The sequence below is a fragment of the Gilliamella sp. B2923 genome, from assembly GCF_026536565.1.
Classification (GTDB): domain Bacteria; phylum Pseudomonadota; class Gammaproteobacteria; order Enterobacterales; family Orbaceae; genus Gilliamella.
Map to the genome: position 1 here is coordinate 1 of NZ_JAFNNZ010000006.1, position 57,671 is coordinate 57,671.

Genomic DNA, 57,671 nt, shown 5'->3' on the forward strand with positions numbered 1-57,671 from the left:
TGCTCACTAACCACTTTTCCCGTCTGCTTTCGCTGACGCCGTGTCAGTGGATGCGCATTATAGGCACTTCATTTTTTTTAGCAAGCAAAAAATTGGCATTTTTTTTCGTTTGTCTTATATTTGTTCAGATCAATGCTTTTGGCAGATTTGATTTTCTACAAATATAAATAGGAACATTACGAAAAAACAGATTATTAGCAGAAAAATTGTTGATAAACTCATACGGCAAGCATTATCGCAAAATTATTTATCTAAATGACCAGAATAAAACTAAGGCGCCATATAAAACAGTGAGAATATCTATCAAGCTGCACACCATTTCAAGGCTAAGCGCCGTGTTATGCGATGATATTTTACCGTCTTGGATTGTCTATATAGGTTCAATTGTATAAAAATCAAGCCCTCTACTTACAATATCAATAACGTAAACTGTTTGAGATCAAATCATACGCAGTAACAATTTATTTTTATCATAAGATTTGATCTTTCAATCTATTTTGCTGCTGATCAATAACAAAGAGTGAGGAAACAAAAAACCAGTGCTTCGACTTGAATGCACTGGCTTTTTCGGTCAACTGATAATTATTCTTTAATCGTAGTTGATTTGAATGTAGATCAATGAATCCTATCGACTACCACCAATGAGAAATTTGGCTTTATCTTTGAAAATAAATTTTATTAGATTAGCAATTAGCACACTTATTAATAGTGTTGAGATTAAAAAGCTTATTGCTCCTAAGGCAGCTAGCTCACCATTACCAGTTTTAATGATGTCGCCAAATGGTGAGGCGATAACTTGTTGCTCTAACAATAATATGACAATTTCATGTATAAAGTAGACAGGAAAACTGATGTTAGCCATATAAGAGAAGAATTTATAAACTTTCCCTTCATTTGTTTTATGATTGATACTATCTAAAAAATAGAGTGCTAAGATAAATAAGACAATTTTTTGTAGCGTATCATAATAAAGGTTTTCTACCCCAAAATAACTAACATAACGATAAGCATAGGGTATAAACAGACACAGGCAGAAAAAGAACATAACCAAAATTAAGTTATCTTTAACCGCTTTCATGATCTTTTCATAATTCTGCTTAATCATCATACCGGTTAAATAAACTGGTCCATAATGTAAGAGATTCAATAATGGCTTAGTAAAGTCAGGTTTAGTAAACATCACAACCCAAAACATGCAAATTAAACCGGCAATAATCAAACTTTTTTTAGACCAAGAATAAAGTCGTGGCCCCATTAAATAGATAATAATTATCATCGGCATAAACCATAAAGGCAAAAGCGCAGTACCAGTTAACATCATTTTAACTATGGCACTAACCATGCTTGTTTCTGTTGATGAATAAAATGGTAAACCGGATAAATATTGATAATGGAAAAAGAAGAAGCAGAATATCGATACGGATATATAAGGACAAACAACGGTCTTAAATTTGGATAAATAGTAGGTTTTAGTATCAAATTTATAAGTGAGATGTTGAAATAAAAAACCGGCGATTAAAACAAAAAAAGTAGTAAAGTTAAATGCAAATAAATTCAAAAAAGAAAACAGATAACTATTAGCAATTAAACCACTATTTTTAAATACCCCTAAGCTGTGGCTAAATACAATCATAATAATTGCTAAACCACGTAATACATGGATAGAATGAATTTTCTGAGCTTTTACTGATGTCATTTTCAAATACGGATAGTTAACAGATTTAATTTGCAATACATTAACACATATTCTTACAGAGAAAACTAGCTTTTACAAAAATAAAAAAACAAAATAAATCTTGACAAAAATAGACTTTAAATCCTTACATTATAATAAATATTTTCGCTTCGCTATTTTGCTAACTTTTTAGCTGCAAATGAACAGATAGGAATAATTTCCCGTTGTTCTTGCTGTAATTTATCAACCACCCGATCTAATAATTTATCAGCAATGCCTTGCCCACGATAAGACGGCTCTATATAAGTATGATTAATCGTTGCTTTATTTTGCCCAATACGAGTAAAGGTCATTTCACCAACTTGATTATCATTTTCATCACAAACATAAAACCGATTTTTATCTTCTAAATAATGTAGTGACATAAGTTCTTTCCTTATTGACTGTTTTTAAGATTTATCGAGCGACTGCTAAGCTCACAGATGATTAAGAAAGGTAAAGACTACTTTAATATAAACGAATAATTTGCAGAAACGAAGTTTAAATCTAAAAGGTGAATTTTTGCCGATAATAACTTTAGCGCTATAAACTTCAAAATTTCACCTAATTGTTAGTTATATTACTTTGATTAACATTGCTTGAGCAATTTAAAATCAATCAATATTAAAATAAGCGTTTTGCTGTATTATATAAATCCATATCAAATGGTCGTTTCATGGTGTTGATCGCTTCGATAATATCGTGATGTACTAATTTGCCATTTTGTACACCGACACAGCGCCCAGCGTGTCCTTGCTGTAATAATTCTACCGCAAAAGCACCCATACGAGAACCTAAAATACGATCGTAAGGCACTGGCGAGCCACCACGTTGTACATGGCCTAATACTGTTGCCCTAGTTTCATGATGAACCGCCGCTTCAATATCAGCAGCTAGCTTATTCACATCGCACATATGTTCTGTAACAGTGACGATGGCATGTTTTTTCCCTTTTGCAAATCCTAATTTGATCTCTTCAATTAGGTCTTCTTTAGTATAAGAAACTTCAGGAATAATCATAAATTCACAGCCGCCAGCAACCGCTGCATTTAAGGTTAAATCACCACAATCACGTCCCATAATTTCGATAACCGAAATACGGTGATGCGAAGAACAAGTATCACGTAATCTATCAATTGCTTCAACGGCAGTGCTTAGTGCAGTGAAATAACCGATTGTGTAATCAGTCCCACGGATATCATTATCTATTGTGCCTGGTAGACCAATACATGGGAAACCTTCTTCCGTTAAACGCATTGCTCCCATATAAGAGCCATCACCACCAATAACGACTAATGCATCGATTTGATGTTGTTTTAAGTTAGCAATAGCTTTTTGCCTAACTTCTTTATCTTTGAACTCAGGAAATCTTGCAGAACCTAAAAAAGTACCGCCTCGAGTAATAATATCCGATACACTCGAACGGTCTAACTGTGTGATTCGATTTTCACAAAGACCTAAATAACCGTCATAAATACCAAAAACATCCAGACCTTCTGTTAGTGCAGTTCTTACTACACCACGAATAGCTGCATTCATCCCCGGTGCATCACCACCACTGGTTAAAATACCTATTTTTTTTATCATACAAAATAACTCCAAATTATTGACTTTTGGCTATTATAGAGTCTTAACAGATATCTAACAATAGAAGATAAAAGCTATTTTGAATGATTTTTCTACTGATTTTTTTCAGTAGGTACAACCGAGAGAGGATCTTGATGAATAATAACTTTTGCCGGAGAGAACTCTTTTGAGATGCTTTTTTCGATAGCATCAGCAATAGCATGCGCTTTAATTAACGGTAAATTATCATCCAGTTCAATATGCAACTGAATAAATTTAACCGGGCCGGCTTGTCTGGTTTTGAGATCATGGAAACCATGCACATCTGAATACATCGCAACAATTTCAGCGATTCTAGTGTTATCACTATCAGGTAATGCACGATCAAGTAGATCTTGAATGGCATTGTAAGCAATTTTACAAGCATTATAAAAAATATAGAGCGATATAAAAAATGCAAAGCCAGCATCGGCATAAGCAACCCCGTACCAACTTAAACATAAAGCAATAACAACAGCAATATTCATAAACAAATCAGAAGAGTAATGCAACATATCCGCTTGTATGGCTTTACTTTTTGTGACTTTAATGACATGTCTTTGATATAAAATTAATGTTGCAGTAAAAACAGTAGAAATAGTTGATACCACAATACCTAGTAACGGCGTTTGAATACTGGTTGGATAGATCATTGATTTGATACTTGATAGCAATAACACCGTTGCAGAGCCGATAATAAAGGTACCTTGCGCTAATGCAGCTAGCGATTCAGCTTTACCATGACCAAAGGTATGATCGTCATCAGCAGGTTTTAATGCATAACGAACTAAAAAGAAATTAAGACCAGACGCTAATAGGTCGATACCGGAATCTAACAATGACGCAAATAAGCTCATCGACCCGGTTAGCCAACAGGTAATTAATTTAATGATTATCAGAAAAGTAGAAATTAAAACAGCACTTAATGTCGCTCTTTTAACTAACTTTTCATACAATGCTGAAGATTGCATGTAATGGCTATTGATAGTTATCGATGCCAAGCGGTAAAACAAGTTGCTTTGCAACTTCCGCCGCTTTTTCAGCCCCTAATAAAGCATCAATGATTTTTAATGCAAAATCAATTGACGTTGCCGGGCCTTGACTGGTGATCACTTTGTGTTTTACATCAAAATAAGCTCTATCAGATTTCCAATGTTTAAATGCATCTTTAGTCGTCGGATAACCGGTCATGTATGCATCAGGAAGTAAATTATGATATTGGAACACCATTGCTGGTGATGCGCAAATCGCAGCGATAATGTTACCGGCTTGATGCGTCTGTTTTAATTTTTCAATCAGCGCCGGGCAATCTCTGAAATTTTCAGCGCCTTTTAAGCCGCCCGGTAAAATCACAATATCAAAATTAAGGTCTTTAACTTCGTTAAATGTTTTTTGCGCTAAAATTGTTACGCCTCGTGAACATTTAACTTCACGTGTTTGGGAGATACTGGCATCGGTCACTTCAATGCCAGCACGGGTTAAAAGGTCAATAACAGTCACTGCTTCTGTTTCTTCACAGCCTTCTGATAAAAAGATTAATGCTTTTTTAGTCATCATTACACTCCTTTTAACCCTAATGATTTAACACAAATTTGACAGCGCAAAATTATTCGCATCTTTCAATTTTGGCCCCTAACTTTCTTAATTTGTCTTCTATATTGTCATAACCACGATCGATATGATAGATACGATCAACAATAGTTAAGCCATCGGCAATACAACCGGCTAACACCAAACTAGCTGACGCACGTAAATCAGTTGCCATAACTTGAGCGCCACTAAGTTTTTCAACGCCATGAGTGATTAAGGTATTACCTTCGATTTCAGCTCTTGCACCCATACGAATAAGTTCAGGTACATGCATAAATCGATTTTCAAAAATGGTCTCTTTAATAATACCGGTACCTTGTGCAACCATATTAAGTAAAGAGAATTGTGCTTGCATATCAGTTGGAAAGCCCGGATGTGGTGCGGTATGGATATTAACCGCTTGAGGTTGTTTACCTTGCATATCTAAACAGATCCAATCATCACCGGTTTGGATATCTGCACCGGCTTCTTTTAGTTTTGATATTACGGCGTCAAGTAAACTAGGGTCGGTGTTACGACAAGTAATTTTACCTTTTGATATGGCTGCTGCAACTAAAAAAGTACCAGTTTCGATACGATCAGAAACAATTTCATGCACTCCGCCACCTAAACGTTTAACCCCTTCAATCTCAATACGAACAGTACCGGCACCTGTTATTTTCGCGCCTAAAGTATTTAAAAATTTAGCTGTATCCACAATTTCAGGTTCACAAGCAGCATTTTCAATAATGGTTTTACCTTCTGCTAATGTAGCTGCTGACATAATTGTCACAGTCGCACCAACACTGACTTTATCCATTACAATATGTGCACCTTTTAATCGACCATCGACTGATGCTTTAACATAGCCTTCATCAAGGGTTATGGTTGCCCCGAGTTGCTGTAAGCCGGTAATGTGTAAATCAACGGGTCTTGCACCTATCGCACAGCCACCGGGTAATGAAACCTGTCCTTGACCAAAACGAGCAACTAATGGTCCTAAAGCCCATATCGATGCACGCATTGTTTTAACTAAATCGTAAGGTGCGCAATAGTTATTAAGTTGGCTTGCATCAAGTTTAATGGAGCCATTACGTTCACACTTCACCCCTAATTGACTTAATAAAGCTAAAGTCGTATCAATATCTTTTAATTTAGGAACATTTTGTAACTCAACAGGATCTTGCGCCAAAATTGCAGCAAATAAGATAGGTAGTGCCGCATTTTTAGCACCAGAAATAACAACTTCGCCATTTAAAGATGTTGGGCCGATTACGTGAAACTTTTCCATTATTAACTCGTTATTGTAAAAAATTGTCGGTATTATAAAAGTTATTTTAAGATAGATAAATGCATTTTATTAAATATATTGTTATCTTTAGGCTTTAAATAAGTTACAACAAATATAAATGATATAAAATAACGTATTTAACCATGGTTACTGTTAATCAATGATTGACTCTAATTAATTGACATTTTATAGTGAAATGTCTTTAGTTGAATAATTTTGCTAGTTTATAAGAAACTAAAAAGTTATCATTCATAATATTATGCAATAAAACTTTACTGAGTAAGAGAAAACCTATGTTTGATTCAATTGCCAAAGCAGGAAAATACCTCGGTCAAGCAGCTAAACTCATGGTGGGCATTCCCGATTATGATACCTATGTGCAACATATGAAGTTGACGCATCCCGATCAGACCCCAATGACTTATGAAGAGTTTTTCAAAGAGCGACAAGATGCTCGTTACGGCGGTAAAGGTGGTTTTAAATGCTGTTAACCGTTGAGAGATAAGTAATGACAGACCAGCTCCCTTCTTCTTTACTGCCCGTCACTTTATTAACTGGTTTTCTCGGTTCCGGTAAAACAACGCTGATCAATTATCTGTTGAAACATCATCATGATGAGAAAATAATCATCATTGAAAACGAATTTGGTCCGGTCAACCTTGATAGTGAATTATTAACTACCAGCACAGATATTCAAATTGTCGAAATGACGAATGGTTGTATTTGTTGTACCGTGCAGGGTGAACTTACCGAAGCACTACATCAATTACATGCTCAACGAGCCAGCGGAGAGCTGCAATTTGATCGGCTTATTATTGAAACTACAGGTCTTGCCGATCCCGCACCGATTATTCAAACGTTTTTTATTGATGATTTAATCCGTCAAACCATTGAACTTGATGCAATTATTACTCTCGTTGATGCCCAACATATTACTCAACAGTTAGATGAGCACCGTGTTGCGCAATCACAAATTGGGTTTGCCGATCGCATAATTATCACAAAAACAGATTGCATTGATGATGAGCAAAAATCTCAAGTATTAAATAGAATCAATAAAATTAATAATAAAGCACAAATTTTTCAAGCCATTAAGGGGGAAATCCCCAAATCACAATGGCTAGACATTCATGCCTTTGATTTGAACGATGAGCTTAATATTAATCAAGGCTTTTTTGTCATCAACCCTTCAAAAAATCAAGAAGTTAATTTCAAATCTATCCCCTATGCCAAACCGTCTAACGCTTGGAATGATAATATCTGTTCTTATCTGTTTGAAGCCGGAGAACTCGATCTTAAAAAGATTGGCAGTTTTATGGAAAGTTTAGTCGAGCAGTACGGAAATGACATGTTACGTTACAAAGGGGTGTTGGCAATTAAAGATAATGAACAACGTTTGATTGTTCAAGGTGTACATAAAGTGGTTGGATTTGACTACGGCTCACCATGGCAAGATCCAGCGCAAAAAGTGTCTCGCTTAGTGGTGATTAGTCGTAAATTACCATTTGAAACCTTAAATGAAGCATTTTTAAAAACGGTTGCCAATTAACACTTTGATTGAAAAAGCACATTTAATATTTGGTTTTTATACTGAAACGTAGGGTATTTCTGAAAGTTCTTGACAAAAATAACGAATCTCATCAATCATTGTACGAATAAACACATTTTGCAATAAATTGTGTTAATATAAGCGCCATTCAAAAGCTCAAAACTAACGAAATAAAAGCATGGATTACGATATTGCAATTATTGGTCTTGGACCAGCCGGCAGTACACTAGCGCGTCTACTTAGCTCATCTTTCAAAGTTATTGCATTAGATAAAAAACATCAAACTGGTGATGAAGGGTTTCATAAGCCATGCGGTGGATTATTAGCCGATGATGCACAAAAAGCTTTTGTCAGACAAAATTTAAATTTACCAAAAAGTATTTTGACCGATCCTCAAATCTTCAGTGTCAAAACATTTGATTTACAATCAAAACTTGTGCGTAATTATCAACGCAGTTATGTCAGCTTTGATAGGCACAAATTTGATCTTTGGTTGAAATCTCTCATCCCGGAAAATGTCACGGTTCTACATAATACGTTATGTAAAGAAGTGAGAAGAGTTATTGATGGCTATCAAGTTACTTATCAAGACGAAAATAAAGTAGAACATAACATCACCGCACAATATGTTGTCGGGGCTGATGGTGCTAATTCAGTTGTCCGAAGAATGCGTTATCCAAATCATTCTATAAGGCAATATGTTGCCATTCAACAATGGTTTGCTGAAAAAAATCCGCATCCTTTTTATTCATGTATTTTTGATAATGCGACCACTAATTGCTATGCCTGGAGCATTTCTAAAGACGGATACTTTATTTTTGGTGGTGCCTTTGCCAAAAAAGAAGCCAATGAACATTTTGAGTTATTAAAAGAGAAATTAACTCAGCAAGGATTTGTTTTTGGTGAGCCATTAAAAACCGAAAAATGTTTAGTCGTTTACCCAAATCGATTCCGTGATTTTTATACCGGTAATGAAAACATATTTCTAATCGGCGAAGCCGCAGGATTTATCAGTGCCAGTTCGTTAGAAGGAATTAGCTACGCGCTTGATAGCGCTGAAATTTTAAGCAAAATATTCAATGATCGGCACCCCAAACCGAATAAACGTTATTATCAAAAAACCATGCCACTACGCATCAAACTGTATAGCAAAATCATTAAGGCCAAATTTTTAACCACACCATTATGGCGTAAATTAATCATGGCAAGCAAAATCCAACACATAAATACAATAAAGTAATTAGTAACACGTGTTAGCAGTTAACTCTGTCAAATAGTAATGAAATAAAAGGAAATAATGAGTATGTTTGATGTAAACGATCTGATTCGTTTTAATCACGAATGGTCAGAAAAAATAGAATTAGAAGATCCGGATTTTTTTAAACAGCTTGCAATTGCTCAAAATCCTAAGTTTTTATGGATTGGTTGTTCTGATAGCCGAGTCCCTGCTGAAAAGCTGATCAAATTAAAGCCCGGCGAATTATTCGTTCATCGTAATGTCGGTAATTTAGTCATTCACACCGACTTAAATTGTTTATCAGTCGTACAATATGCGGTTGATGTGCTTGAAATAGAAGACATTATTGTATGTGGTCATTTAGGCTGTGGTGGTATTCGTGCGGCGGTTGAAAATCCGGACTTAGGCTTGATCAATAATTGGTTATTGCATATTCGTGATTTATGGTTTCGTTACAGTTCGTTAATTGGTGAATTTCCGGCTAATATCCGTATGGATATTTTGTGTGAACTAAATGTTATTGAACAAGTCTATAACCTTGGCCATTCAACCATTATCCAATCGGCTTGGCAACGAGGAAAGAAAATCAACTTACATGGCTGGGTTTATGGTATTGATAATGGCAAGATCACCGATTTACACATCAGCTCATCCAGCAGTGAAAATTTAGAAATCAATTATCGTGAAGCGATTTCTTACCTGTTAAATCTACACAAATCACAACAATAATTTTAGGATGGATCTTTAAAACGGTAGATGACTTGATTGCTACTTCCTCGCCATAATAGCCTTGGATCGGCAAGTTCTTGCACAAACTTGCCATCGATAAGTACATCAATATAAGGAATAACCGCTTGTTGTTCAGCGGTTAATTCGTCAAGTTTATACCCTGTCCATAACCAGATATCTTTATTCTCACACTCAGATTTCACCCGTTTAACCAATTTTAATATTGCCGGGACATTTTGCGGATGCAACGGATCACCGCCGGAGAGGGATAACCCTTGACGTTTAATTTCGGTGTCTTGTAAATCTTTAATAATTTGATCTTCAAGTGATTGTGTAAATGGCGAACCAGAATTTAATCCCCAAGTACTTTTGTTATAGCAGCCGGGACACTGATGTACACAGCCTGCTACAAAAAGTACACAGCGAGTCCCTTCGCCATTAACCACATCGACTGGATAGTAACGATGATAATTCATAAGTTTTTCATGAATAATTAGCCAATTTGACCATTATTTAAGTGTTTTACTCGTCGCTTCACTTCTTCTTGCTTGCCAGCATTAAACGGACGAGCATCAGGACTACCTAAATAACCACAAACACGACGGGTCACAGAGACCTTTGATGAATCATGATTGCCACAACTAGGACAAACAAATCCTTTGCTGGTACATGAAAATTCACCCGTAAAGCCGCATTCATAACACTCATCAATCGGAGTATTAGTACCATAATATGGAACACGAGTATAACTATAATCCCATACATCTTCTAATGCTTTAACATTATTGATCATATTTGGGTATTCGCCGTAGCAAATAAAGCCACCGCTGGCAACGGGTGGATAAGGTTTTTCAAACTCGATCTTCTCGTATGGATTAACCTTTTTCTCAACATCAAGATGAAAACTATTTGTATAGTAACCTTTATCCGTCACGCCCGGTATGACACCAAATTCAGCCGTATCTAACCGACAGAAGCGATCGCATAGATTTTCACTCGGCGTACTATATAAACTAAAACCATATCCGGTTTCGGCTTTCCATTGTTCAACAGCTTTACGCAGATGTTCAACAATTGCCACACCTTTAGCTCGTAATGTGTCATTATCAAACGGATGTGTTTGGTTGCCATAAAGTGCATTTAAGGTTTCATGAAGCCCGATATATCCTAATGAAATTGATGCACGACCATTTTTGAAGATTTCAGAAACGCTGTCATCCTCTTTTAGCCTTACGCCACATGCCCCTTCCATATATAAAATAGGTGCAACACGGGCTTTAACACCATCAAGACGAGCGATACGCGTCATAAGTGCTTTTTTGCAAAGTGCAAGACGTTTATCTAATATTTCCCAAAAACGCGTTTCATCACCTTTAGCTTCAATAGCGATACGTGGTAAATTTAAGCTAATTACACCCAAATTATTTCGCCCATCATGAATTTGCTCGCCGTCTTGCTCATAGACGCCTAAAAAGCTTCGGCATCCCATTGGGGTTTTAAATGAACCGGTGACTTCGACAACTTTATCGTAATTCAAAATATCCGGATACATACGCTTACTTGCACACTCTAAAGCAAGTTGTTTGATGTCATAATTTACATCACCTTGTTTATGATTTATGCCATCTTTAATCGCAAAAACCAATTTTGGGAATACGGCGGTTTTATGATTCTTACCTAAACCTTGAATACGGACTTTTAAAATAGATTCTTGAATCAAGCGTGATTCCCAGCTTGTTCCCAAACCAAAACCAAACGTCACAAATGGCGTTTGACCATTAGCAGTATGTAACGTGTTGACTTCATACTCTAAAGATTGGAAAGCATCATAACACTCTTTTTCGGTACGACTTTCAGCATAAGCTTCCGGATTTGGGATATCCCATTGTTCAGCAATTTTTTTATGTTTTTGATAACTGATTGTGACAAATTTTGCCAAAATCTCGTCAATACGATTAATGGTTGTGCCACCATAAATATGGCTTGCAACTTGCGCAATAATTTGTGCGGTTACTGCTGTAGCTGTCGCAATCGATTTGGGTGGTTCGATTTCGGCATTTCCCATTTTAAAACCATTTGTTAACATGCCATCTAAATCGATTAACATACAGTTGAACATGGGGAAAAAAGGCGCATAATCTAAATCATGATAGTGAATTTCACCGCAATCATGAGCATGAGAAATATCTTTCGGTAATAAATATTGTTTAGCATAGTGCCTTGCAACAATTCCAGCGAGTAAATCACGCTGAGTTGGGATTACTTTGCTGTCTTTATTAGCATTTTCATTTAAAATAGCGACGTTACTTTGTTCAATCAACCCTCGAATATCTTGATTTAAACGACTGCGCTCTTCACGAGCACGATCACGATCATGACGATATTCAATATAAGTTCTGGCTAGTTTTTTATAAGGACCTGACATCAACTGATTTTCAACAGCATTTTGAATTTCATTAATATCGACACTGTCTCGTTCTGCCATTTGATTGGTAACAACTCGAGCGACAGCTGCACAATAATCAGGATCTTGAACGTTAGCTGCAACAGCAGCTCTGACAATAGCATCTTTAATTCGAGTCTCATTAAACGCAGTTTGACAGCCATCTCGTTTGATTACAACAGGCATATATACTCCCCTCAACATTCATTAATAATTAGCGCTTGGCATAGGCTTGGTATCAACATAAATATTCATTGTAATTATTGAGAACAATTCATTTTTTGTCAGAATATTTGGTTTTACTTGATAAAGACTAGGATTTTCACATCGCTTAAACAACACTATATATAGTGGATATAAATGAATTATACACCATATATTGTGCTTTTCTAGATTTTTTAATAAATAAATTTGCTTGACAACGCTAAAGCTAATCGCCGCCAGTATTTTTTTTCATAGCGAAAAAAGAAACGACATAAAACAGATTAATCAAGAAAAGATAACTGAATTAGAGTGCAATTTTCATTGCACTCAATTTGAAAAGTTCAATAACAAAACAACACTATTTATGACTCAATGTTTAACCAATCAGTATGGAAAACACCTTCTTTGTCGATTCGTTTATAAGTATGTGCACCAAAATAATCCCGCTGAGCTTGAATCAAATTAGCGGGTAGCACAGCTGAACGATAGCTATCGTAATAAGCTATAGCTGAAGATAATGTTGGTACCGGGATCCCTTGTTGAACAGCTAAAGACACAACATCCCGTAACGATTGTTGATAAGCTTCAACTGTTTGGCAAAAATAAGGGGCAAGCAGTAAATTATCGATGTGATTATCAGCCGTATATGCATCGGTAATTTTTTGTAAAAACTGAGCACGTATAATACATCCGGCTCTAAAAATTTTAGCTATCTCGCCATAATTAAGTTGCCAATTATAGTGCTGTGAAGCCGCTTTTAACTGTGAAAAGCCTTGCGCATAAGAGATGATTTTACCCATATATAGCGCTTTACGCACTTTCTCTATTAACGCTTGTTTATCACCCGTAAAAGCAACCTGTTTTGGACCTTTCAAAATATTCGATGCCGCAACACGTTGCTGTTTAATGGCTGAAATATAACGTGCAAAAACCGACTCAGTTATCAATGATAAAGGTTCACCAAGATCTAAAGCGCTTTGGCTTGTCCATTTACCGGTACCTTTATTCCCGGCGGCATCTAAGATTTTATCAATTAAATAATCACCATTTTCATCTTTAAATCTGAAGATATCAGCGGTAATTTCTGTCAGATAGCTATCTAATTCGCCTTTATTCCAATCCGCAAAGACATCAGCAAGTTCATCATTAGTCAAACCGACGACATGTTTTAATACCCAATAGCTTTCAGCAATCAGCTGCATATCACCATATTCAATTCCATTATGTGCCATTTTGACATAATGACCGGCACCATCGGGACCAATATAAGTTACACATGGCTCACCATTTACCGTTGCGGCAATTTTCTCTAAAATTGGGGCAACTAATTCGTATGCCTCTTTTTGACCGCCTGGCATGATAGATGGTCCTTTTAATGCACCTTCTTCACCACCAGAGACACCTGCACCAATAAAGTTAAACCCTTCATCAGAAAGCATCTTATTGCGGCGAATGGTATCTTCAAAATAGGCATTACCGCCATCGATAATAATATCACCTTTATCTAATAGTGGTCTTAATTCATTGATAACAGCATCAGTACCTTTACCAGCTTGTACCATAATTAAGATTCGGCGAGGCTTTTCTAAAGAGTTCACAAAATCTTCAATGGTAAAATAAGGAACCAAGTGCTTATCAGAATGTTCAGCCATGACTTGTTCTGTTTTATCTTTAGAACGATTATAAATCGAGACAGAAAATCCGCGACTTTCAATATTCAGCGCTAGATTTCGCCCCATAACGGCCATTCCAATAACACCGATTTGTTGTTTAGACATGATTTGGCTCCTTAATTTAATCTCAAATAACCCTGTTAATAAGGTTGTTTTTACAACATCTTTAATTTAAAAAGTTCTATAAATTATAAATTACGCTATATTTTGCCACAAAAAAAGCCGTATCAGTATATAACACGGCTATTTTTCATTACTTTAATAATATTTTGTACTGACTGCGCAAATCATGAACGCTTCATCATTTCAAAAAACTCGTCATTGGTTTTAGTCATGGCAAGTTTATCGATTAAAAATTCCATTGCGTCAATCTCACCCATTGGGTTAAGAATTTTGCGTAAGATCCACATTTTTTGTAGTTCATCAGGTGAGGTCATTAAATCTTCTTTACGCGTACCGGAACGGTTAAAGTCAATAGCAGGGAACACACGGCGCTCAGCAATTTTACGCGATAAATGGACTTCCATATTACCCGTACCTTTAAACTCTTCGTAAATAACTTCATCCATTTTAGAGCCGGTATCAATCAGCGCAGTAGCAATAATGGTTAAGCTTCCGCCCTCTTCGACATTACGGGCAGCACCAAAAAAGCGTTTAGGACGATGTAAAGCATTTGCATCTACACCACCCGTTAATACCTTACCAGATGAAGGAATAACAGTGTTGTATGCACGCGCCAAACGAGTAATTGAATCTAATAAAATAATGACATCTTTCTTATGTTCGACAAGACGTTTTGCTCGTTCAATTACCATTTCAGCGACTTGAACATGGCGAGCCGCTGGCTCATCAAATGTTGATGCAACAACTTCACCTTTCACTAATCGTTGCATTTCGGTCACTTCTTCCGGGCGTTCATCAATCATTAAAACAACTAATTCACATTCAGGATGATTGACCGCTAAACTTTGTGCAATATTTTGTAGCAACATTGTTTTACCCGCTTTAGGTGGGGCCACAATCAAACCACGTTGACCTTTACCGATAGGCGATGCTAAATCAAGAACTCTGGCTGTAATATCCTCAGTTGAGCCATTTCCGCGTTCCATGCGTAATCGAGAGTTGGGGTGAAGTGGAGTTAAGTTTTCAAAAAGAATTTTATTGCGGGCGTCTTCAGGTTTATCATGATTTACTTCATTAACTTTTAATAAAGCAAAATAACGCTCACCTTCTTTCGGTGGTCTAATTTTACCGGCGATGGTATCACCCGTTCTTAAATTAAACCGTCGAATTTGGCTAGGAGAAACATAGATATCGTCCGGACCAGCTAAATAAGAACTATCGGCCGAGCGTAAAAAGCCAAATCCATCTTGCAAAATTTCCAGCACACCATCACCAAAGATATCTTCTCCACTTTTGGCATGTTGTTTTAAGATTGCAAAGATAATGTCTTGTTTTCTAAGGCGGGCAAGGTTTTCAAGCCCCATTGTTTTTTCCCCAAGCGCTACAAGCTCAGAGACAGAAGTGTTTTTTAATTCAGTTAAATTCATAATTTTAAAAATTCTTGAGGATAAAATTGATATGTTTGCAATTACTGCTAAATTTGTATATTTCTTTCATTTACTTATAAAAAATTCTCTTTCTAACAATTCACAAACTTAATCTATTGTTAAACTTTTGATGATAATTATGTGTATAGGTTTATAGAATTTTCACCACTTTACCAAGAAAAACAAAGGATTGCTGAAAGGGGTTCTTGTAAGAAGCTAGCAATGTACACTAAAAAAACGGGCATGTCTATATTAAATTATAGATTTTGCCCATTTTTAAGCGAAATAGTGTAGAAAAACAAAATAAGCGTAACAATAATTACGCTTATTTTATTGTGATGGTGGATAGAATAAGAAACTAAAGTTGCGCATCAATAAAGCTTTTTAGCTGTGCTTTAGATACTGCACCTACTTGTGTTGCGACCACTTTACCGTTTTTAAAAATTAATAAAGTGGGTATTCCACGAATGCCAAATTTAGGCGCAATATTTGGGTTTTCTTCGACGTTTAATTTGGCAATAACAATCTTATCACTATATTCTGATGCAACTTCTTCCAAAATTGGGGCAATCATTTTACATGGTCCACACCACTCAGCCCAAAAATCCACTAAAACAGGTTTTGTTGATTCGTTGATAGTTTTATCAAAAATACTTTCTGAAAGTGCAACGATATTATGACTCATAGTCGTAATCTCCAATAATATAAATTTTATGGTTTTAATGTTAGGACATTTTACCGCTCTGTGCTAGTAATTATTTTAATAGGACATAATTATTAGTGATGCACTAGCTGTTAATATGTTATAATCGAAAAATTCTGATAATTATCTTTGACAACCACAATGATTCAATCATATCTTACAAAAACGACTTTTAGTCAGTTTCCTTTACATCCTTTAGTTATCAAAGCACTTGAAAAAAAGGGTTTTACTTATTGTACGCCTATTCAAGAACAAACGTTACCTTTTACTACAAAAGGTATTGATATTGCAGGACAAGGGCAAACAGGAACAGGCAAAACTATCGCTTTTTTAGCCTCAACCTTTAGTCACTTATTGAATCACCAACCGCTTGCTGATCATAGTATTAATCAACCTCGAGCAGTTATTATTGCACCTACCCGTGAATTAGTTGTACAAATTTACAATGATGCGCAAATATTATCTGAGGAAACCGGTTTAAAATTAGGTCTTGCTTATGGTGGCGATGGTTATGATAAACAATTAAAAATGCTATCAGCAGGTGTGGATATTTTGATAGCCACTACCGGACGATTAATCGATTATGCTAAGCAAAATTACATCAATCTGGAATCGATTCAAGTTGTGGTGTTAGATGAAGCAGATCGGATGTTTGATTTAGGATTCATTCGTGACGTTCGTTGGATTTTCAGACACATGACACCGCCACAAAAGCGCTTAACAATGCTCTTTTCAGCAACCTTAACCCACAACGTGCGTGAACTTGCCTTTGAGCATATGAACAATCCACAATATGTAGAAGTTGAACCCGAACAAAAAATCGGTCACCGTATTAAAGAAGAGCTGTTTTTCCCTTCTAACGAAGATAAACTGGCTTTGCTACAGACGCTTATTGAGGAAGAGTGGCCTGATCGTTGTATTGTATTTGCTAATACCAAAGTTGCTTGCGAAAAGATTTGGCGCCATTTAGTCGCTGACGGTCACCGTGTTGGATTACTAACCGGTGATATCGCACAAAAAAAACGGCTATCGATTCTTGAGCAGTTCACTCGCGGTGATTTAGATATTTTAGTGGCAACTGATGTTGCTGCACGTGGATTACACATTCCAAATGTAACACATGTATTTAACTATGATCTACCTGATGATTGTGATGATTATCGACATCGGATTGGTCGTACCGGCCGAGCGGGTGCTGAAGGCTATTCTATTTCATTGGCTTGTGAACGTTATTCACAGAATTTACCTGCAATTGAAAAAGCTATCGATCATGCCATTCCGGTAAGCCAATATGATCCTAATGCGTTGCTAACCAATTTACCTGTACCTAAAACATTTAAAAGAACAACACGAAGAAGAACGTCATAAAAAGATGAACCTCATAAATAGTTACAACGTTAGCTAAAACAATTAAATACCATCACTAAGGTGCTTATGCCTGTGATGGTATTATCTTAATCAACAATTAATTATAAGCTATTAATACCTACTCTTTTTTTTCTAAAAAAGATTGGTAATCTTTTTCAATTTCTTTGATTAATGTTTCAGATAACGATGCAACATGCCGACCATTTAGCGAACCATATAACGTAAATAACAGATTGCTTGAAATATCTGGTTTTTTATTCTTTATTCGGTAAAAAGCTTCTAAATATCCGATTTCGATAAATTTTTCTAAATCTGTAATCCCAACACTGTACAATAATTTTTCCAATGAAAAAGTAATATTCGGTAGAGATTTAATACGCTTCTGTTTTTGTTCTATTTTTTCATGCAGATCAAGTTCAGCATATTCAATTACCATTTTTACAATGGGAAGTAATTTTTGATGATCTTTCAACAAATCATCGCTAACTTTATAATAGTCAAGCTGCTTAGTTGCAATCCCTGCAGGTAAATTTAAAGGTTGCATGCCCAATTCAATAAAAATTGAGCGATAAAAAGCGTGCCCTCTTAAATAAAAATTTTGTTTATCAATCCAACCAAACATGATCTGTTTGCTGTTAATGCTAAACCCACCAAAAAACGTTTTAATCGACACATCTTCAAGACAAGAAAATTGTTTTAAGATTTCATTTGCAAATATAGAACTCATAATTTACTTCCATTTAAACTTAATAAAACAAATAACTTACATAAGTTACTACTCAATTTAAACTATCTTAAAATTTCTAATCCACAAACTATTTTTTTTATAAATTCATCATTATGGGATCTTCCTTCCATAAATGAATATAAAAAATATTTGTGCTTGATAAATTGAATTTTTGTGGGGCTAAATTCATTTATGATATTTGGTTGTTTATTAAGTAGACTGTTCTTAATAAATCTTTAAAAAGAAAAGCTGCTTTTACATTGTTATTCTGCTTAAATAATAATACAATCAGTACTTATTCGTTTAATGGTGCTTTTTTGTCAGATATAATCAATATGATCAAAAACCTTATTACTTTATTTTTTGTGTTTTGTTCATTTATCGCTTCAGCCGATAAAGTACCGTTAATAGAGTCACTAGCGCTTTGCTCGCCTGAGTTTTTTAAGGATGTTTATGCATCTAAAGATGAATTGAAAGCGCATACCAATATTGAAGTTTTTAATCAAAATCAAGCTTATATTCCTGTTGAAAATCGCGCCGATACAACCAAAAACTATATTTACTTTAAAACCCCAATTTTATATAAAAATCTTAAGATTATCGGTTATTATGATAGCGCAATGAATCTGGATAAAATGGGTAAATACTATTTTTGGGGATTTATTATTGATAATGATATCGATCAGATTAAAGATGCTTTAAATTTTCTCAATTGGAAAAATATGGAAGATAATTTGCTCTATATTGCTAATCCAATGATTCGCAACATCAACGATGATATTCAAGTTTGGCGTAAAAACACTGGCGCCGTTGTTGGTGTTAAAACCATTCCAGCACCGAATACCACTGAAAAACTACTGTTACTTGAGAAAGGTGATAATATGCGCCTTTTAATCTGTTCTATTCAAGGGGTTGTAACCCAAGAGTTACTTAAACAGGAAAGACCGGATATTCGCTACTAAGTTAAATAGCGGATTCATCCATTTCCCCGGTACGAATTCGTATCACTTGCTCCACGTTGTAAACAAAGATTTTACCGTCACCGATCTTGCCTGTTTGAGCCGTTTTCATAATTGTTTCAATGCACATTTCTAAAATATCATCAGGCACAATAAGTTCAATTTTAACTTTAGGTAAAAAATCGACCATATACTCTGCACCACGATAAAGCTCTGTATGCCCTTTTTGACGACCAAAACCTTTAACTTCTGTGACTGTCATACCGGTAATACCTTGATCGGCTAGTGCTTCTCGAATGTCATCGAGTTTAAATGGTTTGATGATAGCTTCAATTTTTTTCATAGTTTTGCCCTTAATTCGAGATTACCAGTTCTTAAATCCAAAAGCAGATGTAATTGGATATCGTCTGCCTTTACCAAAGTTGCGTGCTGTAATTTTTGGTCCTACCGCTGACTGGCGCCGTTTATACTCATTAATATCCACCAATTTAATGACACGTCTTATTGTTGATTCATCATAACCTTGCTCAATAAGTTGTTCAACGGAAAGATCCTGCTCTACATAACCTTTTAAGATACCGTCTAAAATATCATATGGCGGTAAGCTGTCCTCATCTTTTTGATCAGGTGCAAGCTCTGCTGAAGGAGGACGGGTGATCACTCTTTGTGGAATTACATAAGAACGAGAATTACGATATTTTGATAACGCAAAAACCATTGTTTTTGGCACGTCTTTAAGTACATCAAAACCACCAGCCATATCGCCATAAAGTGTTGCATATCCGACCGACATTTCACTTTTATTACCGGTTGTTAGTACTAATCGACCCCGCTTATTCGAAAGCGCCATTAAAATAACACCCCGACAACGTGCTTGTAAATTTTCTTCTGTTGTATCTTTTCGGGTACCAGCAAACATTGGGCTTAAAGATGACATAAATGCATCAAACATTGGTTCAATCGATATAATATCAAATTCAACGCCTAAAATTTCGGCTTCTTCTTTAGCATCAGCAACACTGATATCAGCGGTATAACGAAACGGCATCATCACCGCTTGAACTTTATCTTTACCTAATGCATCAACAGCAATAGCTAGTGTTAAAGCTGAATCAATACCACCTGATAGCCCTAAGACAGCACCGTTAAAACCATTTTTGATGATATAATCTCGCGTTGCCAGTACAAGCGCATCATAAACAGACGCAAGCACATTATCTTCTTGGCTATCAATTGCTTTATAAGCTTGCCCTAATTGAAAACGAGCGACTTGCTCTTCAAAAGATTTTAATTGGCAAACGATATCGCCATGCTCATTACAAACAAAAGAGTCACCGTCAAATATCAGCTCATCTTGACCACCGACTTGATTGACATAAATAATCGGTAATTGTGTTCTTATTGCATGGCGCTTAACCAGTTCATGCCGATATCTTGGCTTCTCAATATCATAAGGGGAAGCGTTAACGGTAATGATAATATCCACTTGCGCTGAACTTAGCTGATCAATCGGTTCATCTTGCCAAAGATCTTCACAGATCAATAATCCCAGTTTTTTTCCTTTAAAATCGACAACACAACTTTGATTACCTGCGGTAAAGTATCGTTTTTCATCAAATACATCATAATTTGGTAAACACTGCTTATGGTAACAAGCCAATTGTTTGCCATTTGAAAATAATGAAAGAGCATTATAAATATGTCCGTCTTGCCAATGTGGATGACCCACAATAACTGCGCACTGCTTACTTGCTTGCAAAATAGAGTCTAACGCTTTTTGACAACGATCTTTGAAATCAACACGGTAAATTAAATCTTCCGGCGGGTAACCACAAATTGCCAGCTCAGAAAACACAATAAGATCATCAGCGGTATGGTTGCGCATCAGCTCAATAATTTGTTGGGTATTTGTTTCAATATCGCCAACACGCCAGTTTTTTTGCGCTAAAACAATAGATAAAGACATATAAAATTCAACATCGCTTTTAAAAATTGGCATTAATTTTAAATGATTCTATGTTGCGCTGCCACATTTTTATCGCTAACATGCAACAATATATCGACTTTGAATTGTCCGGAAATCATCATGCAAAAGATCTTAAATGTTGCCCTCGAAAACCGCAGTTATCCTATTACTATCGGTGAAAACCTCCTGTCCCAGTTTCAACCATTTAAACTCAAAGCAGGTCAACGAGTTCTTATTGCAACCAATGAAACTATCGCCCCATTGTATTTAGCTACGTTAACTGAAATGTTGGAAAAAAACGGCATTAAAACAGATTCTGTAATTGTTCCTGACGGTGAAAAATATAAAACCATGGAAACATGGAATACCATGCTAACTGCCTTATTAGCTAATAATCATACCCGTAGTAGCACACTTATTGCGCTCGGTGGCGGTGTGATTGGCGATGTAGCGGGATTTGCAGCCTCTGCTTATCAACGTGGTATCAAGTTTATTCAAGTTCCAACAACGTTACTTTCACAGGTTGACTCCTCTGTTGGCGGTAAAACGGCTATTAATCATCCGTTGGGAAAAAATATGATTGGGGCATTTTATCAACCGCAATCTGTTGTCATTGATCTTAATTGCTTAAAAACCTTACCTCAGCGTGAACTGTCAGCCGGTTTAGCTGAAGTGATCAAATATGGCATTATTTTAGATAGTGCGTTTTTTAGCTGGTTAGAGCAGCACATTGATGATCTATTAAATTTAGATGTTAATGCATTAAGCTACTGTATTTATCGTTGCTGTGAACTTAAAGCGCAAGTTGTCGCCGCTGATGAAACTGAACAAGATATGCGAGCAATTTTAAACCTTGGCCATACTTATGGTCATGCAATTGAAGCTGAACTTGGCTACGGTAACTGGTTACATGGTGAAGCAGTTAGTGTGGGAATGGTTATGGCAGCTCAGACTGCTGCCCTATTGGGTAAGCTTTCTGTAACGGATATTGATCGCATCAAAAATTTACTGATTAAAGCGAAATTACCGATTACTAAACCGGCGCAAATGTCAATTGAGTCCTATATTCCGCATATGCTTCGTGACAAAAAAGTCTTGTCTGGCAAACTTAGATTGGTTATTCCAACTAAAATTGGTCATGTGGAAGTGATTGACGGCATAGATAAAACTATCGTGTTAGAGTCAATTGCACGTACTTAAACGCTACGTTGAAATTAGCTTATCTGCAATAAAAAAAACAGGAGTACAATTGATGTACTCCTTTTAGTTTATATTTTGCTAAGCAAAATTGCTTTATCTTTTTTTAACCCATTTATAAATCATATTTAAGACTAAGCCAATAAATGCAACCCCAATTGCCACATAAAAGGCGTTAGTATAATTTCCGCCGTTATTGGCCAATATATCTGCTGTTAATTTTGGCGCAAAGAAAGCAGCCGATGAGTAGCCAATAAAGATAACACCATAATTCACGCCTTGATTAATCGGGCCATAATTTTCCATTACCATTGGCGGAAAAACGCCCATAACACCACCAAAACATAAACCGAGTGCAATAATACCTATGGCAAAGCCAATTTGAGAAGGGATAAATAAGAATGAAACAAAAGCTAGGATGATAACTGAAAAAATGATATCTAACGTTTTGTTACGCCCTAGTTTGTCTGATACCGTTCCCCATACCACGCGCCCGGCACAATTACTTAATGAATACAAACTGACATAAAATGCCGCAATAGCTGACGTTAATCCGAACATTTTTTGCCCAATGCCAGATGCATTTGAGGCTATCATTAGTCCGGAGAAAGCGCCGGCACCTAACATAAAAAATATGAGGTAAAAATATGGCGTTTTAAGCATCTGTTGCCAATTTTTATTCACAATAGCTTTAGCTTGTTGATTATTGGCCGGTGTCCAACCCGCAGGTTGATAGTTGGCGGGCGCAACTTTAATGAATAAACTTGCTATGATAATGACAACCATATAAGCAAAGCCTAAAAACTTAAATGCACTAAGCACATCATAGTGTTCAATTAAAGCATTTCCGATAGGTGCAGCAATTATTGCTGCACCGCCCATACCGGCGGTAATAATACCGGAAGCAAGCCCCCTTTTGTCCGGGAAAAATTTAATGGTATTACTTAAACATCCCGAGTAAGCAAGCCCTTGCCCAAAACCGCTTAATAAACCATAGGTAATATAAAGCATGAAAGGCGAGGTAACAAAACCAGTCAATACAAAGCCAAGCGCAAAGAGTAATCCACCTAAAACGCTCGACCATTTTGCCAGTCCCTTATCAGTCAAAAAGCCACCGAGAATCATTGGGATCGGACCGACTGCCGAATTAATTGCAAAGGCAGTCATGACCTCTGACATACTCCAACCTTTTTCGATACTTAAAGGACCTGCAAACACGCTGAAAGCATAAATTGCACCGGTACAAAGTAAAATAGAGGTTGATGCAATGAGTATAAGCCATCGATTAGTATACTTATTTTCCGTCACCATAATTAGACTCCATTCTTGAACTTAAATCCTTTAATGCTGTTTTTCCGGCAATTCGACCAAACGTAAATATGTCTGTTAATGAATTACCACCGAGTCTATTACCTGCATGAATTCCACCTGCGACTTCTCCGGCAGCATATAAACCAGAGATTTTATGCCCGGCTTCATCAAGCACATGTGTTTGGGTATCAATTTTTAGTCCGCCCATGGTATGGTGCACTGCCGGTTTTCTTGGCGTGGCATAAAATGGGGCAATTTCGACTTTTAAATCGAACACATCTTTACCAAACTCAGGATCATATTTTGCATCGACATAGGCGTTATAATTGGTAATTGTCTGTTTAAACACTTGCGCATCCATACCCAGTTTTTCGGCTAATTCCTCTAAAGTATCGGCGCAAAACAGTGTGCCAGCGGCAATTTGTTTATCAATTTTTTCTTGCGAGGTATTATAAGCTGTCTTTTTAATGGCCTCATCGGCGATTAAGTAAAATAATCCACCATTATCAATAGCTGCTTGGGTTAGCTTATCCCGGCTACCATACTCATTAACAAAACGTTTACCTTGTTTATTAACCATAATAAAATTTTGCGGCGGCACTTGTAATCCACTAAACAGTGCACCGGTATCAGGGTCAGAAACAGGCATCATTTGTGAAAATCCCATACCAACTAAATCAGCACCAACACTTTGTCCTAATAGAATTCCATCACCAGTAATCGCAGGAGAGTTAGAGGTCTTGATATCATCATCAATTTCAGTCCAATACGTGTTGTACTGTTTGAGCATTTTGGTATTGGCGCCAAAGCCACCAGAAGCCAGAATAACCGCCTTAGCTTCCACGGTAACTTTTTTATTATTCAGACCTTGACCAATCACACCACAAACATGCCCATTATCGACAATTAACTCTTTAACGGCTGTATCAGTAATGATGATGCCACCATGATCTTCGACATATTTTTGTAACGCAGAAACATACGCATAACCTTCGCTTTTTAAAGGTTTATGACCTCTACGCCATAACGCGCCAACGGGCATAGTCACATCATGTTTATCAAATTCAACGCCAATATCTTCGAGCCATTTAACTGATTCTAGCGCTTCATCAGTTAAGATTTTAACAAGGTCATATTGACCATAAATCACATTACCGAGCTGGTCTGTTCGTTTACCGCCCAGATAAGTTTGAATTCGGTGAAGCAATGCCGAATCAAACAAGTAACCGGTTTTATCTTTATTTTCTGCTAAATAGGCATTAATTTGATCTTTTAAAGCTTTAAAGTCTGCCAGATACTCCGGATCAATCGTCGTTTCATCAATAGCGACGATTTCTGATAGCGTATGGCTTTCTCCAGCAATAGCATTAAACGTGTTTTGCCATTTAGGATTTGCCGCATTCATTGGTCCCCCTGTTCGAACGGTATTACCGCCAACAGCCGGGAATTTTTCAACCACGATGACCTTTTTACCTTCTTGTAAAATACTGGCTGCGGCTGATAAACCGGCACCTCCGGCACCCACGACAACCACATCGGTGGTATATAGCGCATCACTATTATCAACTGCACTTGGGGCTTTCGGTCTTTTTCGTAACACATCAGGATTAGCGCCAGCCATTTTAATTGCTTTGGCAACCCCATCAATCACCCCATTACTGGTTACCGAAGCACCCGATATAAGATCAACATTGAGCGTTTGACCTTCCAGAATTTGAGACGGAATACGTTTAAATACGACATCGGCAATACCTTCTGATTCGCCTTGCGTATCAATATCGATCGATTCAATGCGATCGCTCGATAGGGTAACAATCATCGGCAAATCGCCATTATGTCCCGGTGCTGTCACGCTATATTTTCCCGGCTCATAGCTGATTTCTTCAGGAACATTAAGTAAGTTAACAACTTGTGTGAAACGTAAGAAACGTAAAAAACAGCTATCGAGAAAATCAATGGTACGTTCAGATTTCAAATTGCCCTCTTCATCAAAAGCTTGATGAGCGCGCCCGAGTAAAAATTCAGATCCCGGCATCACTGTAGCATTCACGCCTGGCGCATCAAGAATTTGACGCAAATGAAGTTGTGCTCGTGATGATCCTTGCACATCATAAGATGCACCTACAATCATAACGGGCTTACCGTCAAAAGGATGTAAATTGAAAGACAACCATTCAATAATACTTTTCAAGGCTGAAGGTATAGAGTGATTATGCTCTGGCGTGGCAATAATTACACCGTCTGCTTGCATAATCTTCTCATTAAAATTTTGAATAACAGGGCTATTAGATTGATCATCTGTTTCATTAAACATTGGCACATCGGTCAATTCTAATAGTTCAATTTCAGCTTTGTTGGCAAAATGTCGTTGCATAAATTGCAGCAACATACGGTTATAAGACTCTTTAGCATTCGTGCCTACAATTCCGATTAATTTCATGATGATGCTCCTTCTTCTGCCGCTTGTTTCCAACTAAATTTTTTATTTTGTTCAGTATTAAATTTACCTGTTTGCAGTAACTTATTTGTTAATTCCACAAATAATAAAAATTCATCGAAACACTCATCCAATTCTTTAACTTTATCGGCATAAACAAGATTACCTTGCTCATCAAAAGCTTGTAACGATTGCCCTAGCAAAAATTCCGAGCTAGGCATAATACGTGCTTTTAATTCCGGCGCATCTAAAATTTGGCGCAAATGCGCTTGTGCTCTTGAAGAGCCAAGCATGCCATGAGAGGCACCAACAATCATGACACATTTATTAATGAGAGGGCGAGTTGTATAAGAAAGCCATTCAATAACACTTTTTAATGCTGCTGTTATTGAGTGATCATATTCTGGCGTTGCAATTATGACTCCGTCAGCCGCCGCAATTTTATCGGATAACGCTTGAACTGCGGCCGGTGGTGTTTTATCACTTGGCTCATTAAATGCAGGTAATGATTTAATTTCGCACACTTCAATTTCTGCTTTATCGGCAAAATGCGTTTTCATAAAATGGAGTAATTTTCTATTAGTGGAACGATCGGAATTGGTCCCAACTATACCAACAAATTTCACTTTAAAACCTCACTTAGTACCTTTCGGCACAATTTTTTAATATCAATATTTTGTAATACAAATTCTTTCGCAAATGGCACAAAATGATAGAATCAATTATTGTTATTTTAACTATGTTGACTAATGTGCAAATGATTATGTAAGCTAGTGTAGAACAGAAAAAAATATTTGTGAAATAGCTGATTAATTATAGACTTATAAGTAATTTGTTATAATTAAGTGGGATAGAGCGAGATAACTAGAATGGCTAAAATTAATTCACTTATTATGTTGCAATATATTGATGTTTTACTAAAGCACGGCAATTATACTAAAGCCGCCCAAAATCTGTATATATCACAATCATATTTAACCCAAACTATCAAAAAAATTGAAAGTGATCTGGGTACCGAAATTATCAACCGGCAGACAACACCGTTACAATTGACCGAAGCTGGAAAAATCTACTATGAGTATCTTGCTTCATTAGTCGATAAACAAGAAACATTTAGAAAGAAAATCCAAAAATATACTGACAATAACTATACTGTTATTCAAATCGGCGTCTTACCCAGCCTGGGTACTTATTTATTACCGCTGTTTTTACCGACTTTTATGCAAAAGTTTCCCAATATAAAGATCGAATTGCACGAATATGTCCCCAAAAATAGTGAAGAAAAAACCGAAAATCAAACACTCGATTTTTTTATCGGGCAAAACGCTGAAACGATTTCACCGAATTTAATCAGTCATAAATGTGGTAAACACTGTTACTATGCACTGATACCGGAAAGCTCAAAATTGTATCAAAAAAATGCCAAAAACATTGCTTATAATCATGAGTTTATGAAAGGTTTATTACAAGAAAAGCTGCTGCTAACTTCACACGGTTCCACCATTCGACATCAAATTGAATATCTCATTCAAAAATATAAAATCCAACCAAACATCATATTGGAAAGTAGTAATATTTTTACGATTGTTGAGCTTGCCAAAAAAGGGGTTGGTGTGACTTTTATACCGGAAAGTGTCAGCATCAATAATAAACCGGATGATGTTGCTTACAACTTGATTCCATTACCTTTGGAACTCATTTCACTGAGTTATTTTATTGCATACTCTGCCAATAAAACGCTTAGTGTTGCAGAAAAGGAGCTGATCAAACTTTTTGTATCATCTTTTGATAAAAAGGAACAGACCAATAATTTAAAAGTTAAATAAAACCAGTTAATTAAATTTAAATCAACAACCCTTTTGAGCTCGCAAATTCACGATTTACGGTCACAACCATTCCTTCGATATTTGCCATTTTGTTTATCCGCTGAATAACTTGTCTGGCATCATTGCCATACAGTTGTGTTGTCCAAATTTCGCCATCAAGCGCATGCTCGCTCACAATAGTTATACTTTCTACATCAGTTTGAACAGGATAACCGGTTTTGCTATCAAAAATATGGTGATAAGTTTTACCGTTATAACAAAATGTTCGTTCATAAATGCCCGAAGTTACCACCGACTGATTCTTGATTTTCAAAGCAGCAATGACATTGCCTCTGGCTAAAAATGGATTTTGAATGCCAACCTGCCAATATCCATCCTCATGAAAAGGACAGTCGCCAAAAGTTAATACATTGCCTCCTAAATCGATATAAGCTGATTTGGCATGTTGCTGTATAAAAAACGCAATAATTTTATCAGCAAAATAGCCTTTGGCTAATGCACCAAGATCAATTGCCATGCCTGGTTTTGTTAAAAATACCGACTGATTTGTGTCATCTAAGATAATGTCATTAGGATCAATGAGTTGTAATCGTTCGTCGATCTCTGCTTTTGAAGGATAACGTGCATCTGCAAATCCTACCCGCCAAGCTTGAATTAGCGGACCTATAGCAATATTTAAAAAACTATTTTCAGCCAAACTATGCGTTTTACCTATTTTGATGAGGGTAAAAAGATCTGATTGTAATTTTACCGGTTTGATACCGGCATTAAGATTAACTTGCATCAGTTCTGAACTCGAATTGTTAGCACTAAATCGGCGCTCATAGTCAATTAATCGCTTTTGAGCTTCGTTTAATATCCGTTGTGGGCTGTCATGCTGTAGCCAGATTTGAATTTTTGTGCCCATCAAATTAAGCACACGCTTATCTTGATTCATTTTACTGATTCCTAAAATTAATCTTTCAACACATTATAGCGATAAAATAGTAAAAGCGATCGATTAGAATAAATGAACTAAACAAAGAATTAGCCAATCAAAATGTAAATATATCATTACACCCAATATCTCTAAGTTATTTTTATCAGGTTATCATCTATAAAAAAGAGTTTAATTATATAGTTTAATCTATAAGAAATTCGAAATTATGTAAAATTCCAAAAATTTAGTTTACTGATATGTATTTTTGTGTTTACATAATGAGCGTTTATGTAATTAATATTTTACATATAAAATATTTGAATGATTTTAACAAGGAAAATAAAAATGTTAAAAGATACACTGAATAATGTCCGAATCCATGACGAACATATGTTGGTAACACCAGAAGAAATAAAAAAGCTTTACCCACTGTCAGTTGAATTAGAAAATCAAATTGCATCTTCTCGTCAAACGATTGTCGATATTTTAGAACGTCGTGATCACCGATTACTTATTGTTTGTGGTCCTTGCTCGATACATGATCCTGAGGCAGCAATAGAATATGCTCATAAACTTAAGAAGCTTGCCGATGAAGTTAAAGATAACCTATTTATCGTTATGCGAGTATATTTTGAAAAACCAAGAACGACAGTTGGTTGGAAAGGGATGATAAATGATCCCCATATGGATAGTTCGTTTGATATTGAGCATGGTTTAAAAAAAGCGCGTAAGTTACTTCTTGATATCACAAAAATTGGTTTACCTATTGCAACAGAAGCATTAGATCCTAATACTCCCCAATATATTGGCGATTTGATTAGTTGGGCAGCTATTGGAGCACGAACAACGGAATCGCAAACACATCGAGAAATGGCATCGGGTCTATCAATGCCGGTCGGTTTTAAAAATGGGACTGACGGTAGCTTAGATGTCGCAATTAATGCCATGAAATCGGCTTCAATGGGGCATCGTTTTGTAGGCATCAATCAACAAGGTCAAGTAACTGTATTACAAACATTAGGCAATCCACATGGTCATGTCATTTTACGTGGTGGCAAAACACCTAATTATGATGCTGAAAATGTCGCACTGTGTGAAATTCAAATGCAAAAAGCCGGGCTATTACCAAACTTAATGATCGATTGTAGCCACGCTAATTCAAATAAAGATTATCGCAACCAGCCAATTGTGGCCAACTCAATTATTGAGCAAATTGAACATGGCAATAACTCAATTATAGGTGTGATGATTGAAAGTAATTTGAATGAAGGGAATCAGTCTTCTGAGCAACCCAAAGAAAACTTTAAATATGGGGTATCAGTAACGGATGCTTGTATTAGTTGGGAAACAACTGATCAGTTATTACGAAAAATGGATACCCTTTTAGCTAAGCCACTTACTGACAGGCAAAAACAGCCACCTAAAATTTAATGGTTTTATGACCAATGATATAGTATCGCCGACAAAATGTCGGCGATTTTATTATCCAAGTTGTTTACGCGCGTTACGGAATATGCGCATCCAAGGGCTATCTTCCCCCCAATTATCAGGATGCCAAGAATTGGTCACAGTTCTAAATACCCGCTCAGGATGAGGCATCATAATCGTTGCACGCCCATCTTGCGACGTTACCGCTGTGATACCATTTGGTGAGCCATTTGGATTAGCAGGATACTGCTCAGTAACTTGCCCAAAGTTATCGATATAACGTAAAACAATTAAGTTTGACGCTTCTAAATTAGCTAGGTGCGCTTCATCTTTCACTTCAACATGCCCTTCACCATGCGAAACAGCGATTGGCATATGTGAGCCAGCCATATCGCTAAACAGTAAAGAAGGACTTTGTTGGATTTGAACTAAACTAAAGCGTGCTTCGAAGCGCTCTGACACATTTCGCACAAAACGTGGCCATAACTGAGCGCCGGGGATAAGATCTTTTAAATTGGACATCATTTGACAGCCATTACACACCCCTAACGATAATGTGTCATTTCGCTCAAAGAACTGTGCAAACTCATTACGCACTTGTTCATTAAACAGTATTGATTTAGCCCAGCCTTCACCTGCACCTAGAACATCGCCATAAGAGAAGCCGCCACAGGCAACTAGCGTCTTAAATTGATTTAGCGATACTCGACCTTTTAATAGATCCGTCATATGGACATCAATTGCTTCAAAACCTGCTCTGTCAAACGCTGCTGCCATTTCAACATGAGAGTTAACCCCTTGTTCACGTAAAATGGCAACTTTTGGTTTTATGCCTTTAACAATATAAGGAGCGGCAATATCATCTTGCAAATCGAAGGTTAATTTTACATTTAGCCCCGGATCGCTTTCATCTTGTTTTGTTTGATACTCTTGATCAGCACATTGCGGATTATCTCGTAAACGTTGCATTTGCCACGTCGTTTGTGCCCACCATGTACGAAGCGTTAAACGTGATTCACTATAAATGACCGCTGATTTATTTCGTACAATAAATTGTTGTCCGACTTTTGCTTGCCCCAGAAGATGAACTGCATGCGATAAACCAAAGCGATTAAAACAAGCCATGACATCATCTAAACGATCATTAGCAACTTGAATAACAGCACCTAACTCTTCGTTAAATAACGAAGCAATAAAGTCATGGCCTAGTGTAGTAATATCAACATCAATGCCACAATGGCCTGCAAAAGCCATTTCTGCTAATGTCACAATTAATCCACCATCAGAACGATCATGGTAAGCCAAGAGCATATCTTGAGCAACAAGGCTTTGTATTGCTTGATAAAAAGCGGCAAGCTCTTTGGCATCATGCACATCGGCCGTTTTTTGTCCTAAACTTCGATAAACTTGAGCGAGTGCGGTGGCACCTAACGCCTGATGACCTTTAGAGAGATCGATTAGCAATAACGTATTATCAACATTTGTGCTGAGCTGTGGTGTCACTGTTTTACGGACATCTTCAACTCGCGCAAAAGCTGAGATAACTAATGATAATGGCGATGTCACTGATTTTTGTTCGCCATTTTGTTGCCATGTTGTTTTCATTGACATGGAATCTTTGCCAACAGGGATCGCTAATCCTAAAGCCGGACACAGCTCTTCCCCAATGGCTTTAACCGCTTGATAAAGCCCCGCATCTTCACCGGGATGCCCCGCTGCTGCCATCCAGTTTGCTGAAAGCTTGATGCGTTTAATATCACCAATATTGGTTGCCGCTATATTGGTAATGGCTTCGCCTACCGCTAACCTTGCTGATGCGGCAAAGTTTAGTAATGCAACCGGTGCACGCTCACCCATTGACATAGCTTCACCATAATAACTATCTAAACTGGCGGTTGTTACGGCACAATCCGCTACCGGAACTTGCCAAGGACCAATCATCTGATCTCGAGCAACCATGCCAGTCACAGAGCGGTCACCAATGGTGATTAAAAATGTTTTTTCGGCAACAGTGGGTAAATGTAATACACGCTTGACAGCATCGTAGAGATTTATGTCAGTAGTTGAGAAATTATCACCAGACGCTTGATAAGTTTTGACGTCTCTTAACATTTTAGGTGTTTTACCCAATAATACATCCAGCGGTAAATCGATCGGATTATTATTAAAATATTCATCATGTAACTTAACTGATTTGTTAAAAGTGGCTTCACCAATAACGGCATAAGGCGCTCGTTCACGTTGGCAAAGCTTATCGAACAAATCTAGACTATCAGGATGTATTGCCAGAACATAACGTTCTTGCGACTCATTACACCAAATTTCGAGTGGTGTCATGCCAGGTTCATCATTCAAAATTTTACGCAATTCAAATTGACCGCCACAACCACCGTCGCTTACTAACTCTGGCATAGCATTGGATAAGCCACCAGCACCAACATCATGAATAAATAATATCGGGTTATCTTTGCCTAGCTGCCAACAACGGTCGATCACCTCCTGACAACGGCGCTCCATTTCCGGATTATCACGTTGAACGGAGGCAAAATCGAGATCGGCATCAGATTGACCCGATGTCATCGATGAGGCTGCACCACCGCCTAACCCAATATTCATTGCTGGCCCACCTAAAACAATCAATTTAGAGCCAGCAGGAAACTCGCCTTTTTGAATGTGTTCACGACGAATATTTCCCATTCCTCCAGCCAGCATAATCGGCTTATGATAACCACGCAGTTCATAACCGTTATAACTGTTAACGTGTTCTTCATAGGTACGGAAATATCCCAACAATGCAGGTCGACCAAACTCATTATTAAATGCCGCCCCACCTAATGGGCCATCAATCATAATATCAAGCGCCGTCACAATGCGATCCGGTTTACCAAAATCTTGTTCCCACGGCTGCTCAAAGTTGGGGATGCGCAAATTAGATACGGAAAAGCCAACTAAACCGGCTTTAGGTTTTGCTCCACGCCCGGTTGCGCCTTCATCGCGAATTTCACCACCACTTCCGGTTGCCGCTCCCGGCCAAGGTGATATTGCTGTTGGATGGTTATGGGTTTCAACTTTCATCAAAATATCGGCATATTCTTGATGATATTGGTAAGTTTGATTCTCACTATCAGCAAAAAAACGCCCGACTTGAGAGCCGTTCATAACCGCTGCATTATCTTTATAAGCAGATGAAACATAGTCTGGCGTTTTTTCAAATGTATTTTTGATCATCTTAAATAACGATTTAGACTGTTTTTGACCATCAATAATCCAATCAGCATTGAATATTTTATGTCGGCAATGTTCTGAGTTAGCCTGCGCAAACATGTAAAGCTCTACATCCGTTGGATTGCGATTAAGTTTTTGGAAGCTTTCAACTAAATAGTCGATTTCATCAGGTGCTAATGCTAAACCTAGTTTAACATTTGCTAATTCCAAAGCCTTACGACCTTGCGCGAGCAGATCAATGGTAGTAACAGGTGCTGGTGATTCAACTTTAAATAATAATTCTGCTTGTTCCAAAGAAGTTAATACCGTTTCCATCATGCGGTCATGAATGAGTGCCAAAAAATCACTTTTTTGTGCCGCTGTTAATGATGAATCAACTTGAACATAATAGGCAATACCACGTTCTATGCGATGGATTTGGGTTAAACCACAGTTATGCGCAATGTCGGTGGCTTTAGAAGACCATGGTGAAATAGTTCCTGTTCTTGGGGTAACTAAATATAGCGTTTTGTTGGATTTATCCAAAATATCAATTTGAGCGCTTTTAGGACCATATTGTAATAATCTTTCGAGCGTTGCTTGTTGAGTTGAATTTAATTCCTCAACTAAATCAACAAAATGCAAATATTGCGCCTCAATATTGATAACAGGAATCGATTTTTCACGGCATGCGGATAGGATTTTACTAATACGAAATGCAGATAAAGCAGAAGAACCAGCTAAAATTTTCATGCTAAGTACTCTTTTTAAGCCAAAACAGGTAAAAATAGAGCAATATTATAAAAGAAAGTCAATGAGCTGGCTATAATTAAAACAACAGATATTTTTTCTAAAAAGTGTCTGGTTTTATTAATCGTTGCTGATAAATCCAATACAATATTGTATATATTGCTTTGCAATATTTTGTAGTCAAAATACTTTTAGTTACGCTCTTTAAGCGGCTTAATATTATTAGGTAAGTATGAAATTTAATCATCCTATTGAGTAATTAAGGATTTACTGTAGATTAAGATAAAAAATTAGCCTCTTTTCTAACTAATAATTAAAACAAAGATCATTCATTAGTACCCATTCTAAAATATAAGGAATAATAAAGTGGAGTTTATTTTTGCTTTACTCGTTTTTATAATCATCATTGTTTTACTTTGTATTATTGCTTTTTTGAAACAGTATATTACTGTTCAACAAGAACAAGTGGCTGAGTTACAAAAAAAGCTATCACAGCTTACGCTAGAGAATATCGTTGCAGATAGAAACAATTGTAAGCCGTTAGATTGTGCAACTTTAGATAAACAATCACTATCAATGACCTCACAAATAGATAGTACTAACAAATCCAGTCAAATAGCCACAGAGACAAAGATTAATCATCACGCCTCATCTATAAATAGTGATCAAAATAATAAAGCGGCAAATAAGCTCAATAAATCTCATCGAGTAGTTAAAACTAGTTTCAGTTATAAGCTCTTTAGTTGGTTTATCATCGGAAATAAGATTACTCAACTGGGTATTGCGATACTTTTTTTAGGATTGAGTTCTTTATTTAATTATATTTTTCAACATCAACAAATTACCCCTGAGTTAATAATTTTGGGTGCGTTAGTTATCAGTTTTGGTTTATTAATAATTGGTTGGAAATTAAGACATAAACGTAAAATATATGCCGCTATTTTACAAGGTGGTGCCATTGCTATTTTATACCTTATTACCTTTGCCGCCTACCTATTGTATGGATTTATACCATTAACACTGGCTTTTCTATTGTTAGTACTGATTTGTGCAGTGAATATTTTATTTGCTGTTTTACAAAAAGCGCAAACTTTAACTTTCATTGCGTTTATCGGTGGCTATCTGGCGCCCATGGTTTTATCCAATAGCTTGGATAATTTGATTGTGTTATTTAGCTATTATCTAATATTATCAAGTCTTATTTTGGTTATTAATATTATTCAATCCTGGCGAATCCTTATTTTAATTGGTTTTTTCTTCTCTTTTATTCCACAAATTTTCATATTAAAAGAGCACTTTCGTCCTGAAATTTATACACAATGGCAGATATATATCATTGTTAATATGCTAATTTACGGTATTTTGGCGACTTTATTACCTTTGACAAAAACGCAGACGCATCAACGTCATCCAAATTGGGGTGATTTTATTTTACTATTTGGTACACCATTGTTAGGTTTTATTTTGCAATATTCCATTACCTGTCAATGGCAGTTTGGACCATTAGTCTCAGCATTAGCTTTTGGCCTTTTTTATATTATTGGCGCTTATCTTATATTTCGTCTGTGGTTAACATCTGAAAAAAAACTCTTTTTATCATGGCTTGCTATTGGTGTTACCTTTTGCTCACTCATCATACTATTCGTCGTCGATATGTCTTTAACTTCTTTGTTTATATTACTCGGTGGAAGCGCAGTGGGCTGGATAATGTTATCTAAAAAAAGCTATCGTATGGCTGCATTAAATATCATTATTATTTTCATAAGTTTCATTTATACATGTGGGGCTATTGAAACGATAGAGTCTAATAATATTTTAACCATTTCAATCTTGAGTATTACTAGCTTAACTTTATTAATTAACGGATGTTTATGGCATTATTATGCAAAGAATATCGATTATGTTATGTTTATTAAAATAGGGTATTTAGTTTTTACAATAGCAATATGGATTGCAATGATATCAATTAGCGCACCTAAAATTACCAATTATAATATGCCATCAATACTTATGCCTTATCTGTTAGGCTTTACAGTGTCAACTTGGTTATGGTATTTACTTGGCAAGATACTTAATTGGCAAGCGCTCAGGTATTCAGTCTTTATTTTATGGTTTGTTATACCTTCAATATTGTTGTTTAGTAAATTCTATCACTACTACTATTTAAATTTTGATATTTGGAATTTAGTTTGGGTTATTGCCCTAATTAGTTGTTACTATTATTTAGATAGTCTTAAAAAATTGACCTCCAATAATAATGTTCAATCAGAAAATCAAACTATTCATGCATTACTTATTTTATTGCATCTTAGTTTATTTTTTATGATTTTCATTGGATTCTATCGTGAGATAATGCATTTAATTAATCAATTAGTAGAATGTTATTCGCTGAAATGGTGCATTATCATTACTTGTGAAAGTTGTATTATTTTAATTTTCTATCTACTCATTAAGTACCAAACCACGACAAAACAATCACTTTTGAAATATTATTGGACAGTCGGTCTACTGCCTGTCGTTATCTTGATAGTATACCAGTTGTCCGTAGGACTTATCTTGAGTAGAGATATCATTCACGGTTATGTTATCCCAATATTTAATCCATTAGAGGCCTGTGCCATTTTTGGCATAATAATGCTCGGCATTTGGATAAAAGTTAAGGAACATATTTTACAGTTAGATACGGATAATATTTCTTTGAATACTTCAAAGATACTACTTAACTTGCTTATTTTTTTCTGGGTAAATAGTATTTTACTGCATGCTTTAGCTCAAGCAACAGATACCGTTTGGCCAGCTCTTTATTTATGGCAAGATAATTTCATACAGGTATCAATTTCACTATTTTGGATGTTAAGTGCAGTGATATTAGTCATCATTGGCAATCATTTTTCAAAGCGGAGTATTTGGTATACCGGGGTAAGTATTCAAGCGATAGTTATCATAAAATCGATATTTGTTGATTACAACGAACTCGATAGATTGGCCAATGCATTAGCCTTTATTGGCCTCGCTTTGTTTATGTTGATTATTGGTTATTGTGCACCATTACCTTCCGAAAACAACGCTAAGGATAAAGAATAAAATTAATCATAAAGTATATCAACAGGAGGCAGATGCCTTATTAACGTGTCTGCCCAATAGATATCGTCAATGGAAGATTAACCGCAAAGGTCTTATGCGATCAGCAATTTTTATCTCAAACAAAATTTTTTTAAATTTGTTTAATAAAAAATTGAAAAAGAAAAATTGCCGACATCGGTCGGCAATGATTATAAATTATGCTACGTTAGAGCTATCTCTCAAACCTACTGTTCGATTAAAGACTAAATGATCTTCAGTTGCATATTTACTGTCTAAACAAAAGTAACCTTCACGTTCAAATTGATATGCTTGACCAACTTTAGCATTTTGTAAGTTTGGCTCAACAAAGCCTTGTTTGATTTCTAAAGAAGCTGGGTTAATAGTGGATAAGAAATCTTCCGCAGCTCCCGGATTTGGCGTATTAAATAAGCGATCATATAGACGGATTTCAGCCGGTTTAGCAAATTTAGCCGACACCCAATGAATAACCCCCTTAATTTTACGACCGTCTTGCGGATTTTTGTTTAAGGTATCGGGATCATAACTACAAAAAATAGTTTGAATATTGCCTTGCGCATCTTTTTCAACTCGATCAGCCCGAATGACATAGGCATTACGTAAACGCACTTCCTTACCTAACACTAAGCGTTTGTAATTTTTGTTTGCTTCTTCTCTAAAATCGGCACGATCAATATAGATTTCACGAGTAAATGTCACTTCTCGGTTACCTAATTCAGGACGATTAGGGTGATTTGGGCAGCTAAGGACTTCATCAATAGTATCGGAGAAGTTTTCAATAACAACCTTAACCGGATCAAGGACTGCCATTGCTCTAGGTGCATTTTCGTTAAGGTCTTCACGTATACAAAATTCTAATGTACTCATTTCGACAGTATTTTCTTGTTTAGTGACCCCTATACGACGACAAAACTCTCGAATCGATGCAGGTGTATAACCACGACGACGAAGACCCGATACCGTAGGCATACGTGGATCATTCCAGCCATCAACTATTTTTTCTGATACCAATTGAGTTAATTTACGTTTTGAAGTAATTGCGTACTCTAAATTTAATCGTGAGAACTCATATTGATGAGGTCGAGCTTCAATTGTAATATTATCTAATACCCAATCATATAAGCGACGATTGTCTTGAAACTCAAGTGTACAAAGTGAGTGAGTGATATTTTCAATCGCATCAGAAATACAGTGAGTGAAATCATACATTGGGTAGATACACCATTTATTACCGGTTTGATGATGTTCAGCAAATTTAATTCGATAGAGCACCGGATCACGCATCACAATAAACGGCGAAGCCATATCAATTTTGGCTCTTAGGCAAGCTTTCCCTTCAGCAAATTTGCCTTCTTTCATTTGAATAAATAGCGCTAAATTTTCATCGATACTTCGATCACGGTATGGGCTATTTTTACCCGGCTCAGTAAGCGTACCGCGATACTGACGAATCTCATCGGCTGAAAGTTCATCTACGTAAGCAAGCCCCTTATTTATTAGCTCAATGGCATACTCATAAAGTCGATCAAAATAATCAGATGAGTAACAGATTTCACCGTCCCACTGGAAACCTAACCAACGTACATCTTCTTTGATAGATTCAACATATTCAATATCTTCTTTAGCCGGGTTGGTATCATCAAAACGTAAATTACATTTACCCTGATAATCTTGGGCTATGCCAAAATTTAAGCAGATTGATTTAGCATGACCGATATGTAAATAACCATTCGGTTCAGGCGGAAAACGGGTATGCGTGGTTTTATATTTTCCAGCAGCCAGATCGGCATCAATAATTTGACGTATAAAGTTAGTTGGACGAGTTTCAGTCTCTGTCGGTAGTGAACCGCTCATAAAAAACCTCTGATTATTTGTTTACTAATGACGAATTTAAACTTAGTTTTGTCATCTTTATCATTTTGACCAAAGAATATAACAAATTTTTTGTTTTTCTGAAATGGGAAAACCGGGTATTTAAATTCGCTCAAATATTTTTTGCTTAAACACCCCCATTTTCTGAAACTTCTTGTCAAGAATAATATCTAATGCATCATTTTTAAATATTGTTGATCATACTTTTAATTGTGTGTAACTGGCTATTTTTACTCAAAACGATTGAGTGTTACTAAGCGATAACAATCGCATATGAGTGACGTTTTTTGACAAAGCGCATGGCTGCAATCCTAACTGAGTTGATAGCTGGCGATAATAAAAAACACTATTTAATTTTGCGTTTTTATTTGTCATTAAGCCTACAAAATAGTCAGCTAATAACTATTTTGACTCGGTTTGGTTAATGAGCTATTTTAGACTCATGACAATAACGATAGCTTATTCATCACCCGATTTTAAAGAAACAACAAATCTGGCACCACCCAGCGGGCTGGTGACGACAAAGGCTTTACCACCATGAAATTCTGCCATTAATTTTACATAAGCTAACCCAAGACCATATCCACCCGTTGAACGAGTTCGACTGGTATCGAGTCTGGCAAATGGCATAAAGATTTTTTCACGGGCATCAAATGGGATCCCGGCACCGTCGTCATCAATTTCAAAAATGACTCTATTTTCTTGTTTAGATATATTTAATACCGCTTTATGCGCTGCATACTTAAACGCATTGAGTAATAAATTTTTAACAATCGTTTCAACAAGGTTTATATCAACGCTAGCCCGTGCATCTTGGCAATTACAGACTAATTCAAAACCTTGCGGTTTAAATAATTCTAGCGACTGGCAAATCTTTTCGCCTAACTGTTTTAACCAGACAGTTGTATAATTTAATTCGATATTATTTTGATGCATCTTAAAGTAACTTAAGCTGGCATTAATCAGCGTTTCAAGTTCATTAATATCATCACTTATCCCTTTTTGAAGCTGTCGCTTTTCCTGCTCATTATCACTTTCTTCAAGCATACTTAATTCAAAACGCATTCGTGCCAAAGGTGTTCTTAGCTCATGCGCCATAGCATGAGAAATGGTTTGATTGGTACTCACTAAATGTTCGATATGGGTTCCCATGTTATTGAGAACATTGGCGAGTGGTTTAAACAACCAGCCTTTAACATTATGAGTTCTAGCCTTTAAGTTACCTTGTCCGAGTTGCTCAGCGGTTTGTCTAATATGGACTAAATCTTTCCATACTGCGCTAAAAGCAAAATAGATTAAAATAAAAAAGACAATTGCGCTAAACAGCGCCCAAATAATAAGAAAGACACTTAATGACATGGTATTTGATTCTAAAATATCACGCATTAAAATTGGCCCCAATTGGAGTATATTGCCATTATTGAGATCCATATACACCACCTCTTTGTCGCCATCATAAGCAAAATCGAGTTGCTCTAATTCTTTTTTTATCGAATGAGGTAATGGCGTTTTGGCCGATAACACTTTTATTGGATAACCAAAATAGGGCTGTAATTCGTTTACCACTTCTTGCAGAGGTTTATCTTTGTTTTCATCAATTTGTTTGCGAATCAAGTTAACGGTACCACGCTGTGATTCACGAAACACAACATGGTCATCGGGCATATCAGTTAATGATGAAGGCAATGAGTCGAAAACTAATAATGCACCATAGGCAATGATACATTGTAATGAAAGTAAGATAATAAGATAAAATACGATACGACGATTGAAAAATAGCGGTTTAGCTAATAGTTGTCTCAATGATTATCTCCCTCTCGCATAAATAAATAGCCTTTACCCCGAACAGTTTTGATTCGTGACGGGTTATCCGGATCATCAAGCAGTTTGCGACGTAATCTTGAAATACGTGCATCAATCGATCGGTCACTACCATCAAAATCGATTCCTCTGACTTGCGAAAAAATATCATCGCGCGACAAGATTTTGCCGGCATTGCTGGCTAATAACCAAAGTAGATCAAATTCTGCTGTAGTCAGATCGATCTCTTGATTATCGAGTAGTACTTTGCGGTTTTCACCGTCAATAATCAGATTATCAAAGATTATGGATTTATTGTTTAATGTGATAACTTGATCTTTTGCGTTCTCTTTATCAGATTCAATTTGTTTGCGACGCAGTAATGCTCGAATACGGGCCAGCAGTAATCTTGGCTCAATCGGTTTTGCCAGATAATCATCAGCACCTAACTCTAAACCGACAATTTCATCGATATTATCTTCGCTAGCTGTCATGATCAAAATATAATTGGTAAACCATGTTCGTATATCTCGGCAGATATCAAAGCCAGACTTTTCGGGTAACATCACATCTAAAATGACCAAGTCGGGATTGATTTCCTGGATTTTTTCTTCAGCACCTTTACCACTATTATGCCAATCAACAAGATACCCTTGTCGAATTAGATAAACTTGAATTAAATTGGCTAGCTTTTCGTCATCTTCGATGATTAATATATGTTCACTCATTAGTCTTTCTCATTACCGTAGCTTGTACTTAGAGAGACTCTATTATACAGGCAATTTTCTGCTCGTTACAAAATATATACAAAGAGGCTACAAAGTTTAATGCAACTCTATGAGAAAATTTGCGCCAATATATTTAAATAGGCTATTTTTATTTTAAACATGAATAATTTTTCATCAATTGCAAATCATCTTTTTTCTCCAGCTTATGCACAACATCGAACTCCGATTGTATTGTGTGATTTCGATGGCACAATCAGTGTTAAAGATGTCACTGATACTTTGCTAAGCCATTTTGGTCAAGATGGCTGTGATGAGCTTGAAGAACTATGGGTTAGTGGCAAAATTGGTTCACAAGAGTGTATGAGTAAACAGATCGCACTAATGGATGCCAGTTTAGAAGAGCTTAACGAAGTTTTGTCGCAAATTGAAATTGATCCGGCGTTTAAATCCTTTGTTGATTATACCGAAAAAAATAACATTCCGGTGCATATTGTCAGTGACGGCTTAGATTATGCAATCGAATTTGTGTTAAAACGCCACGGTATTGAGAATTTACCGATTTTTGCCAATAAATTATTGCATGATAATGAGCGAAGCTGGCGTTTAGAATTTCCTTATGCAAATAAGGACTGTATCAAACAAAGTGGTAATTGCAAATGTAATCATGTCAAAAAACAGCAATATTTTCCACAAATTCTGTATGTTGGCGACGGAACATCTGACTATTGTGTGTCTCATCATGTGGATTTAGTTTTTGCCAAAGACAAACTTATTCAATATTGTGAAAACAATAACATTGAGCACTGTGCTATTAAAAGTTTTGCTGATGTAACTGAAGCGTTAAAACAGTCTCAGCAAGCGCTTATCCCAGTTATGATGGTAAAATGATACAGGAACAATAATGAGTACAATTGAAGATTTATCTTATTTTTTACCAGGCAATAAAAATGGCGTGCTTTTAATTCATGGATTAACCGGCACACCTAATGAGATGCGAATATTAGCTAATGGTTTACATAAAGCAGGATTCACAGTTTATGCCGTTCAATTAGCTGGCCACTGTGGTACCGAAGAAGATCTTTGTAAAACAACATGGCAAGATTGGTATAAAAGCGTGCAAGATGGCGCAGATTATTTGGCTCAACACGTAGATAACCTATTTGTAGCAGGATTATCCATGGGCGCACTGCTGGCACTTAAACTTGCCGCTGATAGACCAAACCAAATTAAAGGTGTTGGCGTGTTGGCTCCAACATTTTATTATGACGGTTGGAGTATGCCTTTTTGGGCAAAAAAATTCTTCTTTTTGTTGGTCTATTTAAAAAAATTCGGCCTCTTTCAAAAAGTCTCTTTTATCGAAAAACCGCCTTACGGTCTGAAAGATGAAAGAATTCGTGCGGTAGTTTCAGAAAGTATGCTAAGTGGTGATGCGGCATCAGCAGGACTTGCGGGCAATCCTTTTCCGGCATTAGCAGAAATGCAATTATTAGCTAAAAATGTACGTCAAGCACTGCCTAAAGTTACATCGCCCTGTTTGATTATGCACTCAGGCAATGATGATATTGCCAATATTGATACTAATGCCAGATTGGTTGAAAAAAAGGTATCGGGATCCACAAAATTAGTTGTACTCAATGATAGTTATCACTTAATTACTATCGATAGTCAGCGCCGTGAAGTTATCAAAGAATGTGCTTCATTTTTCAATGAAATTGCGCAAGGAACAACAGCATAATGACACCTTTAGTTATCTTCCTTTGGGTCAGCAATATCTGTTTTGATACTTTGGGGCAAGTTGCCTTTAAATATGCAGCGATATCGCCAAACAATCGAGATGGTTGGTATTATTGGATTGATTTGGCTAAAAATCATTGGATTTGGATCGGTATCGTCTCGTATGTTGCAGAATTTTTATTGTGGCTAGCATTTTTGACCTTAGTGCCATTATCACAAGGTGTACTGCTTGCCTCGTTTAATATTATTACCATAATGTTAGTCGGTCGAGTGCTGTTTAAAGAATTACTCACGTTTTATCGCATCATTGGTATGTTACTAATCACAGCCGGTGTGATCTTTGTTGGGATGTCTTAATATGGCTAGATTCTATTTGATTGGTTTTACCGTCCTTCTATTTTTTGACACTATTGCGCAATGTAGCTTTAAATTAACAGCTATCCACGCTCAACCATTGGCAATGAGTATTGAATGGTTAGTAAGAGTATTTACCAACCCATGGATATATATATCCATTGCCGGGTATGTACTAACGTTTTTCACTTGGATGACGTTATTAAAAAAGGCGCCGGTAGGACCAGCTTTTGCCGCCTCTCATTTTGAAGTCGTTACGGTAATGATTGCGTCGATTTGGTTGTTTAATGAACAAATCACTTTATATAAATTGATTGGCACCATACTGATTATTTCGGGAATTTTATTTTTAGCCCTAGCTGAAAGTCAGATAGCTAAGCAAAATAAAGATAACCATGCACACTAAATTCAAATCTTAAAGATAATAATGTCGGCGGCATACCATCACAATGCCGCGACTTATTGTTGCTGTTACCTTACTATTTAAGCTAATGCATTTAATAGCGTTAAATTAAGCTGATGCTGCTCTTGCTGCCAATCGTTTAATTTATCCGGGGAGATGGCGGGTTGTTTATCTAACGAACTAAGCAAACGTTTAAACCAATTAGTCGGTTGCCAAATTGACAGTTCACCGGTAATGTCACTGCCGATAATACGCTGCTTAATTGATGATATTGTATCAAGCAAATGATAGGTTTGTAGTTGTCCTTGATCCCAATTGGTATGAATGACTTTCTCACTTAGTGCATCTTTATCAATGGATAGATAGATCGGCTCAGCACTGTGATACTGTTCAGATAAGAAACCGGCAATCAGATCATCAGGCGTGTCAAAATGGCGAAAGGCATGGCCCAAACCAATTTTTTTAGCCCATTTAACATTGACATCCAAACTCCAATAAGTCAGTTTTTTGTGAAAAAGTGGTTTCCATCTATTTTCCCAAAAATGAGATAGACCGATATCATTAGAGGTGATGCCTAAGACATGAACATGGCTAACAAAGGGTAAGCTGGCAACATAGCTAACCCATGAACCACAATGAATACCGAACAAATAACGCATATTATCCGGATGATTATCAAAAATGACGACTTGAATCGGATTGTCGGCGGAATATTGCTTAGCTAAACGCTCAATGAGTAACAGTGAAATATGATGATAATCACCACTTCCCAGCAAAACTGTTCCATAATGTGCCGGTAAAAGTTGTTGAAGTTGTGCATCAAATTTTCGAAAAGCCTTCTTTGAACAACCAAATCGAATAGTGTCTTGCCATTTTGTCACATCAATAGTCGTTGCAGGCGTTATTTCACCCACACTCTGATCGAAGTCAAGTATAACAGGACATGTCATGCTACTTTCTCCTTGTCACTTTCAAAGTGACCAATCAGTTTACTTAATATGAATCTTAATAATGGGTTACGGATATAAACTAAATGCTTAGTTAGCGTAAAATTAGCGCCTAATGATGCTTTCACTTCAGGATCAGTCCAACCGGCTATATAGTGGCTAAACCCTTGTTCAAGAGCGTACTGTAGATTGACAAACCAACTAACAAAATAGAGATTTAGTTCTCTAGCTTGCGGATACACCATACCAATATACTTATCGACCAGCATATTATTGACAACAAAACAGATATTATATCCAATTAATTCATTATTATGATAATAAGTAAAAATACGTGCTTGTGCTGATTTACTTTGTAATAATTGCATAAAAAACGGTTTGGTTAATTGATCAAAATGAATTTCACTTTGTTCATAGACATTCAGATAAAGTTGATAATATTTATCTAAAATGGCTTGATCAAAAAAACAGTCATCTCCGCTATTTAAAACATTAATCTCTAGTTTTTCCCGTGATTTTAATTTACGTCTAAAATTTTTACGACGACTGTAAGAAAAACGCGAGAAAACTTCATCAATATTATCAAAATCAATAGCTAGCCAAGCCAAAGCCTGCCCTTCAACTTCAATAAATCCTAAATTTTTTAAAGCAGAAATAAGCGCCGTTGAATATTGATTATCTTGTTCACTAAGTAAAGGAGAATCTAAAGGTAGATCTTTAACAATAACAAACGGATATTGTTTGGTATAAGCTTTTTTTAAATCATCTGCCAGCTGTTTTGCCGTAACTTTGTTAGTCAGTAATCCATATTCAGAAACTGTTGTTCCAACAAAACAGGTTTTCGGTTGTAACCAATGCTGCCATTTTTTGTAGAAAGGTATTTTTTGTACTTTATGTTTAAAATCATCATCAGCAGTCGTCAACAAATCAAACTTAGCACTAAACATCGGCACGTCATCTTGATTTATCCATGCCGAAAAATCCTTTGGCGGATGCAATAAAAAATTTTCGACAATTTCGTTAGGTTCTAGCTGATTGATATATTTCATATTTTTTTAATGATTGGTGTAAATTGTGTTCCCGCCAACGAATGTTGACGGGATGATCAGAATTTAATAATTAAAGTTCTTTTTTCGCTCGTGTAATTAATTGATCAAGTAATTCGATACCTTGATCAATCTCTTGACGGGTAATATGTAGAGACGGTGCAAAAGTGATGACGTTTTTATAATAACCACCAATATCAAGCACTAAGCCCATTTTGTTACCTTTCCAATCAAGATCGCCTGACATACCGATATCAACCATTTTATCAACTAAAGCCTTATTAGCTGTAAAACCATCTTCAGTACAAATTTCAGCACGAAGCGCAAGACCTAAGCCATCAACTTCACCAATTTCTTTATGTTTTTTCTCAAGTGTTTTAAGACCTTCAAGGAAGTAAGCTCCACTCTCCATAACCATTTTTTCGTAATCAGTTTCAGAGGTCATTTTTAACACTTCAAGACCAACAGCCGTACCTAGTGGGTTTGAGGCAAATGTTGAATGCGTTGAACCAACCGGGAAGACTTCTGGATTAATCAACTCTTCACGAGCCCATAAACCACCTAATGGGTTTAGACCATTGGTTAATGCTTTAGCAAACACCACAACATCAGGCTTAACATCGAAATGTTCAATAGACCAAAGTTTACCTGTACGATAAAAGCCCATTTGGATCTCATCAACAACTAATAAGATACCATATTGATCTAAAACTTTTTTGAGTCCTTTAAAGTAGTTACGTGGTGGAACAATATAACCGCCGGTTGCTTGTAAAGGCTCTGCATAAAATGCTGCGTATTCTGCTTGTCCTACTTTCGGATCCCACACACCGTGATACTCTGTTTCAAATAGGCGGGCAAACTCAGCTACTAAGTGTTCGCCATATTCTTCTGCTGTCATACCTTTAGGACGACGGAACGGATAAGGGAATGGTACAAACATTGCACGATCGCCAAAATGACCATAACGACGACGGTAACGGTAACTTGAGGTAATAGAAGATGCACCTAAAGTACGTCCATGGTAACCACCTTGGAAAGCAAACATTAACGATTTACCGCCAGTTGCATTACGCACAACTTTTAATGAATCTTCAATACATTGTGATCCACCAACGTTAAAATGGACTCGTCCTTGGTAACCAAAACGCTGTTCCATACCTTGGGCAATGGTTTTAGCTAATTCAATTTTAGTTGGGTGTAAATATTGGCTAGCACATTGTGGTAGGGTATCAATTTGCTTTTTAAGAACGTTATTTAAACGCTCATTAGCGTAACCAAAGTTACATGCCGAGTACCACATTTGTAAGTCAAGGTAAGGTTTACCTTCTTTGTCATACATGTAGCTACCTTCACAACCATCAAAAATCTTTGGCGGTTCAACATAGTGTACAGTATCACCAAAAGAACAATATTTTGCTTCGTCGGCAAGTAGTGTTGCATCATCAGGACGACGATTAATCATTTCTAAAGTTGGTTTACTCATAATTTATCTCACTAATCCATATTCAAACACGATAAAATGTGGCATTATTATTCAAGAAAATTGATTGTTACAATGTACATTTAATGTATAGATTGTGTGACGACAAATCACAGCTAACAAAACCATAATAATATTTGATGATAAATAGGTCAGTTTATGAGGATTAATAAATTTACTAACAAACGCTGTGTGATTGCGATATTATCCATCATTACTCTAGGCTACACTCAATTTACCTTTGCTGATCCCACCTCAATTGGTGTCGGTGTTGGTTGGTCAAATTCACCTTATAAAAGTTATAGCGCCAGTTTTTATCCGGTGCCACATATAGATTACGATAATGGTCTATTTTTTATTGATGATTTATCTGCCGGTTTTTATCTTTATAATGAGAATAACCAAAGTATTTCCCTAGGTGCCCGCTATTTATCAAATGAATTTAAACCACATGATTCAGATAATCATCGACTCAAACAACTTGATACTCGACATACAACAGTACTGGCTGAAATTGAATACTCGATCGTAACCGATTGGGGAGGCTTTTCGACCAGTATTGGGGCTGATGTACTTAATGAAAGTAATAGCATTTTGTTTAATGCTGATTATACCGTACCTTATATACAAGGCGATTTAATTATCGCACCTACCATTGGTGTCAGTTGGGCTAATAGTAAACATAATAATTATTACTATGGTGTGTCGAATAAAGAGTCGCTCCGATCAGGTTTACATCATTTTAGTGCGAACAGCTCTTTTACACCTTATCTGGAAGTAGTAGCACAATATACATTAACCGATAATATTGCCACTTTTGGCGGCGTCCATATTGAAAAATTAACCGGTGATGCAGCAGATAGCCCAATGGTTGACAATAGTATCTTAACTTCAGTTTATATGGGGTTATCTTATAAATTTTAATCATTTTATTTTAGTTTTATTTAACTTTAACAATAAAATGATAACGACTTAATTTTTGATAAACCTTTATTTGAAACGCTTCATGTTAAAATGAATTTCACCCAAAATTTAGGAAATAGTTAAATATGCTTTGGTTTAAAAATGCCATTATTTACCAGCTTAATAGTGATAGTTTGCTTGATAAAGCTGTCATTGAAAAGGCGCTTAAATCCGCACCTTTCACGCCATGTGGCAACTTAGATACCTCTAAAACTGGTTGGGTGTCTCCTTATAATGATAATAATAATGAAGATTATATTGTTGATATGCAGGGGCATTTACTACTACGGATTAAAAAAGAGTCTAAGATTCTTCCCGCTCCGGTAATCAAACAAGCATTATTAGAAAAAATAGATAAACAAGAACAAGCGTTAAGTCGAAAATTAACCAAAAACGAAAAAGCAACACTAAAAGATGAAGTGATGATTGACTTAATGCCCAGAGCATTTAGCAAATATAATCATTATTGGCTTTGGATTGATACGCATAATAAACGAATCATTATCGACTGTAGTAGTTTCAAGCAAGCAGAAGATATTCTAGCCATTTTGCGTAAACAATTAGGGGCGTTGGCACTAACACCACTATCTATTGATACCCCTCTTGAGCAAGTAATGACAACTTGGGTTAAAGAAAAACTCAACTTCGCTCCATTTTTATTAGGCGATCAAGCCGAATTAAAAGATCCGCTGGAAGGAAACGGCATTATCAGTTGTAAAAATCAAGATATTACCAGTGATGAAATGCTTGTTCACTTTGAATCGGGAAAATGGATATCTAAAATCAAAATCATTGATGAACGAGGCGTTAATTTTATCGTTAATAGTGATTTAACTTTGAAGCGAATCAAATTTGACTCAGCTATTTTAGATGAAAATGAAGATATCGGATCTGATGAAATGGATAAACGACTCGAAGCTGATTTTTTCATTATGGCTAATACGTTAGCAAATACAATTAACGATTTTTATATTACAATTAATCAAATAATTTAACGATAAGATAATATCTTTTTAACACATTAGTATCTTTTGTTATGGATTTGTATATTATATGTGCTATAATCGATATTAGATTATGTGTATCATAATTAAATAAAAACAAATTAAACAACGTCTATTACAACATAATAAGTTGAGGCAAAAAATGAAAAAAACAACTCTAGCTCTAGCAATTGCTGTTGCAAGTTTAACTGCTACTGCAGCTAATGCAGCATATGAAGATAACACTTTTTATACAGGTGCTAAATTAGGTTGGTCAGAACTTTACAGATTAGATGCGAACAAAGTTCGTGCATTTGATGATACTGGTATCAAAACTTCTAACCGCAGCAATGTTGCTGGTGGTGCATTCCTTGGTTTCCAAGCTAACCCATACTTAGCATTTGAATTAGGTTACGACTGGTTAGGTTCTGCTAAATATAAAAGATCTTACAACCGTACAGGTAATGGTCATGCTGCTGGTAACAGCAAAATCAATGCACAAGGCGTATCTTTAACTGGTAAATTAAGCTACCCATTATCATTCATCTCTGATGATTTTGATATCTACGGTCGTGCAGGTGCAATGGTAACTATCGCTAAATGGAAAAATGGCGGCGATGTTAAAGATGTTTATGGTCGTGGCGGTACAAAAACTGACGTATCTCCAGTTTATGCGTTAGGTCTTGACTATCGTCTTGATGAAAACTTCTCTACTCGTTTAGAGTACCAATATGTTCAACATATTCATACTAAAACTGACGCATCTCCAGACGCTGGTACTGTTAGCTTAGGTATTACTTACCGTTTAGCTTCTCCTGCTGTTGCGGCACCAGTTGAAATCAAAACTGAAGTAAATCGTTATGTATTAAATGAAGACGTTCTATTTGCTTACGCTAAAGCTGACTTAAAAGCAGAAGGTCGTCAAGCATTAGATAATCTATTAGCTACTTTAGTGAAAATTAATCCATCTCAAAGTGCTATCGTTGTAATTGGTCACACTGACCGTATCGGTTCAGAACATTACAACCAAAAATTATCTGAACAACGCGCTCACTCTGTAATGAAATATTTAGTTGCTAGAGGCGTTCCTGCAGAAATCATCAGTGCACGTGGTATGGGTAAATCTCAACCAGTTACTGGTACTAAATGTAATGCACTTCGTGGCGCTGAATTAAAAGCATGTTTAGCACCAGATCGTCGTGTTGAAATCGAAGTTAAAGCACGTAACGTTCAAGAAGTTCAAGTAACTAATACAACAAATTAATTTTTGTTTATTTCTCAAAAACCCGGTTTTCACCGGGTTTTTTGTTCCGCTATTGTTGTTAGCAACTAAATAATATCTTACCTTTGATCTATAATTTATCCACAAAACAGATTATAATTATTACCAACGTTGTTAGTAATATAAAGTTAAAGGAGTTACTGTGCCTACCGCTATTTGGCAAGATTGTCTTTCTCAATTACAAGAAGAGCTTCCTACAACGGAATTCAACTTATGGATACGCCCGTTGCAAGCGGAAATGGTCGATGACAAACTTTATATTTATGCACCTAATAGATTTGTGTTAGATTGGGTAAAAAATAAATACCTATCTGCTATTTCTCAACTATTAAATAAACTTTTTGATAATGATTCACTGAAATTATATCTTGAAGTTGGATCGACTTTATCTTTAGAGAAAAAATCTCAACAAAGCAAACCTAAAACCGATATTGTTCCGACATGGAAAACAACGAAAGAAACGAACAATCACACTTATCATTCCGGTATTAACCATAAGCATACTTTTAGTAGCTTTGTAGAAGGTAAATCAAACCAACTTGCCGTTGCGGCAGCTAAACAGGTTGCTGAAAATCCGGGGAAAGCTTATAACCCGCTATTTTTATATGGTTCAACCGGTTTAGGAAAAACCCATTTATTGCATGCAGTTGGTAATCAAATCATGGATGAAAAAATGAATGCCAAAGTTGTTTACATGCATTCAGAACGTTTCGTTCAAGATATGGTAAAAGCATTGCAAAATAATGCTATTGAAGAGTTTAAAAATTATTACCGTTCAGTTGATGCTTTACTCATTGATGATATTCAATTCTTTGCTAATAAAGAACGTTCTCAGGAAGAATTTTTTCATACCTTCAATTCATTATTAGAAGGTAATCAACAAATTATTTTAACATCTGACCGTTACCCGAAAGAAATTAATGGCGTTGAAGATCGTTTAAAATCACGCTTTGGCTGGGGATTAACCATTGCCATTGAACCACCAGAACTTGAAACTCGCGTTGCTATTTTAATGAAAAAAGCAGAAGAGAATAAAATAAAATTACCTGAAGAAGTGGCTTTTTTTATAGCTAAACGATTACGTTCTAACGTGCGTGAATTAGAAGGCGCGCTTAACCGGGTCATAGCGAATGCAAATTTTACTGGTAAATCAATTACCATTGATTTTGTAAAAGATGCTTTAAAAGATTTACTTGCCTTGCAAGAAAAATTGATTACTATTGAAAATATTCAAAAAACGGTGGCTGAGTATTATAAAATCAAAGTTTCAGATTTATTATCTAAACGCCGTTCTCGCTCAGTTGCCAGACCTAGACAAGTGGCAATGGCTCTTGCTAAAGAATTAACCAATAAAAGCCTCCCTGAAATTGGAGATGGATTTGGTGGAAGAGATCATACCACGGTACTACATGCATGCCGTAAAATTGCCGATTTAAAAGAAGAAAGCAATGATATTAAAGAGGATTACTCCAATTTAATTCGAACATTATCAACTTAACAAGAATAAACACTATGAAATTTATTATAGAACGAGAAAAACTGATTAAGCCATTGCAACTTGTTAGTGCACCACTAAGCAGTCGACCAACATTACCCATTTTGGGCAATTTATTACTACAAGTCAGTGACAATACATTATCAATGACAGGTACTGACCTTGAAATAGAGATGATAGCGCATTTACCGTTAACACAAGCATGTGAACCGGGTGCAACAACAGTGCCAGCAAGAAAGTTTCTCGATATCTGTCGTAATCTTCCCAATGATGCTCAGATTTCGATCAGCGTTGATGATAATCGATTAATAATCCAGTCTGGTCGGAGTAAATTTTCTTTAGCAACTTTGCCGGCGAGTGATTTTCCAAATTTAGAAAATTGGCAAAGTGATGTTGATATTTCTGTTCCACAAAAAACGATAAAACGTCTTATCGATGCTGTTCAATTTTCAATGGCAAATCAAGATGTGCGATATTATTTAAATGGAATGCTATTTGAAATTGAAGACGGGTTATTAAAATCTGTTGCCACCGATGGTCACCGATTAGCAGTTTGTGCACAACCTGTTGGGCAAAATATTACTGAAACTTGCTCGGTGATATTACCTCGAAAAGGGGTTATTGAACTGGCGAAATTGGTAAGTGATAGCGACGATCCGATTAATATGCAAATTGGTAACAATAATCTGCGTGTCAATCTTGGTGATTTTACTTTTACCTCTAAGCTGATTGACGGTAGATTTCCTGATTATAAACGTGTATTGCCACGTAACCCTGATAAGCCACTAGAAGTATCCTGTGATGAGCTGAGAAATGCATTGTCTCGTGTAGCAATTTTATCCAACGAGAAATTCCGTGGGATCCGATTATATGTACACAATAATCAAATAAAAATTACTGCTAATAATCCGGAGCAAGAGGAAGCTGAAGAAGTCATTGATGTAAAATATGAGTCCTCAGAGCTTGAAATTGGCTTCAATGTGACCTATTTATTAGATATATTAAATACTTTGAAATGTGATAGCGTACAACTGCTATTCACCGATGCAACATCAAGCGTGCAAATTGAAGATATTAATAATCAATCTGCAACTTATGTTGTGATGCCAATGCGCTTATAACATACGCCTATTCAACTTCCGGCTTCGGCCGGAGATTGTATTTTAACCCTATGACTCTTGCACAAATTAATATTCACCATTTCCGTAACATTAGCCACGCTCAATTATCTTTATCTCGCCATTTTAACTATGTGGTTGGTGATAATGGTAGTGGTAAAACTAGCCTACTTGAAGCGATTTACATGTTAGGTCATGGACGTGCATTTAGGCATATACAATCAAATCGAATTATACAACACGAACAACCAGAGCTGGTGTTATATAGCCAATTAGAATCATTAAATCAGCAATGTCGTACAATAGGATTGGCAAAAGCTCGTAACAATGAAAACAAGATAAAAATCGATGGCGATGAAGGCTTTCGGTTAACTGATTTAGCAAAATTATTACCCATTCAGCTCATTACGCCGGAAGGTTTTGATTTGTTAACAGGCGGCCCTAAATATCGACGTTCATTTCTTGATTGGGGGTGTTTTCATCATTATCCGGAGTTTGTCCAGCTTTGGAATAATTTGAAACGTCTGTTTAAACAACGTAATGCATTATTAAAACAATCCCAAAACTATAATCAACTGTTACCTTGGGATAAACAATTAGTCCCCATCGCTGAAAAAATAAGTGAAATTCGAGCTGACTATGCTGAAAATATTTTTCCTGAAATTATAAAAACAACGAAAGACTTTCTACCTGAGTATGAACTTAACTGTTCATACTATCAAGGTTGGGAGTATGGTGTAGATTATGCAGAGATATTACAAAGACAATTTGAACGAGATAAATTGCTTAATTATACCTCGCTAGGTCCACATAAAGCCGATATCAAATTACGTGTTGATAATATACCGGTTGAAGATCTTCTATCACGAGGCCAATTAAAATTGTTAATGTGTGCCTTACGTTTGTCACAAGGTGAGTATTACACTAAACAAACAAACCAATCATGTATTTACCTGATTGATGACTTTGCTTCCGAACTGGATAAAAATAAACGTAACTTATTGGCAAAACGTTTAAAATCAGCCCATTCACAAGTTTTTATCACGGCTGTCAGTGAAGAGCAAATTAGCCACATGATTGATGAAAATGATAAGATTTTTCACATAAAATCTGGTATAATTTCATAAATATACGAAATGATAAAAGAAATTAAATAGGTCGAGAAATCCATGTCTAACTCTTATGATTCATCTAGCATTAAAGTGCTTAAAGGACTTGATGCAGTCCGAAAACGTCCTGGTATGTATATTGGAGACACCGATGATGGAACAGGCCTTCATCATATGGTTTTTGAAGTAGTTGATAACGCCATTGACGAAGCATTAGCAGGATATTGTAACCATATCGAAGTAATCATTCATCCCGATAACTCTGTGTCGGTACGTGATGATGGGCGTGGTATTCCTACCGGAATACATGAAGAAGAAGGAATTTCTGCTGCCGAAGTGATTATGACCGTGTTACATGCAGGCGGTAAATTTGATGATAATTCCTATAAAGTATCTGGTGGCTTGCATGGCGTTGGTGTTTCAGTGGTAAATGCACTATCAGATAAATTAGAACTCGTGATTTACCGTGAAGGAAAAATTCATAAACAAACCTATCATTTAGGTGTTCCGCAAGAACCCCTTAAAGTCATAGGTGAGACAACTGAATCGGGTACATACGTTCGTTTCTGGCCAAGTCCACAGACATTTACCAATATTGAATTTGTCTATGAGCATTTAGCGAAACGGCTGCGTGAACTTTCATTCTTAAATTCCGGTGTTTCAATTAAACTGATTGATGAACGCACAGGTAAAAGCGAACATTACCACTATGAAGGTGGTATTCAAGCTTTTGTTGAATACTTGAATAAGAATAAAAATCCGATTCATCCCAAAATTTTCTATTTTAGTACTGAAAAAGACGGGATTGGCGTTGAAATTGCCTTGCAGTGGAATGATGGTTATCAAGAAAATATCTACTGCTTTACCAATAATATTCCACAACGAGATGGCGGTACGCATTTAGCTGGTTTTCGTGGTGCAATGACACGTACCTTAAATAACTATATGGAAAGTGAAGGGTATAGTAAAAAAGCTAAAATCAGTGCAACCGGTGACGATGCTCGTGAAGGTTTGATTGCGGTAGTATCGGTAAAAGTACCTGATCCTAAGTTTTCATCACAAACCAAAGATAAACTCGTTTCATCTGAAGTTAAATCAGCGGTTGAATCTGTTATGGGTGAAAAACTGTCTGAGTATCTGCTGGAAAACCCAACCGATGCTAAAATTGTTGTTGGTAAGATCATCGACGCAGCAAGAGCACGTGAAGCGGCACGAAAAGCACGTGAAATGACACGCCGTAAAGGTGCATTAGATTTAGGTGGTTTACCGGGTAAACTTGCTGATTGCCAAGAAAAAGACCCTGCTTTATCTGAACTGTATCTGGTGGAAGGGGACTCTGCGGGCGGCTCGGCAAAACAGGGGCGTAACCGCAAAAACCAAGCGATTTTACCGTTAAAAGGAAAAATCCTAAATGTAGAAAAAGCCCGTTTTGATAAGATGCTCTCTTCTCAGGAAGTGGCAACCTTAATCACGGCATTAGGCTGTGGAATTGGTCGTGATGAATATAATCCGGATAAAATGCGTTATCACAGTATCATCATCATGACTGATGCCGACGTTGACGGATCACATATCCGAACACTACTGTTAACATTCTTCTATCGTCAAATGCCAGAAATTATCGAACGTGGGTATGTATATATTGCTCAACCACCACTATATAAAGTGAAAAAAGGTAAGCAAGAACAATATATTAAAGATGATGATGCCATGACCCAATTCCAAATTGCTTTGGCGCTTGAAGATGCATCATTGCATGTTAATGATCATGCGCCTGCACTGGCAGGAGAAGCATTAGAAAGACTGATTGCTGAATATCAAAAAGTTGAAAAATTAATCACCAAAATGGAACGTCGTTATCCTAAAGCATTACTTGCTGAATTGGTGTATCAAGATGTATTAGACGAAAACATTTTGCAGGATCAGCAAAAAGCTGAACATTGGGTAACAACCATTGTTGAAAAGTTAACAAATAAAGAGCAACACGGTAGTAGTTATTCGTACTCAGTGCAGTACAATGATAAAACACAACTATATGTGCCAATCATTAAAGTCAGAACACACGGTGTTGATACTAACTATGCGCTCGATCAAGTCTTCATTCATAGTAATGAATATCGTAATATCTGCCATTTAGGTAAGCAACTAAAAGATTTACTTGAAGATAGTGCATTTATTCAAAGAGGCGAACGCAAACAACCTGTTAGCTCTTTTGAAGAAGCTGTAGATTGGCTAATCAAAGAATCGCGTCGAGGATTAACTATCCAACGTTATAAAGGTCTGGGTGAAATGAATCCGGAACAATTATGGGAAACGACAATGGATCCGACCAGCCGTCGCATGTTGCAAGTCACCATAAAAGATGCGATAGAAGCGGATCAGTTGTTTACCACCTTAATGGGTGATGAAGTTGAACCTCGTCGAATGTTTATTGAAGAAAATGCATTAAAAGCGGCTAATTTAGACTTCTAAAAGCATTTCAATACAGCATTTAACAACAAAAAACCAGACTTAATGTCTGGTTTTTTTATTATTAAAATCTCAGATAATTTTATTGCCCAAAATTCGACAATAATCCTAGATACCTATAATTTTCTTATATATTGAAAGTTTCTACTGGCAAATATGCCAACTAGTTTACAACGTGGCAAGGCTGATTTTGGCGCTTTTAGGATAATACCATGGCAATATATTGATAATAACCAATATATTGCCATGTTTAAGATAGGAAAAGCTCATTCAGTTAAATATGGTTTGAATAATAGTAACAAGAAAATATTAATCGAATAAAAACACTTTGTTTCCCATTATGATGATCTTTATTTCTTATTATTCAATCATTGATCATAGTTAACTTCCCGTTTTTACTTCACTAATTTATCAAACTAAATCATTA

At 36.3% G+C, this 57,671-nt stretch carries 48 protein-coding genes (1 of these 48 running past the window's edge); 22 read left to right on the plus strand and 26 right to left on the minus strand.

The annotated features are described in order from the left end of the window. Positions 1-625 precede the first annotated feature (625 nt). The 6 genes from J3U42_RS07630 to murA form a co-directional block, all read right to left on the minus strand. Positions 626-1,696 (minus strand): acyltransferase, encoded by a 1,071-nt coding sequence (locus J3U42_RS07630; RefSeq protein WP_267336141.1) that lies wholly within the window; start codon positions 1,694-1,696, stop codon positions 626-628. A 152-nt stretch (positions 1,697-1,848) separates the two neighbouring features. Then, positions 1,849-2,115, minus strand: coding sequence for a GNAT family N-acetyltransferase (locus tag J3U42_RS07635; protein ID WP_416380452.1), 267 nt, complete (start codon positions 2,113-2,115; stop codon positions 1,849-1,851). 223 nt (positions 2,116-2,338) lie between these two features. After that, positions 2,339-3,301, minus strand: coding sequence for a 6-phosphofructokinase (pfkA, locus tag J3U42_RS07640; protein WP_220218747.1), 963 nt, complete (start codon positions 3,299-3,301; stop codon positions 2,339-2,341). A gap of 92 nt (positions 3,302-3,393) precedes the next feature. After that, positions 3,394-4,290 (minus strand): cation diffusion facilitator family transporter, encoded by an 897-nt coding sequence (locus tag J3U42_RS07645; RefSeq protein ID WP_220218746.1) that lies wholly within the window; start codon positions 4,288-4,290, stop codon positions 3,394-3,396. Positions 4,291-4,297: 7 nt separating this feature from the next. After that, on the minus strand, positions 4,298-4,873 hold the full coding sequence (locus J3U42_RS07650; protein WP_267336142.1) for a DJ-1 family glyoxalase III: 576 nt from the start codon (positions 4,871-4,873) through the stop codon (positions 4,298-4,300). Positions 4,874-4,925: 52 nt separating this feature from the next. Continuing rightward, positions 4,926-6,179, minus strand: coding sequence for a UDP-N-acetylglucosamine 1-carboxyvinyltransferase (gene murA / locus J3U42_RS07655; RefSeq protein WP_267336143.1), 1,254 nt, complete (start codon positions 6,177-6,179; stop codon positions 4,926-4,928). A 293-nt stretch (positions 6,180-6,472) separates the two neighbouring features. Between murA and J3U42_RS07660 the strand changes: the two genes are divergently transcribed. From J3U42_RS07660 to can, 4 genes are all read left to right on the plus strand, one after another. Next, positions 6,473-6,670, plus strand: a complete 198-nt coding sequence (locus J3U42_RS07660) for a YbdD/YjiX family protein (protein ID WP_220218743.1) — start codon at positions 6,473-6,475, stop codon at positions 6,668-6,670. Between the two features lie 17 nt (positions 6,671-6,687). After that, positions 6,688-7,728 carry a CobW family GTP-binding protein gene (locus J3U42_RS07665; RefSeq protein WP_267329485.1) on the plus strand — a complete coding sequence of 347 codons (1,041 nt, stop codon included), beginning with the start codon at positions 6,688-6,690 and terminating at the stop codon, positions 7,726-7,728. Positions 7,729-7,906: 178 nt separating this feature from the next. Then, complete coding sequence (locus J3U42_RS07670; protein WP_220218741.1) at positions 7,907-8,968, plus strand: FAD-binding protein; 1,062 nt, start codon at positions 7,907-7,909, stop codon at positions 8,966-8,968. A gap of 63 nt (positions 8,969-9,031) precedes the next feature. Further along, on the plus strand, positions 9,032-9,694 hold the full coding sequence (gene can / locus J3U42_RS07675; RefSeq protein ID WP_220218740.1) for a carbonate dehydratase: 663 nt from the start codon (positions 9,032-9,034) through the stop codon (positions 9,692-9,694). Positions 9,695-9,696: 2 nt separating this feature from the next. Here the strand turns inward: can and nrdG are convergent, their stop codons facing one another. The 5 genes from nrdG to trxA all read right to left on the minus strand — a co-directional run bounded on the left by nrdG (position 9,697) and on the right by trxA (position 16,249). After that, on the minus strand, positions 9,697-10,170 hold the full coding sequence (gene nrdG / locus J3U42_RS07680) for an anaerobic ribonucleoside-triphosphate reductase-activating protein (RefSeq protein WP_267329484.1): 474 nt from the start codon (positions 10,168-10,170) through the stop codon (positions 9,697-9,699). Positions 10,171-10,187: 17 nt separating this feature from the next. After that, entirely contained in the window at positions 10,188-12,323 is a 2,136-nt protein-coding gene (gene nrdD / locus J3U42_RS07685; RefSeq protein WP_220218738.1) for an anaerobic ribonucleoside-triphosphate reductase, read from the minus strand. A 380-nt stretch (positions 12,324-12,703) separates the two neighbouring features. Further along, entirely contained in the window at positions 12,704-14,119 is a 1,416-nt protein-coding gene (gene gndA / locus J3U42_RS07690; protein WP_267329483.1) for an NADP-dependent phosphogluconate dehydrogenase, read from the minus strand. Between the two features lie 182 nt (positions 14,120-14,301). Then, positions 14,302-15,564: a transcription termination factor Rho gene (rho, locus tag J3U42_RS07695; RefSeq protein ID WP_220218736.1), complete on the minus strand. Its 1,263-nt coding sequence runs from the start codon at positions 15,562-15,564 to the stop codon at positions 14,302-14,304. Between the two features lie 358 nt (positions 15,565-15,922). Continuing rightward, positions 15,923-16,249, minus strand: a complete 327-nt coding sequence (gene trxA, locus J3U42_RS07700) for a thioredoxin TrxA (RefSeq protein ID WP_220218735.1) — start codon at positions 16,247-16,249, stop codon at positions 15,923-15,925. A 159-nt stretch (positions 16,250-16,408) separates the two neighbouring features. On the opposite strand from trxA, the gene rhlB reads away from it, so the two are divergent. Next, entirely contained in the window at positions 16,409-17,635 is a 1,227-nt protein-coding gene (gene rhlB, locus J3U42_RS07705; protein WP_220218734.1) for an ATP-dependent RNA helicase RhlB, read from the plus strand. 118 nt (positions 17,636-17,753) lie between these two features. Here rhlB and J3U42_RS07710 read toward each other — a convergent pair whose 3' ends face one another. After that, complete coding sequence (locus J3U42_RS07710; protein ID WP_267336144.1) at positions 17,754-18,362, minus strand: TfoX/Sxy family protein; 609 nt, start codon at positions 18,360-18,362, stop codon at positions 17,754-17,756. Between the two features lie 317 nt (positions 18,363-18,679). On the opposite strand from J3U42_RS07710, the gene J3U42_RS07715 reads away from it, so the two are divergent. Continuing rightward, positions 18,680-19,324, plus strand: a complete 645-nt coding sequence (locus tag J3U42_RS07715) for a hypothetical protein (protein ID WP_267329482.1) — start codon at positions 18,680-18,682, stop codon at positions 19,322-19,324. Position 19,325: 1 nt separating this feature from the next. Here the strand turns inward: J3U42_RS07715 and glnB are convergent, their stop codons facing one another. Then, complete coding sequence (glnB, locus tag J3U42_RS07720) at positions 19,326-19,664, minus strand: nitrogen regulatory protein P-II (protein ID WP_065586186.1); 339 nt, start codon at positions 19,662-19,664, stop codon at positions 19,326-19,328. Between the two features lie 21 nt (positions 19,665-19,685). Then, positions 19,686-21,287, minus strand: a complete 1,602-nt coding sequence (locus J3U42_RS07725) for an NAD+ synthase (RefSeq protein ID WP_267336145.1) — start codon at positions 21,285-21,287, stop codon at positions 19,686-19,688. Between the two features lie 120 nt (positions 21,288-21,407). Here J3U42_RS07725 and aroB point away from each other — a divergent pair, with 120 nt between their 5' ends. Continuing rightward, the gene (gene aroB / locus J3U42_RS07730; RefSeq protein WP_267329480.1) at positions 21,408-22,487 is read left to right on the plus strand and encodes a 3-dehydroquinate synthase; all 1,080 of its coding nucleotides are present in this window, start codon (positions 21,408-21,410) and stop codon (positions 22,485-22,487) included. A gap of 93 nt (positions 22,488-22,580) precedes the next feature. On the opposite strand, the gene J3U42_RS07735 is transcribed toward aroB, so the two are convergent. From J3U42_RS07735 to J3U42_RS07745, 3 genes are read right to left on the minus strand one after another with little or no spacing between them, the layout of a single operon-like run. Then, complete coding sequence (locus tag J3U42_RS07735) at positions 22,581-23,795, minus strand: OFA family MFS transporter (RefSeq protein WP_220218729.1); 1,215 nt, start codon at positions 23,793-23,795, stop codon at positions 22,581-22,583. Further along, complete coding sequence (locus tag J3U42_RS07740) at positions 23,779-26,235, minus strand: flavocytochrome c (protein ID WP_324169866.1); 2,457 nt, start codon at positions 26,233-26,235, stop codon at positions 23,779-23,781. The genes J3U42_RS07735 and J3U42_RS07740 overlap by 17 nt, the downstream gene beginning before the upstream one ends. Then, the gene (locus J3U42_RS07745) at positions 26,232-26,858 is read right to left on the minus strand and encodes an NADPH-dependent FMN reductase (protein ID WP_267336146.1); all 627 of its coding nucleotides are present in this window, start codon (positions 26,856-26,858) and stop codon (positions 26,232-26,234) included. The genes J3U42_RS07740 and J3U42_RS07745 overlap by 4 nt, the downstream gene beginning before the upstream one ends. Positions 26,859-27,101: 243 nt before the next feature. On the opposite strand from J3U42_RS07745, the gene J3U42_RS07750 reads away from it, so the two are divergent. Then, positions 27,102-28,058: a LysR family transcriptional regulator gene (locus J3U42_RS07750; RefSeq protein WP_267329479.1), complete on the plus strand. Its 957-nt coding sequence runs from the start codon at positions 27,102-27,104 to the stop codon at positions 28,056-28,058. A gap of 16 nt (positions 28,059-28,074) precedes the next feature. Here the strand turns inward: J3U42_RS07750 and J3U42_RS07755 are convergent, their stop codons facing one another. Continuing rightward, positions 28,075-28,995, minus strand: coding sequence for an FAD:protein FMN transferase (locus J3U42_RS07755; RefSeq protein WP_267336147.1), 921 nt, complete (start codon positions 28,993-28,995; stop codon positions 28,075-28,077). A gap of 327 nt (positions 28,996-29,322) precedes the next feature. On the opposite strand from J3U42_RS07755, the gene J3U42_RS07760 reads away from it, so the two are divergent. Next, positions 29,323-30,408, plus strand: a complete 1,086-nt coding sequence (locus J3U42_RS07760) for a 3-deoxy-7-phosphoheptulonate synthase (protein ID WP_220218724.1) — start codon at positions 29,323-29,325, stop codon at positions 30,406-30,408. A gap of 51 nt (positions 30,409-30,459) precedes the next feature. Here J3U42_RS07760 and purL read toward each other — a convergent pair whose 3' ends face one another. Beyond that, positions 30,460-34,362 (minus strand): phosphoribosylformylglycinamidine synthase, encoded by a 3,903-nt coding sequence (gene purL / locus J3U42_RS07765; protein ID WP_267336148.1) that lies wholly within the window; start codon positions 34,360-34,362, stop codon positions 30,460-30,462. 363 nt (positions 34,363-34,725) lie between these two features. Between purL and J3U42_RS07770 the strand changes: the two genes are divergently transcribed. After that, a complete protein-coding gene (locus J3U42_RS07770) occupies positions 34,726-37,443 on the plus strand; it encodes a DUF2339 domain-containing protein (RefSeq protein WP_267336149.1) in 2,718 nt (905 codons plus the stop codon). Positions 37,444-37,638: 195 nt separating this feature from the next. Here the strand turns inward: J3U42_RS07770 and glnS are convergent, their stop codons facing one another. From glnS to J3U42_RS07785, 3 genes are all read right to left on the minus strand, one after another. Beyond that, positions 37,639-39,315 (minus strand): glutamine--tRNA ligase, encoded by a 1,677-nt coding sequence (gene glnS, locus J3U42_RS07775; protein WP_220218721.1) that lies wholly within the window; start codon positions 39,313-39,315, stop codon positions 37,639-37,641. 477 nt (positions 39,316-39,792) lie between these two features. Beyond that, positions 39,793-41,136 (minus strand): ATP-binding protein, encoded by a 1,344-nt coding sequence (locus J3U42_RS07780; RefSeq protein ID WP_267336150.1) that lies wholly within the window; start codon positions 41,134-41,136, stop codon positions 39,793-39,795. After that, complete coding sequence (locus J3U42_RS07785; RefSeq protein WP_220218719.1) at positions 41,133-41,861, minus strand: winged helix-turn-helix domain-containing protein; 729 nt, start codon at positions 41,859-41,861, stop codon at positions 41,133-41,135. Before J3U42_RS07785 ends, J3U42_RS07780 begins: the two co-directional genes overlap by 4 nt. A gap of 159 nt (positions 41,862-42,020) precedes the next feature. Here J3U42_RS07785 and J3U42_RS07790 point away from each other — a divergent pair, with 159 nt between their 5' ends. From J3U42_RS07790 to J3U42_RS07805, 4 genes are read left to right on the plus strand one after another with little or no spacing between them, the layout of a single operon-like run. Further along, positions 42,021-42,749, plus strand: a complete 729-nt coding sequence (locus tag J3U42_RS07790) for an MtnX-like HAD-IB family phosphatase (protein WP_220218718.1) — start codon at positions 42,021-42,023, stop codon at positions 42,747-42,749. Between the two features lie 13 nt (positions 42,750-42,762). Further along, entirely contained in the window at positions 42,763-43,596 is an 834-nt protein-coding gene (locus tag J3U42_RS07795; protein WP_267329472.1) for an alpha/beta hydrolase, read from the plus strand. After that, entirely contained in the window at positions 43,596-43,952 is a 357-nt protein-coding gene (locus J3U42_RS07800) for an EamA family transporter (protein ID WP_220218716.1), read from the plus strand. The genes J3U42_RS07795 and J3U42_RS07800 overlap by 1 nt, the downstream gene beginning before the upstream one ends. 1 nt (position 43,953) lies before the next feature. Continuing rightward, on the plus strand, positions 43,954-44,355 hold the full coding sequence (locus tag J3U42_RS07805) for a DMT family transporter (RefSeq protein WP_267336151.1): 402 nt from the start codon (positions 43,954-43,956) through the stop codon (positions 44,353-44,355). A gap of 77 nt (positions 44,356-44,432) precedes the next feature. Here J3U42_RS07805 and J3U42_RS07810 read toward each other — a convergent pair whose 3' ends face one another. From J3U42_RS07810 to J3U42_RS07820, 3 genes are all read right to left on the minus strand, one after another. Next, positions 44,433-45,302, minus strand: coding sequence for an arginase family protein (locus J3U42_RS07810; protein ID WP_267336152.1), 870 nt, complete (start codon positions 45,300-45,302; stop codon positions 44,433-44,435). Continuing rightward, on the minus strand, positions 45,299-46,348 hold the full coding sequence (locus tag J3U42_RS07815; protein ID WP_267336153.1) for a GNAT family N-acetyltransferase: 1,050 nt from the start codon (positions 46,346-46,348) through the stop codon (positions 45,299-45,301). The genes J3U42_RS07810 and J3U42_RS07815 overlap by 4 nt, the downstream gene beginning before the upstream one ends. Positions 46,349-46,418: 70 nt before the next feature. Further along, the gene (locus J3U42_RS07820) at positions 46,419-47,828 is read right to left on the minus strand and encodes an aspartate aminotransferase family protein (RefSeq protein ID WP_220218712.1); all 1,410 of its coding nucleotides are present in this window, start codon (positions 47,826-47,828) and stop codon (positions 46,419-46,421) included. A gap of 156 nt (positions 47,829-47,984) precedes the next feature. Between J3U42_RS07820 and J3U42_RS07825 the strand changes: the two genes are divergently transcribed. From J3U42_RS07825 to J3U42_RS07860, 8 genes are all read left to right on the plus strand, one after another. After that, positions 47,985-48,749, plus strand: coding sequence for a MipA/OmpV family protein (locus J3U42_RS07825; RefSeq protein WP_220218711.1), 765 nt, complete (start codon positions 47,985-47,987; stop codon positions 48,747-48,749). A 125-nt stretch (positions 48,750-48,874) separates the two neighbouring features. Further along, positions 48,875-49,783: a recombination-associated protein RdgC gene (locus J3U42_RS07830; RefSeq protein WP_267336154.1), complete on the plus strand. Its 909-nt coding sequence runs from the start codon at positions 48,875-48,877 to the stop codon at positions 49,781-49,783. A 151-nt stretch (positions 49,784-49,934) separates the two neighbouring features. Next, positions 49,935-51,035, plus strand: coding sequence for a porin OmpA (gene ompA / locus J3U42_RS07835; RefSeq protein ID WP_220218709.1), 1,101 nt, complete (start codon positions 49,935-49,937; stop codon positions 51,033-51,035). 160 nt (positions 51,036-51,195) lie between these two features. Then, positions 51,196-52,551, plus strand: a complete 1,356-nt coding sequence (dnaA, locus tag J3U42_RS07840) for a chromosomal replication initiator protein DnaA (protein WP_267336155.1) — start codon at positions 51,196-51,198, stop codon at positions 52,549-52,551. 14 nt (positions 52,552-52,565) lie between these two features. Beyond that, complete coding sequence (gene dnaN / locus J3U42_RS07845) at positions 52,566-53,669, plus strand: DNA polymerase III subunit beta (RefSeq protein WP_220218707.1); 1,104 nt, start codon at positions 52,566-52,568, stop codon at positions 53,667-53,669. A gap of 50 nt (positions 53,670-53,719) precedes the next feature. Beyond that, the gene (gene recF / locus J3U42_RS07850) at positions 53,720-54,793 is read left to right on the plus strand and encodes a DNA replication/repair protein RecF (RefSeq protein WP_220218706.1); all 1,074 of its coding nucleotides are present in this window, start codon (positions 53,720-53,722) and stop codon (positions 54,791-54,793) included. Between the two features lie 42 nt (positions 54,794-54,835). Next, positions 54,836-57,247, plus strand: coding sequence for a DNA topoisomerase (ATP-hydrolyzing) subunit B (gyrB, locus tag J3U42_RS07855; RefSeq protein WP_220218705.1), 2,412 nt, complete (start codon positions 54,836-54,838; stop codon positions 57,245-57,247). A 153-nt stretch (positions 57,248-57,400) separates the two neighbouring features. Continuing rightward, positions 57,401-57,565: a hypothetical protein gene (locus J3U42_RS07860; RefSeq protein ID WP_220218704.1), complete on the plus strand. Its 165-nt coding sequence runs from the start codon at positions 57,401-57,403 to the stop codon at positions 57,563-57,565. 103 nt (positions 57,566-57,668) lie between these two features. On the opposite strand, the gene J3U42_RS07865 is transcribed toward J3U42_RS07860, so the two are convergent. Beyond that, positions 57,669-57,671 carry the 3' portion of a hypothetical protein gene (locus J3U42_RS07865; protein WP_220218703.1) on the minus strand. Its footprint extends 483 nt past the window's final position, so only the last 3 of its 486 coding nucleotides appear in the window; its start codon lies off the right edge, out of view; its stop codon occupies positions 57,669-57,671.

What these genes read in the sequence shown, in the direction of transcription:
- J3U42_RS07630 (WP_267336141.1), bottom strand. Translation starts at nt 1,696, where the DNA reads ATGACATCAGTAAAAGCTCAGAAAATTCATTCTATCCATGTATTACGT.
- pfkA (WP_220218747.1), bottom strand. Translation starts at nt 3,301, where the DNA reads ATGATAAAAAAAATAGGTATTTTAACCAGTGGTGGTGATGCACCGGGG.
- J3U42_RS07645 (WP_220218746.1), bottom strand. Translation starts at nt 4,290, where the DNA reads ATGCAATCTTCAGCATTGTATGAAAAGTTAGTTAAAAGAGCGACATTA.
- J3U42_RS07650 (WP_267336142.1), bottom strand. Translation starts at nt 4,873, where the DNA reads ATGACTAAAAAAGCATTAATCTTTTTATCAGAAGGCTGTGAAGAAACA.
- murA (WP_267336143.1), bottom strand. Translation starts at nt 6,179, where the DNA reads ATGGAAAAGTTTCACGTAATCGGCCCAACATCTTTAAATGGCGAAGTT.
- J3U42_RS07660 (WP_220218743.1), top strand. Translation starts at nt 6,473, where the DNA reads ATGTTTGATTCAATTGCCAAAGCAGGAAAATACCTCGGTCAAGCAGCT.
- J3U42_RS07665 (WP_267329485.1), top strand. Translation starts at nt 6,688, where the DNA reads ATGACAGACCAGCTCCCTTCTTCTTTACTGCCCGTCACTTTATTAACT.
- J3U42_RS07670 (WP_220218741.1), top strand. Translation starts at nt 7,907, where the DNA reads ATGGATTACGATATTGCAATTATTGGTCTTGGACCAGCCGGCAGTACA.
- can (WP_220218740.1), top strand. Translation starts at nt 9,032, where the DNA reads ATGTTTGATGTAAACGATCTGATTCGTTTTAATCACGAATGGTCAGAA.
- nrdG (WP_267329484.1), bottom strand. Translation starts at nt 10,170, where the DNA reads ATGAATTATCATCGTTACTATCCAGTCGATGTGGTTAATGGCGAAGGG.
- nrdD (WP_220218738.1), bottom strand. Translation starts at nt 12,323, where the DNA reads ATGCCTGTTGTAATCAAACGAGATGGCTGTCAAACTGCGTTTAATGAG.
- gndA (WP_267329483.1), bottom strand. Translation starts at nt 14,119, where the DNA reads ATGTCTAAACAACAAATCGGTGTTATTGGAATGGCCGTTATGGGGCGA.
- rho (WP_220218736.1), bottom strand. Translation starts at nt 15,564, where the DNA reads ATGAATTTAACTGAATTAAAAAACACTTCTGTCTCTGAGCTTGTAGCG.
- trxA (WP_220218735.1), bottom strand. Translation starts at nt 16,249, where the DNA reads ATGAGTCATAATATCGTTGCACTTTCAGAAAGTATTTTTGATAAAACT.
- rhlB (WP_220218734.1), top strand. Translation starts at nt 16,409, where the DNA reads ATGATTCAATCATATCTTACAAAAACGACTTTTAGTCAGTTTCCTTTA.
- J3U42_RS07710 (WP_267336144.1), bottom strand. Translation starts at nt 18,362, where the DNA reads ATGAGTTCTATATTTGCAAATGAAATCTTAAAACAATTTTCTTGTCTT.
- glnB (WP_065586186.1), bottom strand. Translation starts at nt 19,664, where the DNA reads ATGAAAAAAATTGAAGCTATCATCAAACCATTTAAACTCGATGACATT.
- J3U42_RS07725 (WP_267336145.1), bottom strand. Translation starts at nt 21,287, where the DNA reads ATGTCTTTATCTATTGTTTTAGCGCAAAAAAACTGGCGTGTTGGCGAT.
- aroB (WP_267329480.1), top strand. Translation starts at nt 21,408, where the DNA reads ATGCAAAAGATCTTAAATGTTGCCCTCGAAAACCGCAGTTATCCTATT.
- J3U42_RS07735 (WP_220218729.1), bottom strand. Translation starts at nt 23,795, where the DNA reads ATGGTGACGGAAAATAAGTATACTAATCGATGGCTTATACTCATTGCA.
- J3U42_RS07740 (WP_324169866.1), bottom strand. Translation starts at nt 26,235, where the DNA reads ATGAAATTAATCGGAATTGTAGGCACGAATGCTAAAGAGTCTTATAAC.
- J3U42_RS07750 (WP_267329479.1), top strand. Translation starts at nt 27,102, where the DNA reads ATGGCTAAAATTAATTCACTTATTATGTTGCAATATATTGATGTTTTA.
- J3U42_RS07755 (WP_267336147.1), bottom strand. Translation starts at nt 28,995, where the DNA reads ATGAATCAAGATAAGCGTGTGCTTAATTTGATGGGCACAAAAATTCAA.
- J3U42_RS07760 (WP_220218724.1), top strand. Translation starts at nt 29,323, where the DNA reads ATGTTAAAAGATACACTGAATAATGTCCGAATCCATGACGAACATATG.
- purL (WP_267336148.1), bottom strand. Translation starts at nt 34,362, where the DNA reads ATGAAAATTTTAGCTGGTTCTTCTGCTTTATCTGCATTTCGTATTAGT.
- glnS (WP_220218721.1), bottom strand. Translation starts at nt 39,315, where the DNA reads ATGAGCGGTTCACTACCGACAGAGACTGAAACTCGTCCAACTAACTTT.
- J3U42_RS07785 (WP_220218719.1), bottom strand. Translation starts at nt 41,861, where the DNA reads ATGAGTGAACATATATTAATCATCGAAGATGACGAAAAGCTAGCCAAT.
- J3U42_RS07790 (WP_220218718.1), top strand. Translation starts at nt 42,021, where the DNA reads ATGAATAATTTTTCATCAATTGCAAATCATCTTTTTTCTCCAGCTTAT.
- J3U42_RS07795 (WP_267329472.1), top strand. Translation starts at nt 42,763, where the DNA reads ATGAGTACAATTGAAGATTTATCTTATTTTTTACCAGGCAATAAAAAT.
- J3U42_RS07800 (WP_220218716.1), top strand. Translation starts at nt 43,596, where the DNA reads ATGACACCTTTAGTTATCTTCCTTTGGGTCAGCAATATCTGTTTTGAT.
- J3U42_RS07805 (WP_267336151.1), top strand. Translation starts at nt 43,954, where the DNA reads ATGGCTAGATTCTATTTGATTGGTTTTACCGTCCTTCTATTTTTTGAC.
- J3U42_RS07810 (WP_267336152.1), bottom strand. Translation starts at nt 45,302, where the DNA reads ATGACATGTCCTGTTATACTTGACTTCGATCAGAGTGTGGGTGAAATA.
- J3U42_RS07815 (WP_267336153.1), bottom strand. Translation starts at nt 46,348, where the DNA reads ATGAAATATATCAATCAGCTAGAACCTAACGAAATTGTCGAAAATTTT.
- J3U42_RS07820 (WP_220218712.1), bottom strand. Translation starts at nt 47,828, where the DNA reads ATGAGTAAACCAACTTTAGAAATGATTAATCGTCGTCCTGATGATGCA.
- J3U42_RS07825 (WP_220218711.1), top strand. Translation starts at nt 47,985, where the DNA reads ATGAGGATTAATAAATTTACTAACAAACGCTGTGTGATTGCGATATTA.
- J3U42_RS07830 (WP_267336154.1), top strand. Translation starts at nt 48,875, where the DNA reads ATGCTTTGGTTTAAAAATGCCATTATTTACCAGCTTAATAGTGATAGT.
- ompA (WP_220218709.1), top strand. Translation starts at nt 49,935, where the DNA reads ATGAAAAAAACAACTCTAGCTCTAGCAATTGCTGTTGCAAGTTTAACT.
- dnaN (WP_220218707.1), top strand. Translation starts at nt 52,566, where the DNA reads ATGAAATTTATTATAGAACGAGAAAAACTGATTAAGCCATTGCAACTT.
- recF (WP_220218706.1), top strand. Translation starts at nt 53,720, where the DNA reads ATGACTCTTGCACAAATTAATATTCACCATTTCCGTAACATTAGCCAC.
- gyrB (WP_220218705.1), top strand. Translation starts at nt 54,836, where the DNA reads ATGTCTAACTCTTATGATTCATCTAGCATTAAAGTGCTTAAAGGACTT.
- J3U42_RS07860 (WP_220218704.1), top strand. Translation starts at nt 57,401, where the DNA reads ATGCCAACTAGTTTACAACGTGGCAAGGCTGATTTTGGCGCTTTTAGG.